The organism is Actinomycetota bacterium (assembly GCA_035697485.1).
In the GTDB taxonomy this organism is placed as follows: Bacteria; Actinomycetota; UBA4738; order UBA4738; family HRBIN12; genus JAOUEA01.
The window spans coordinates 1-57,671 of record DASSCU010000006.1 but is presented as its reverse complement, the minus strand read 5'-3'; the positions used below and the strand labels follow the sequence as shown (position 1 = coordinate 57,671).

Here is a 57,671-nt window from a genome sequence, read left to right as displayed (position 1 = left end):
ACGGCATCCCCGATCTCGGCTCGGTGCCGTTGACGGCCTGGAGTCGGGCGGTGTCGGAGGCGACGCGGACCCTTCCGACCGCCGAGTTGGGTGACGAGGACCCGGCCGGTTCGAGGCATCTGCGAGAGGTTGTCACCGCCTACCACCGTCGCGTTCGGTCGGGCTGCGCGGTCGCCGAGGACGCCATCGTCGTTTCTGGCTTCCGGCAGGGACTGGCTTTCGCCCTGGCGACGCTGGCACAGCACGGCATCGGGCGCATCGCGCTGGAGGACCCCGGCCCCCGCGAGCACGACGTCATCGCCCGCCGCGCCGGCCTGGACGCGGTGCCGGTTCCCGTCGACGACCATGGCCTCGACGTGGATCGCCTGCGCGAAACCGGAGCACGAGCGGTGCTGTCAACACCTGCCCACCAATGCCCCACCGGTGTGGCACTCGGCCCGTCGCGGCGACGCGACCTGGTTGCCTGGGCCGACGAGGTCGACGGGGTGATCCTCGAGGACGATTACGATGCCGATTTCCGGTACGACCGTCAGCCGGTCGGTTCACTTCAGGGCCTCAACCCGGACCGCGTGATCGCCCTGGGATCGGTCAGCAAGACGCTCGCGCCGGCGATCCGGCTGGGCTGGGTGCTCGCGCCAGCACGGTTCGTGGATTGGATCGTCGAGGAGAAGCGGCTCAGCAGTCGCGGCGCTCCCGGCCTGGACCAGGAAGCGCTGGCGCTGCTCATGGAGACAGGCCGTTTCGACAGTCACTTGCGACGCGTGCGGGAGATCTACCGCGCACGCAGGGACGTGCTGGCAGCCGAGGCCGAACTCGCTTTCGGGCAGGGTCGGTTGCAGGGGCTGGCGGCCGGCTGTCACGCCCTGCTGCGCCTCCCCGACGGGACATCCGAGCGCGCCGTCGTGGCGACCGCGGCGACGATGGGTGTCGGGGTCAACGGACTCGACCGCTACCGGTTCGTGGCCGCAGACACGGAAGCTGAACCGGACCCGCGCCCGCCCGCTCTCGTGCTCGGCTTCGGCAACGTCGGTGAGCAGCAGATCCGCCGGGGCATTCGCACACTCGCCGAAGCCGTCCAGCGCCAGAACCACACCTGAGACAGACCACGACGCTACGCCGGCAACGTCATCTCTCTCGGGCGGACGCGCCCACCGCCGCCGGCGAAACCGCGCAGCGATTCGAGGGAGTCCCAGAAGCTGACCGTGAGGAACTCGGTCACGTCCCCATCGGGGCGGCTCAGCAAGTAGGCGCCTCGGTTGCCTGGCGTGGCGGAGTGGCGGCGATGCCGGTTGCCGTGACGTACGATGCGTAGGCGTCGCGGTCGTCGGACCGTGGATGACTTAGGTCGGTCCGTTGGCGGTTGCTGCGATGGGCGCACCCTCACGATCGGCCCTGGGGACGTGCTGGTCACGCCGAGGGGTCGGCCGGCACATGGGAGGTCCGCGAGCCCATCGTGAAGTTCTGGGTGATCCACGGCGCAGGCCAAGGCCCCGTGCCTGAGGATTGCGACCATTGGTCTATGGCGAAACATGTTGGCCTGGGCTACGTTCCTGCCAGGTCCGCGATTCCCCGATCCCCCCTGGAGCAGGAACGATGGACACCCCCCACGCCGATGCCACGATGTGTTCGGCCTTGCCCGATGCCATCCCCGCGCCGAGGTTCAAGACGGCGAAACGCGGGTTCAAGCAGAAGCAGGTGCTCGACCATGTCGACCGACTGAACGATCGTCTGCGAACCGTCGAGCATCAGATGCGACAGCTACGGTACGAGTTGGAGCAGGCGAAGCGGGAGCGAGACGCAGCCCTCCGGGAGCGAGCCACGCTCCTGCACGAGCGAGACGCGGGTGTCGCCTCGGCGATGTCGCAGCCGTCGCGGGACGTCGACATCTACGAGCAAGTTTCCGACCGCGTGACGGAGTTGCTCACGACCGTGGACAAGGACATCCAGACGATCCGAGGCGAGGCCGAAGCCGAAGCACAGCAGATCGTGGATCACGCCAGGAGCGAGGCCTACCGCGTGAGGAGGGATTCCGACGAGGCGCTGGCCGCAGCGACCCTGGCCGCCCAGCGGGCCCGAGAGGAAGCCGAGCGACGGGCCGCCGAATCGGAGTCCCGCCGCACCGACATGATTCGAGAGCTCCGGCGCCAGTGCAGCGTCTTCCTCGACGTTCTCGGGAACCTGGCGGCATCGATCGAAGGGTTAGACGACGCCGGCCAGGGGAACGGATCGGCACGGACGACGGACCCCACCGTGCCCGAGGGCACCGGCCCCACCGTCGTATTGCCCGACGTGGCGCCCGACCAGGCGTAACCCCCCTCGTTCCTCCGGGAGGGGGTGTGTGTCAGGACGCGGGGTCGCCACGCCGAATCACCGTAGGGCTCGCCCGGCTCCCCAAGCGCATGCAGCTCGGCTGCCCACTGCTCAGCGACTCCACCTCGCCAGCGCCTTCGTCAGCTGGGTGGACTCCGAGCGGTTCGTCCGGCAGCTTCCTCATGTGTCTGACACCGCAGGCCCGCCCGTGGCTGGCGCAGATTGACGGGTCCGCTCAGCCTCCGCCCCAACCGTCGTCCGGTGCACGATCGACGACGAGGCCCCCCCAGCCATGGGAGAGCGCCTGAAACCTGATCCGCTTCGTCGGGCGCAGCTCGCGTCTGGGAACGAAGCACGTCAGTCGATCGCCTCGTTCTTTGATCGGGTACTTGTGAGTGACCTGTCCCGCTTTGTAGTGCCGCCCGCACGCCCACCCGATATTTCCCCAAAGTTCATCGACTGCCATGAAGATATGGGCGTCCGAGCGCGGGCCGGCGCTGGTGTCGAGACGAAGCTTGATGTTCATGACGAAGTTGAGCCCGCCGTATAGCTCGTAGGCACGAACGCTGAAGGCGAGCATCCTTCGACCTGTGGCGGTCGTGAAGCTACGTCTGGAAACCGCCTTGATATCGATGGGACAGTCAGCGCCCGTATCGCAGGCATCCTCGACATCCTCGGGGTCGCTGATCGTGGTCATCCTGGCACCACCGTCGGCCAGTCGATTGTGCATCGAGCTCCGTCCGGTGGCGCGACCTTCCATGCCCACCGATCTTCCCTCGCTCGAAATGATGGCTGCAGCAATGAAGATCGCGATGAGGACGTCGTGACGCCGCATAGCGGCTCCTCTCTGCGGGCAACGCCATGCTAGCCCTGTGCTTCAACGCGGGCGAGGGTCCCGCCACGCGCGGTAGCTGATGCGCGCTCAGGTCGAGTCGTTCGTCTCCTCGTCAGGAAGCTCGATGACCTCGATGCCCTCGGCGGCGAGGTGTTCGGCGACTTCGGCCATGAACTGTTCGACCTGTTCGGGCGTGAAGTCGACGGGGGGCCCGGGCTCCAGCGTGATGGAGTAACCCTTGGAGGTCGGGTCGATCAAGCAACGCTCAGATCCCACGAGAAGAAGGTCGGCCAGGATGCCAGCGTCCACCAGCACCTCGATCATCGCGTCCACGGGTCCGAATCCAACCCTCGTGGGAAGGGAACCGGGGGATGTGACAACGATTCCGACCCCGTGGCGGATGGGGAAGGTATCGGGGGAGGCCGCGATGATGTCGGTGGCCACCTTGAAGAGTGGGCCGGCCTTGGGCGACGAACGGTCCGCGAACCGCCCCGGGCCGGGATGCTCGGGAGGCTCACCTTCTACGGACAGCGTGAGGGCCACGGACCAAGCGTAGCGTTCACCTGCCACCGCTCCTCCGCGCCTAACTCCTACGCCACCTCCGGTGCACCGACGAGGCACGCGCCGAGGAACGTGAACGCCTGCGCCCCGATCCCCGTGATGGCCGACTGGTGCGACCTGTTGGACGAGCTCGAGGCCGGCGGGCCACTGATGCGTGAGGTCGTGCACGACTCGCTTGAGATATACGGCGAACAACGGATGCGCTCCCGGTGCGCGGGGCGCATCTTCGCGGATAGTCGGGCAGGACGCGCAGCAAGCCCCAAACCCGCTCCCGTCGGGAATTTCCGGAGGGGACTTCGCCCGACGGCAGAGGAGCGCGTCCTGCCCGCACCACTCGATCACGCCGCGTCGGCGGTAAGCCAGCAGCGCCGACCTCTCGGGAGTCGCTGCGTGTCTCGACCAATCCAGGCTGCCGCCTTGACCACCGTGCCCTACGACCCCAGGATGGTTGCCCACCAACGGAACCGGAGGAACGGATGAAGAACCTCGCTCGATGCGCTCTCGTGCTCACTGTGACCGCGATGCTCGTCGTCACGCTCGTCGGTTCAGCGTCGGCGGGCCAGATCATCACATACCGCGGTGAAACCTCCGACACCCAGACCGTTCGTCTGGCGATCTTGAAACGTGACAGCGGGCGACGCTTCCTCCTGGGGTTCACCGTCTTCTTCACGGTGACCTGTGAGGACGGATCGACCGGTACGTATGCAGGGATCGGCGCAAGAGGGATGAAGCTACGCCTCGGCGAAGGCGGCGAGTTCCAGTACGACTCGCGCCCGCAGCAGCCAGGAGAGCCGTCCGACGTAACCTGGCACTTCGCCGGGACCGTGGGATTCGGTTCCGCCGAGGGAACGTTCGAGTTCAAATATGCGAACTTGACCGAAGACGGTCAGGCGCAGCTCTGCACGACGGGGGTTCTTGACTGGACGGCCGATCGACGCAGATCGAACCCCGCACGGATCACCGGCACGTCCCTTCCTGAAGGTGTGACGTTCCTCGAAATCGATCGGCGCGGCGACCTCGTGGAGGTCGCCGCCCCGTAGAACCAACAAGCGTGCCGGAGTCAGACGAGATCCCCGCCCAGTCGAGCAGGGCTACCTGCGCGTCATCGACATCGCCCCGATCCTGGGCGTCACCCACCAGCGCGTCAGCCAACTCGTCGCCGAGCGCGAGGGCTTCCCTGAGCCGGAGCAGTCGCCGGTATCGCTCGGGTTCGAAGCTAAGTCGCCATCGAGGAAGTCATTGGAACGTTCGGTTCGACCATCCCGATCCACAGTCAGTGCTGTGGCGTCGGGTGGTTCCAATCCGGGTGACGGCTCCAGCTGGGGAACTGCCCTGGACTAGAGCAATCGACCAATGAGATTCGAGTACAGCACGATCGCGGGGAGGGCCAACACGACAGAGAGGAGAAGAGCAGAGAACACGAAGGCTGCCGCAGTGTCTCCCGAGGGCCACGCCTTACTCCTGAACCGGCAGACCGCCATCGCTACTAGCACACCGGCCATGACCCCGAAGAACCACCCCCAAGCGACCGTCCAACCCCAGTCCTCGGGCTCAGTGGCCAGATGTCCGAACAGATCCCCGGCGACCACGATGCCCATGAATCCGGTGATGACGGCCAAGGAAGTCGCCCGCACCCACGGCCGCGCGATGAGCGCGCCCGCAGCGATGGCGACCAGGATCAGCTTCGCCATCGCCGCGAACCCCTCCCCCGACATGCCCTCGCGAGGATCCTCGATCTGATGGATCTCGCCCCCCTGGTTCCCGCTCACGGTGGACGAGCCGCTCTGGCTGATGGTGGCCTCGATGTTGTTCAGGATCCCGCCACCCGAATCGGCGGTGTTCCCGCTCACCGAGGCCGAGTCGCTCATCGTGAGCGTGCCCAGGTTCCAGATCCCGCCACCCGCATCGGCAGTGTTGCCGGTCACGGAGGACGAGTCGTCCATGATGAGCGAAGCCCACAAGTCGTTGGAGATCCCGCCGCCTGCGTTCACCGCGTCGTTCCCCCTCACCGAGGACGAGTCGTTCAGCATTACGGTGCCCGCACGGAAGAAGATCCCGCCGCCATCGTTCATCGCGTGGTTTCCGCCCACCGAGGACGAGTCGTTCATCGTGACCGCGGGGTCAGTGCTGTGGCGCGGGGTCTCGAGGAAGATTCCCCCGCCCTCGTACGCCGTGTTCTCACGAACCGAGCACGAGCCGTTCATGACGATGGAGCCGTGGTTCACGATCCCGCCGCCCCACCCGGTGACGCTGTTCCCGCGCACCGAGGACGAGCCGTTCATGATGAGAGTGCCGTAGTTCACGATCCCGCCCCCGGTTTCCGCTTCATTCCGGTGCACGGAGGACGAACCGTTCAGGATGAGCCTGCCATAGTTCGCGATCCCGCCGCCTTCAGACCTTGCCCTGTTCCCACGGACGACGGAGCGGTTCAGGGTGAGGGCGCCACCTTCCCCAACGCGGATCCCGCCTCCAGCCTGGGAATCGCCAACATCCGGATCCCAGGTCGTGTTCGCACCGCCCGTGACCGCCAGGTTCGTGAGCGTCACCCGGGCCACCACGTCAACGACACGGTCCGAACTGCCTTGACCGTGCAGGACGGGCGTCGCCCTGTCCGGGGTCTGGCGGCCAAGGAGGGTGAGGTTCCTATCGAACACGAAGCTGCCGACGCAGACACCATCGATAGAAATCCGATCACCGGTGTGGGCCGCGTTGATCGCGGCTTGCAGGTTCGAGAGGCCCGGCGTGTCCTGGGTCAAGTTCGTGGCTCGACAGGTGTTTTCCACCGCTCTCGCGGTTGGTGCCGAGACGACAAGGGTCACGACCACCATCCCCAGCGTCGCCGCCGAGACTACGTATCGAACTGCTCGACAGCAGCGAGGGGTGCGGACCATCCCTTGAACATCGAGGATCCACGTGAGCTCGTGCAGAGACATGCGTAGCAGCGTGCCCGACGAACGACGCGAGTTGGAAGAGGTGCGACCCAACCACAATCCCCGCGCTACAGCTTCGCCATGGCAGGGTCTTCACACCTAGGTCTCATGCGTGAAGTCGGTGCAGGCGGATGTGTGTGTGGATCGGGCCGTCGCATGTGACAGCGCCGTTACGAGGTCGCGACGAACACCTTCCACCTGGCGCGGAAGACATGGTGGTCGCATGCGGGTCGTTCGCACGTCCTTCCTTCGCGCCCACACCGCAGGCACTCGGAGTGTCATGTCGCTGCGGCTGCGCTTACCCGCCTGGTCTTCCTCCCGCTGCTCTTGCACCTAGTCGCCGCCCCCGCTTGCTCCTGTGCTGATCTTGAGGCTTCGGTTGGACCTGGCACGCTCCGCATCCGCGTCACCAGCGACCTCATCTCGCTTGATCCGTAGATCCGGACCCTGCGATCGTCGGTCATCCGGTGGGGCGCGTAGAACTCAAGAAAGGGTTCCTCGGTTCTCGCTGCCGAAGATGTAGCGGATCACCCACCCGTCCGAGCGAGCGCCCCCGGCTCCTCTCGGAGAGCGCCACCGACCGGGAGATGGATACTCCGGTTCGCGAAGTAGGAAGCGAAACTGCGCTCGACGACTCCCGCCTGGGCCTCCATAGGGCAAAGGCACCGTCGGACGCTGACAGCCGCATCCAACCAGCGGCGTTCGCCGAAGGCGCCTTCTTGCTCACAGCTTGCTCACGACAGGACGACCTGCGCGGGCACGGGACGACACCGGATGACACAGGACCACACGCAGAGCCGGATCTCGTGCGTGGCGGCACCGCCTTGAGGTCCCGGTGCCCGAAAGGGCGTGAGGGTTCGACTCCCCCCTCTCGCAGCCTCTGTGACCTGCGGAGCCCTCGTTCTGCGGCTCTCGAGCGAGGCGAATGAGGTTCACGAGCTCTCGTCCCGTCAGCGCCCGGAGTCACCCAGGGCGATGCGTGCGTCGGCGAGGTCAGCCGTGTCGGGCTCCTCCGCGAACGTCTCGTAGACCGTCCGGAGCGCGGCGCGCTCTTCGTCCGCTGGCTCGCCCGAGGCTGAACGCAGTTCCGCGAGCCGTGTGGCGGCGCGGAGCTGCCACATGCGGGCCCCGGCTACCTCCGCCGACTCGAAGGCGTTGCGGAACGAGTCTCGAGCGTCGTCGGCATCCGAAGAGGCCAAGAGCAGGTCGCCCTTGACCAGCGGCAGCTGGGGGAACAGGACGTTGTCGAGACCTCGCATCAGCTCGATCGCCTGGTCGACCGGTTCGAGACCTTCCTCGGGCCGACCGGCCATCCCGAATCCCCGTGCACGCACCGCGAGCAGCATCGGCCAGAAGACCGGCGGCGTCGTCAGGTCCTGGTAGCGAGCGATCCCCTGATCGCTGAGAGTCATCCCCTCGGCAGGACGCCCCAGCGCCGTTTCCGACACGCCGAGGAAGATGAGGGCGAGCGCCCTCCACACTTGGTAGTCGTGCTCCTCGGCGATCTCGCGTACCTGCGACGCTCGCTCGTGCACGCTCGACCAGTCACTGCGCCACATGTCGAGGAACGCCACGTGGAAGAGCGCGTACGCGGCGCTGTACGGGTGACGCAGCTCCGCTGCGACGCGCAGGGCACCCGCACCACGCTCCATCGCTCGCGCGGGGTGCCCGATCGACCAGAGCACGAACGCCGACGTGGTGTACGGCACGATCCCGGGGTTCGCGCCCAGGCGCAGCCGACCCGAAGCCTGCCGCTGGGGGTCGAACAGTCCGATCGCACGATCAAGGTGCTCGAGCCCCTCGTCGACGTGCCCCAGCGACACAAGATTCGTGCCGACGCGAAGATGCCCCTCCGCTTGGAGCGCGAGGTCCTGCTGTCGCTCGGCGAGCTCGAGGAGCCGCCGCCCGATCCCGATCCCTTTGTCGAAGTCACCGCGATACAAAGAGAGGCTGGCGAGGCTCCGAAGCAGCGGCACCGCGTCCGAGGGCTCTCCCGTCTCCCCCAGCTGGGCGAGCACGTCCGCGTAGATGTCCTCGACCTCCTGCGTATAGCCGCGGATCGCCATGAGGCCGCGAGCGAGGCTCGTCCGCACCGTGATCTCCTGGGCGGTGCGCTCCATCGTCAGCGGCGCTGTCGAGAGCACGGAGAGCAGGTCGTTCGAGAGCGCGATCGCCCCGTGGTACCAGCCGCGGTCGTCGTGCAGCGCCCACAGCGCATCGAGCATGGCATCGAGTCGTCCGAGGTCGCGGGCCTGTACCCAGTAGCGCCACGCAGCGCGCAGGTTGCCGAGGTCGGCTTCCAGCTCGGCGAGGACCTCCGCACGCTCCCGACCGGTGAGCCGCTCCCGCCGTTCGTGCGCCACCTCAGCGAAGTGCTCCGCGTGCGCACGCATGGCAGCATCGCGCTGCTCCGGCAGCTCGTCGAGCCGCTCGGCGGCGTAGTCACGGATCGTCTCGAGCATCGCGAGCCGGCGGTGACCGTCCTCGTCGAGGCTTCGGATGAGGCTCTTGTCGACGAGCGACGCCAATCGCGGGAGCACGTCCGCTCCGGAGTGTCCGTTCAGCCGCGCGGCCACCGCCTCCACCGCATCGATGCGAGCGGACGCGAAGACCGAGAACAGCCGGAACGTCGAGCGCTCCTCCTCGTCCAGGAGGCGCTCGCTCCACTCGATCGTGCTCCGCAGGGTCTGCTGCCGCTCAGGGAGGTCGCGGGTGTCGCCGCCGAGGACGCCGGCGTGCTCGCGAAGCCGATCCCGCAGCTCGCCCGGCGAGAACAGCCCGATCCGCGCGGCTGCCAGCTCGATCGCGAGAGGGAGCCCGTCGAGCCGAACGCAGATCTCTGCCACTTCCTCGGCATCGTCGTCGGCGAGCTCGAACCCCGGACGGGCGTCACGTGCCCGCTCGACGAAGAGTCTCCCCGCCTCCGAGCGCGCGACGGACTCCGGCGACGCGACATCGTCGGGGAGCGTCAGCGGCGGCACGGCGAGGAGGCGCTCGCCTCGGATCCGCAGCGCCTCCCGGCTCGTGACGAGTACGCGAAGACCCGGGCTCGATCGCAGCAGCTCGGCGATGCCACCCGCTGCGTCGATCACCTGCTCGAGGTTGTCGAGCACCAGGAGCACGCGCCGCGACGCAAGATGCTCACGCAGGAGGTCGAGCGGCCCGCCGGTGCCGGACGCACCGACCGCCCGAGCGACGGCATCGAACGCCGCATCGGCGTCGGTCACCGGTGAGAGATCGACGAAGAAGACGCCGTCGGGTGCGAGGTCGGCCTGCTCCGCGCCGACCTGCACCGCCAGCCTCGTCTTGCCGATGCCCCCTGGCCCGATCAGGGTCAGCAGCCGCACGCCCGGGTCGGCGAGCAGGTCACGGAGCTCGCGGAGCTCCCGATCTCGCCCCACGAGTTCGGAGGTCTGCGTCGGCAGGTTGTTCGGGCGGTCGTTCAGGGTCTTGAGGGGCGGGAAGTCGACCGCGAGCGCCGGATGCTGCGCCTGGAAGATGTGTTCCGGCTGCAGCAGGTCCTTGAGCCGGTGCTCGCCGAGATCGATCAGCGACACCTCGGAAGGCAGGTCGCGTTCGGCGAGCTGCGCGGTGCTGGCCGAGACGAGCACCTGGCCACCGTGACCGGCCGCGCCGATCCTCGCGCCGCGGTGCACGTCGACCCCCACGTAGGACCCTGCGCCGATCCGTCCCTCGCACGTGTGGAGCCCCATGCGCACGCGGATCCGTGCGTCGTCGGACCACGCATGCCGCTCGAGCGCGAGCTGCGCCTCGACCGCGGCGCGCAGGGCCGCGGGCGCGGCCGGAAAGACGGCGAAGAACGAGTCGCCCTCCGTGCTGACGACCAGGCCGTCGTTCGCCTCGACCGTGGACCGCACGATGTCGTGATGCTGCTCGAGCAACGGCGGGTACGCGTCACCCAAGCCCTGGACGAGCCGCGTACTCCCCTCGATGTCGGTGAACAGGAACGTGACGGTTCCTGTCGGCAGGTCGCTGAGAGCGGGCACGCCCCATCATGGCGCAGGCGGTCGCCTCGACGCATCACCGGCGTAGCGGCGCGTGTGCCCACGAGGTCGATCAGCGCGGAGAGCTCGCCGTCGTCGCCGGATGCGGAGACGCTCGATCAGCCTGCGAGCCCCACGATCAGACTCTCGATCGTCGAGTCGGAGAGCACGGCGGGATCTCGGAACTGTTCCCGGGCGATCCCGATGAGGAGCGCCTCCAGTGCCACGAAGAAGTCCTCGGCGGGCATGGGGAGGCGCTCGCCTCGCTCGGCAGCGGCGGCTTCCAGCCGATCGGCCTCCTCGCGCCGGGCCTCGCGCAAGGCCCGCAACTCGGCGCGACCCCATCGTGGATGTCGGTCCGCGTAGAGAAACATCTCGAGCTCGAGGCAGAGGATCTCGCGCGTTAGTTTGGGTCGGAGCGTCAGGAACGCTTCCGCGATCGATCGAAGCCCTTCGCGAAGCGGGAGATCCGCCCGGAAGAGCGGATCGGGGTCGATGAGCACCGACCGGGACTCCGCCACGGCGTCGATCAGCTCCTCCTTGCTCGCGAACGTGGAATACACGGCTCCCTTCGTGAGCCCGATCGTGCCCGCGATGCGGTCGAGCGATGTCGCCTCTATCCCCTGCTTCGCGAAGAGCGCGGCTGCTGCGTCGATGACGGCGGCACGCGTCTGGAGCTTCCGCTCTGCTCGGGAAAGGGCCGTGGCCATCGCTCGATCGTACGCGACGGGGACTTGACATACCAGTGGGTATGTCAGATTCTCATCGGTATCCGAGTCACTGGGAACTCGCTCCGACACGGAGGGGATGCCGACGATGGCCACGACGACCGAAGCGGAACTCCGAGCACAGGTGTCGGCACTCGCCGACGAGCTCCAGGTACCCGGCGTCGGTGTTGGCGTCGTGATCGGCGACGAGGATCACGCGGCGTTCCACGGCGTGACGAGCGTCGAAGACCCGTTGACCGTCGACGAGAAGACGCTCTTCCAGAACGGCTCCACCGGCAAAACCTACACGGGCACGGCGATCCTGCAGCTGGTCGAGCGTGGCGAGATGGAGCTGGACGCTCCAGCGCGGACCTACGTACCCGAGCTGACACTCAAGGATGAGCAGGTGGCGCGTGACGTGACGCTGTTGCAGCTCCTGAACCACACCGCCGGGTGGGATGGTGACCTGTTCGAGAACACCGGCGAGGGCGACGACGCCCTGGACCGCTACGTCGCCCGCATGGCGACGATCGAGCAGGTGACGCCCCTCGGTTCGACCGTCTCGTACAACAACGCGTCGCTGGCCGTCGCCGGCAAGGCACTCGAGCACATCACCGGCAAGATCTACGAGGAGGTGATCCGCGAGCTCGTGTTCGAGCCGCTCGGCATGGACCGCAGCTACTACTTCGCGAAGGAGATCATGACGTATCGGTTCGCGCAGGGGCACAAGCAGAATGCGGACGGCTCGATCGAGGTCACGAGGCCGTGGGAGTTGGGTCGGTACGGGAACCCGATGGGCGGCGCGGTGTCGACGGTCGCCGATCAGCTGACGTGGGCGCGATTCCACATGGGCGACGGCACCGCGAAGGGCGGCCTGCGTGTGCTGTCGGAAGCGATGCTCAAGCGGATGCAGCAACCGACCGTCGAGTGTCCGGGGAACGCGCTCGGCGACGCCGTCGGGATCAGCTGGTTGCTCCGCGACGTGGAAGGGCTCCGCGTCGTCGCGCACGGGGGTGACACGACGGGGCAACATTCAATCTTCGAGATGGTCCCCGAGCGCAGGTTCGCGCTCACGAGCCTCACGAACTGCGGACCGAACGGATCGGAGTTCAACGAGCAGATCCTGCGGTGGGCATTAGAGCACTACCTCGGCATCGAGGTACACGATCCCGACCCGATCAGGCTCGATGACGAACAGCTCGCCCCCTACGCGGGACGGTACGAAACGATCGCGTCGATCCTTGACCTGCGGATCGAAGACGGCGGGTTGGTGATGGAGGCGACGATCCGCCCGGAGGTCTTGGAGCAGCTCGGCGAGGAGGAGCAGTACGACCCTCCGTACCCGATCGGCATGCTGCCCGGTGAAGGCGACAGATACATCGTCACCGACGGTCCGGCGAAGGGCATGCGCGGCTACTTCGGAAGGGATCAGGCAGGACTGATCGAAGGGATGCACGTGGGCGGGCGGTACGCCACACGTGTCCGCTGACACCGAGAGCGGGATGACCCCGGCTCGGTTCCAGCGAGCTCCGTGCCTCGGTACTCGTTGTCACCACCACGTTGACCCTGTGTTACCTCGCGCTACCCCGACGGGGTGGGCATCGAGTGCGGTCTCGCCGTCACGGTCAAGGCAACCTCGGTGCCTGGGTCAACGATGTCCAGCCCCCGAACGTCGGGCATGGTGACCGTTCCTGCGGTGGGAACCTCACTCAACGATCGGACTTCAGGCGAAGCGAGCCAGGCACGCGACGTGATGCACGCCTCGGACTATCCCCCACCCGCCTCGATCGGCGAACCGACCCGGGCAACGGTCTGTCCGTTCCGCGTTAGGACACCATCGGACGTGAGTTCGAACCCCATTCCCGCGGGGAGGATGAAGAGCCGCGAGGCCCCGACGCCGGAATCCAGGAAGAGGCAGCCGTGTCGCTCCCGCAGCGTGCCGCTCGCCAGGGCGTCCATGTACGCGTTCGACTCGACCGTGTAGAGGGCAGGCTGGGGAACGGAAGGGACCACGTCACTGTCGGTGCATCCCGAAAGCGCTGCCGTCACAAACACCGCGCACACGCCCATCGAGATCCTCATACAGCAATCATGCCTCTGAGCTGCCTCGTGTGAACGGCCTCGCCGTCACCACGACGTTCACTCTGCGGTGGCAGTTGGTGACGGTTTCGCTCGACTTCAGGCGGCCAAGTCGACTAGCGAATCGGGCCGTCTTCCCGCCTCCGTCACCCGCCCCCAGGTGCTGTCCTGTAACTCCGGATCGTGAGCACGAGGCTGGAGATACCAAGTGCAAGCAGGATGACGAACGCCATGGGAGTACCCCTGGCAAGCATGTCCCGTCAAGGAGACAGGACCAAGGGCGCTCAAGTGACAGACGCGAGGTGCGTGAACCCCGTAAATCGTTCGATCGACACTATCGCCCCGCCGTCTCCAAGTGTGGCGGCCTTGTGTCGCAGCTGCTCGAGCGCTCTCTCGCTCGGCCGCCCATAACATTCAATCGCGGTCAACGTGACCAAGTGCGCCAGCTTGCGGAACTCCGCGCTGCCGATGTCCATGTGGCGCTCCAGCGATGCCGAATCGGGATGGACTGCCACGACGGTCATCCTCGCTGCGTCTTCGTCGATGTAGAAGCCGTACGCGATCAGCTGAGGCTCGCGGGCGTCGATGAAATCCACGAGCCGTTGGACCCCGGCTTTGAGCTCGTCGATCGAGTCCTCGCGGATCCGGGAATGGTCGATATACACGATCGGCTCTGAACCGCCACGTGCGCCGTGACCTGGCATGGCACCTCCCCTCAAAGTGAGCGGGGTATCGATGCGCGCTGTCCGGACATGCGATGACGCTAGCACCTGCCGTTCTCGACAACGCCCACCTCGTCACCCGACGGCATCCGGCGCTGGACCGGGTCGGCGGAGATGGTGCCCGCGAGCACGACGACGTTGATCTGACCGTATATGCCTCCTGTGCCACGCGCCTGTATGCCGAGGCATGGCGGTTGCATGGGAGTCGTGTCGCATCCCTTTCGGTCGCCGGTCCCTGCCGGGCATGCTGCGGAACATGGAGCTTGCGATCCTGTTGCTGGTCCTCGTGGCTGTCGCCCTCGTTGGGCCGTGGTCGCGGTGGTTGCGTTGCCACCATCGCCTGGATCATCAGCACCATCGTCGGCACCCTCGTCAGCGACCCAACAGACCCAGAGGATTGGGGTGAGACACTCGTTCTCTGGTTCGCCCTCGGGGCGGTAGTCGGTGCGTGGCTCGGTGTAATGGTCAATCCGCTCGTCATCAGGGCGCGAGGGCAGGGTACGAACCGCCCTCAGGAACAAGATCGTTGCTGGCGTTCTGTTCCTCGCCACGCCATTCGTGTTGTTGAGGGTGTGGGGATACGAGTGGGGACTGTGAGGGAGAGCACGACCACGTTGACTCTGTGCTACTCCGTCACCGTGTTCCACTTCTTCCCCGTAGCGGCCGCATAGACTGCGGCCTCGCTGGCTCCACGGCTACTCGGGAGGTGGAAGGTCGATGACGGGATCGGAGCACGGCTTCACACGAGGTCGGAAGGTAGGAATCCGAATCGCTGCTGCCCTGGGCTTGATCCTGTTCACCTTCTTCTTCTCGGTCGTGGCGGCAGAAGCCATGGACATCATCCAGGCGGGGGCCGAAGGGTCGCCGGATGATCCTCCTCCGTCGGCCGCTGCCCGGTTCGGGGCAGCCCACCCGGGTGAAGCGGTTCACGTCGCGGGCGCTCTCTCTGTTCTCGCGATCGGGGGGTCGGGGCTGGTCGCGCTAATTGCCCGGCCAGAGCGTTCGGGATTCGCGTATCAGGTTCTCGCAGCCATGATCGGCGTAGTGGCAACCCTTCCCCTCGTCGGAGATCCCGACAACTACGGCGGCCAGGCCGGCTGGATCGACCCAGTGTTCCTGGCCCTCGTGATCCCGTCGATCGTGGCATCCCTTCTGGCACTCCCCTGGGGCGACTGGGGATCTGGGGACGCGAGACCCCGGTTCTTGGTGCTCGCTGCGGTCGCGGCCGTCCCGGCCGCGTGGTACGGCGTCGATCAGGCGGTGATGCAGCGGAGCACGTTCCCTCCGACCGCCGACCCCCACCACAACGCGCACTGGTGGGTGATGGCGGCCGTCGCGTTCATGGTGGTCCTCGTCACCGCCGCAGCCACTCTTCCGGGTCGGGGCTGGCGATTGGGCGCATTCCTCGCAGGAGCATCCTCCTTCGCGGTCGGCATGGGCTCGGTTCTCGAGGAATCAGCGGCATCAGCCGTGTCGATTGGGTGGGCTCTTGCGGCAATGCTATGGGGTGTCGTCACCGTCTGGGTCGTGGTGCGAGGTCAGATGGCGCGGTCAACCCGCTGACGACGACGTTGACCGTCACCGCCCCCGTTCGACCGCCGAACCATCCACCTGATAGCGGCATAACCGGTGCGGGTTCCGTGTTGAGGCGAGCAGCGACCCGAGGGAGAACCACGATGTCTGACTGGAACGCCAAGGTGATCGACGAGTTCCGATCGAACCGCGGCAAGGTCGCCTCGTTCGCGCGCCAGCCGCTGCTGCTGCTTACGCATCGCGGAGCGAAGACAGGCAGCGCCCGCACGAATCCACTCGCCTACTTCCGCGACGGCGACGACTACGTGGTCGTTGCCTCGAAGGGGGGAGCCCCCACGAACCCGGACTGGTACCACAACCTGCTCGCCCATCCGGACGCGACGATCGAGGTGGGCACCGACGAGCTCGCGGTGACCGCGCGACCGGCCGACGAGCAGGAGCGGGCTCGCCTGTGGGAGTTGATCACGTCGGCGAACCCCGCGTTCGCCGAGTACGAAGGGAAGACCGCGAGGACGATCCCGGTGCTCATCCTCACTCCACGACGATAAGGCACCCAGGCAGTCCGTGAAAGAGGCTCGAACGATGAGAGACCTTCTGGACAGCCGTCAGAGGTAGCGGCCGCCGGAGCGGACCGGCGACGCAGGTGGTGGCGGTTCCGGGTCGCGATCGGGGTCCGGGATCTGGGCGAGCAGATCCTCGGTAGCGATGATCCCTTCCACCCCGAGGAGTCCGCTCCTGACCAGCTCACGGAGGTCGGCCCCACTCATCCCCTCGGTCGCGTCGGCCACGAGAGCCGTGTCGACATGGTGCTCGATCGCATCGAGGTACACGCCGAGGATCCGCGCCCTCCCGTCGGCATCCGGGAGTGGGAACGACACCACCTGGTCGAATCGTGCCGCGCGCCGAACCGCCGCATCGATCGCCGAGGATCGTTCGTCGTCGCGACGGTCACGACCTCGTGGTGCTGCGTCATGAGCCCGTCGAGGACCGTGAGGAAGTCGAACAGGGCACTCCGCTGGGTCTGCTCGTCGCGTCAGCCAGCGAGGAGGTCGAGATCCTCCAGCAACACCAGGGCGGGCCCGAGCCCTGACAGCTCCTCGTACAACTGGTGGAGCACGTACTCGCCCACCTTCGATTCGACGAAGATGGGCGTGGCGGTGCCGAGGAGCTCGGCCGCCAAGATCCGGCAGGCGGCCGTCCTGCCCGTGCCCGGAGGTCCGGCCAACAGCAGGCCGCGGTTGGATCCAAGGCCCGCGGACCGGAACACATCCATGCGCGCGAACATGCGGTGGACGTTCATGTCGAGCGAAGTCCAGATCTCGCTCGGCAGCATGAGATGGTCGCGTCGTTCGGTCGGGTCGGGAAGGACCTCGAACCCGACGCTGGGGCCGGTCCACGATGCCCTCAACAATCGTCCACGGTAGGGACCATCAGGACCTCGTGCGTCCGCGATCAGGCTGTCGAGATAGCCCTGCGCGACCTCGGTGTCCGCCGGCGCCGACCTGACGACGAGCACCCGGGCACCGGTGTTGCGCCAGGTCGCGAACAGGAGCGGTGCGCTCGCGACCATGCCCGCATCCCAGTAGACCGTCATCGAACTCGGGATGCGCTCCGTCACGCCTCCGATGTCCACGCGCTGCCACTCGGCGGCCGCCTTCGGGTTCGCCCCTCCGAACTCGACCGAGGGGTGCTCCGCGAGTTGCTGTCCGAGCAGCAGCAGGAGCGGCATCTCGTACGGCCCACGGAGCTCCTCCTGGAGTGACGCGATGTCCTCGGGCGCGACGTTGAGATGTGCGGACGCCAGTCCTTGCCAGTCTCCGAGAGCCGCTCGCACCTGGTCCGCCAGCTGACGCTCCGCGATGCGGTAGGACAACTGGACGAGATCGTCGTCGGTGCGTCGCACGTCGCCGTCGGGTCCCGCGTAGGCGAGCGCCTGAACCTTCGCGTGAAGGCGCTGGAGGTTCTCTGCGCGCTTCGGCTCCGGTCGGACGGTCGCCGCGCGTCGATCACCATCCTCGACGTATCGGCAGCAGTTGCGGTCGCCCGGACGCCGTGAGTCAGACGGCGTGGAGCTGCGGCTCCGCGACCACGCCGTCGGTCGCCTTCCCGAGCGGCGTGACCTCGCCCGGCAGCTCGACCACGAACCGTGCCCCGCCGGTCGCGGCGTCCTCGATCCTGGCTGAGCCGCCGTGCAGCTCGGCGAACCGCTGCACGAGCGAGAGGCCGATGCCCATGCCGCGCCCGCTCGAGTCCTCGCCCTGGCGGAACGGCTCGAAGAGCACGTCCTTGAGCTCGTCGGGGATACCGGGGCCGTCGTCCTCGACCACGAGGTCGATGCCGTCGGGACGGGCCGTGATCTGCACGAGCACCGCGGTGCCCGGCGGCGTGTAGCGGGCAGCGTTCACCAGCAGGTTCTCGATCACCCGCTCGACCTTGCCGGGATCCACCTCGACCATGACGGCGTCGGCCCGCACGCGCACGGGATGGTCGGCGAGCTGCGCCGTGTCGGACACGACCCGGCGGGCGAGCTCGCCCACATCGGATGGACGGCGCTGCGGGTGGACCCTCCCGCGGTCGATGCGGTCGAGATCGAGCAGGTCGTCGATCAGACGGTTCATCTTGCGGCCGCTGTGCTCGATCACCTCGTACAGGGCCTCGCGCTCGTCGGCGGTGAGGTGCAGCTCGTCGTCGCGACGGATCGTCTGCATCGCCCCGAGGATCCCGGCGAGCGGTCCCTTGAGGTCGTGCGAGACGGCGTGCAGCAGGGTGTCCTTGACGTCGTTCATCTCGCGCAGGTCGCTCGAACGTCCTGTCTCCTCCTCGACCAGGCTCCACTGCGAGTCGATGATCGAGCGCAGCGTGTCGAGGAGCATCGCGGTCGCGAGGAAGACGGCGAACCGCACGATGCCGTTCCAGTAGGGCACTGGGTCGGTGGTGGTCGTCGAGGGCGACGACAGCACATCGCTCACGAGGGCGGCGACCGTCGAGATCACGACGGCGACCGCACCCCAGCGGCGGCCGAGGTTCCACGTCACGAGCCCGATCGGCATGAGGTAGAGGAGCGACAGCGAGAGCTGGGGACCGGTGAGGTAGTCGAGCACGCTCACCACCGCGATGAAGGCCAGCCCGAGCACGGCGACGAGCAGCGGCGACTTGCCGTCGAAGAACCCTCGCGTGCTGCGGAGCACGCGACGGTCCACCGACGCCCGAGCGGCGGTCGTCTGTTCCACGTCAGAAGCCTCGACAGACGAGGTTGGTACCTTGAGTCGGGTACGGCTCCCTGCGGTTGCGGCCTCAGACCTCGGCGAGCAACTCCGCGAGGGCGCGGAACGCCCGGCCCCGGTGGCTGATGCGGTCCTTCTGTGCGTCGGTCAGTTCGGCCATCGTCTCGTCCCAGCCGGCCGGCACGAAGATCGGGTCGTAGCCGAACCCGCGCACCCCTCGCCGCTTCGAGACGAGCTCGCCCTCGCACACGCCCTCGGCATGGAGGGAACGCCCGTCGGGCCACGCGATCGACGCGATGCATCGGTACCTGGCGGTGCGGCCGCCGGAGGGCACCCCCCGCACCGCTCGCAGGAGCGCATCGAGGTTCTGTTCGTCCGTCGCCTGCTCCCCGGCGTAGCGGGCCGAGCGATGGCCGGGGCCGCCGCCGAGCGCGTCGACCTCGATGCCCGAGTCGTCGGCGATCGCGGGGACGCCGAGCGCCGCGGCGACCTCGGTGGCTTTCAGCAGAGCGTTCTCGGCGTACGTCTGGCCGGTCTCGTCGACGTCGGGGAAGGCGGACGGGTCGTGGTTCTCGACCGTGACCCACTCGACGGGCCAGTCCGCGCAGATGCGGCCGAGTTCGCGCAGCTTGTGGGCGTTGCGCGACGCGATCGCGAGTCGATCCGGGAAGGCCATCGTCGAGCCTCAGCCGGTGAGCACCTGGTGCTGCAGCTCGGTGAGCCGGGCCACGCCGGCCGCGGCCAGGTCGAGCATCGAACCGAGGTCGGCGCGCGAGAACGGCGTGCCCTCGGCCGTGCCCTGCACCTCGACGAACTCGCCGCTGCCGGTCATCACCACGTTGAAGTCCACCTCGGCGCCGGCGTCTTCCTCGTAGCACAGGTCGAGCCGAGGCTCGCCTTCGACGATGCCGACGCTCACCGCCGCGACGCTGCCGGCGAGCAGGTCGCCCGGAACCTTGCCCTCGGCCTCGAGGCCCCGCAGGGCGATCGCGAGCGCGATGTAGCCCCCGGTGATCGACGCCGTCCGGGTTCCCGCATCGGCCTGCAGCACGTCACAATCGATCGTGATCGTGCGCTCGCCGAGGCGCGAGAGGTCGATGACGCTGCGGAGCGACCGCCCGATCAGTCGCTGGATCTCTTGGGTGCGCCCGCCGGGTCGGCCCCGGTTCACCTCGCGGCCCGACCGCTCGGAGGTCGAGGCGGGCAGCATCGAGTACTCGCCCGTCACCCACCCGCGCCCGGTGCCCTTCAGCCAGCGAGGGGCGTCGTCGGAGACGCTCGCCGCGACGAGGACCCTGGTCCTCCCCATCGAGAACAGCACCGATCCCGCCGCCCACTCCTGAAACCCGAGCTCCCAGGTCACGGGGCGCAGTTCGCCGGCCGCCCGGCCGTCCGGGCGCGTCAGGGCGCGATCTCCGTCGTCGTCATCACGGCGCGATCTCGATCGTCGTCATCACGGCGCGATCTCGATGGTCGTGCCGTCCTCGGCGAGGTCGATCACGCCGTCGAACGCCGCGGCGGCCTCGTCGCGCGACACCTCGCGGTCGAGCGTCGGCAGGATGTGGGTGAGCACCAGCCGCTTCGCTCCGGCGGCCTTCGCGTGCTGTGCCGCCTGGGTCGCGCTCATGTGGAAGAACGCCTGGCTCGAGGCGTCCTGGTAGGTGGCCTCGGCCACGAACAGGTCCGCGTCGGTCGCCATCTCGATCACCTCGTCGCACGGCCCGGAGTCCCCCGTGTAGGCGAGCACCGCTCCCCCCGCCTCGATGCGGTAGCCCACCGCATTCACGCCGATGTGCGTCATCTCGAACGTCGTGATGTGGAACGGTCCGATGTCGAAGACGTCGCCGCCGTGCACCGTGCGGAAGTCGTACGCCTCGGCCATCACGTTGCGGCCGTTCTCGCTCGTCAGCACGCTCATGCCCTCGACGAACCCGTCGGGCGAGTAGAAAGGCAGGTTGGGAGCCCCCATGCCACCGTAGTGCCGCGCGTAGAACGCGGGCACCACGTCGATGAAGTGATCGGTGTGCCCGTGCGTGATCACGATCGCCGCGATGTCGGCGATGCCGATGTACTCCTGCAAGCGGGCGAACGTGCCGGTGCCGGCGTCGAGCCAGATGTGCGTGCCCTCGTGACTCAGCAGGTGGCCGCAGGTCGCGCCGCCGGGGCCCGGCCACGTTCCGGCGGAGCCGAGCACGGTCAGTTCCACGTGCCACCTCCGACCGGCACGGCGCGCGCGGCGCCGACATCGGTGAGCTCCGGACCGAGGAAGACGCCGGCGACTCGCTCGAACGCCTCGGGATCGCCCGTCGAGAGGAACTCGTGGTCCGCCGAGCCGCCCTCGTCGCGCAGCAGGTGCTCGGCCATGAGGGTCGCGTACACGTCCTTGGCGGTCTCCTCGGCCGAGGACACCAGGACGACGTCGGGGCCGAGCTCGAGCTGGAGGAGACCCGAGAGCAGCGGGTAGTGGGTGCAACCCATGATGAGGGTATCGACGCCGTCGGCCATCAGCGGAGAAAGATACCCCCGCGCGGCCCCCCGTAGCTCGTCGCTGGTCGTGTCACCCCGCTCGACGTGCTCGACGAAGACGGGGCAAGCCTGCGAGCGGAGCGTGACCGGCGCCCCGGTCGCGGCCACGGCTCGGTCGTACGCCCCACTCGCGACGGTCGCCTCGGTGCCGATCAGACCGATGCGTCCGTTCCGCGTGACGTGCACGGCCGTCCTCGCTCCAGGATCGATCACACCGACGACCGGGGTGCCCGCCCGTTCCGCAATATGGTCGATCGCGGTCACCTCGATCGAGTTGCAGGCGACCACGAGCGCCTTGACGTCGCGGTGCACGAGGTAGTCGGCGATCTCGAGCGCGTAGCGCCGGATCTCCTCGACCGGCTTCGGTCCGTACGGGAACCGGGCGGTGTCACCCACGTAGAGGATGCGCTCGTGCGGCAGCTGATCCATGATCGCGCGCACGACCGTGAGGCCGCCCACGCCGGAGTCGAAGACGCCGATCGGCCGTTGATCGCTCATGCGCCCGGTCCCGCGGCGCCGGCGATGTCGGCGCTCACCACCACAGCGACTCCGCGACGCCCTTCTCGGCCGTCGCGAGGTCCTCGGCCCAGGCCTCGGTCGACAGGTACTTCCATCCGCCGTCGGGCAACAGGCACACGATGTCGCCCTCGTCGATCTCGCTCGCGATGCGCTGGGCGACGTAGACCACGGCTCCGCTCGATATGCCGGCGAAGATGCCCTCTTTCGAGGTGAGCTCGCGGTTCGTGCGCAGCGACGCCGAGGAGTCGACCAGGAACTTCCGATCGATCTCGCTCGGGTCGAAGATCGGCGGGATGAAGCCCGCGTCGAGCGAGCGCAGGCCGTAGACGAGGTCGCCGAGCTCGGGCTCGGCCGCCACGATCGTCACGTCTGGGTTGTGTGCATGCAGCCCCCGGCCGTTGCCGGTGAGCGTGCCGCCGGTGCCCATGCCTCCGACGAAGTGGGTGACCTCGGGCAGGTCGCGGATGATCTCCTGCGCCGTGCCCTCCTGGTGGGCGAGGGGGTTCGCCGGGTTCCCGTACTGGAACGGCATGTAGTACTTCTCGTCTTGCGCGAGCGCTCGCGCGACCTCGATCGAGCCGTTCGTTCCCTTGTCGCCGTCGCTGAACACGATCTCGGCGCCGAAGAGCCGCAGCAGGCCGATGCGCTCCTCGCTCGCGTTGTCGGGGATCACGACGGTGAGCCGGTATCCCTTGCGCGCGGCCACCATCGCGAGCGCGATGCCCGTGTTCCCCGACGTCGGCTCGAGGATCGTCTTCTCGGCCGTGAGCTCACCCGACGCCTCGGCCGCCTCGATCATCTTCAGCGCGATGCGATCCTTCGTGGAGCCCGTGGGGTTCGAACCCTCGAGCTTCGCCCACAGGCGGACGCCCGGCTTCGGCGACATACGGGGCATACCGACGAGCGGTGTGTTCCCGATCGCCTGCAGGATGTCGTCGTAGCGCGTCACGCCCGGATTATCCCAGCCCACTCGGTCGGTCCGTCAGGGCGGCCGACTCAGGTGGCCGATGTCAAACGCACCGAGGCATCGACGATCAGTCCGACGCCGGCCGCATAGACCTTCTCGTCCTGACCCCCTTCCAGCGGATTCTGATCGAGCAGGGTCGCGGTGTCCTCGAAGGTGCCGGCGGGCACCTCCGCGACCTCACCGAGCGCGATGACCTTGGCTTGATCCTCGGCGATGCCGGGGGCGACCTCCTGCTGGAACGCCTGGCCGACGGCGAGATCGCCGGGCATGAAGATCCCCGGGAGGTTCGCGCCGCCGGCCCGCCATCCGCCGGAGTGTGAGACGACGTTGCCCTCGGAGTCGTAGTCGTCCACTTCCTCCCCGAAGTAGCACACGGTCCCCCCGCTCGTCTGCGCGAAGAAGTTGCGTGAGACCTCGACGACCCGCCCGTCCTCCTCCTCGTACTCCTCGACGACCCGCGTCTGCACACCGGCGACGGTCTCCACCTCGTCCAGCACGGTGATCCGGACCAGCTCGTCCTTGAAGAAGAACGAGCGACCCTCGAGCACGAGCTGCCGCCCGACCGGCAGCGGTAAGAACGGGTTGTCGATCTCGAGCGTGAACCGCGCGGTCTCCGGATCGCACTCGCTGATATCCATGAGGTTCTCGGACGGCTCGACCCGCGAGCACGCGGCCGTCATGACACCGATGACGGCAAGCGCGAGGAACTTCCGCCGGTTCGATCGCGTCACCGCATGACCTCCTGCCCGGATCTTCGGCCCGGCTCGAACTCCGAGCTCACGGGTTGCAGCGAGGGTAGCCACCATCGCTGAAGCATCGCTGAACGCGTCCCGCCTCAGGCTTCGCGACGCTCAGGCGGGTTCGACGGGTGATGTGGCCCCGTAGGCGGGGATCCGCGCGAATGCGTGCTCGTCGAGCTCGAGAACCGCCTGCCGGACCTCGTCCATCGCGGCTTCGTCCAGCTGCCGAACCTCGATCAGCTTGAGCACCTCGTGGTCCTCGTCGTTCTTCCCTCGCCAGCCGACACGGACGTTGCCGACGCCGGGGGCGTAGTACTTCAGCTGGAAGGCGCCGGGCTTCGAGGGTTCGAACTCCTCGACCACGAGCACGTTCTCATAGCAGTCGACGGGCACACACGTCTCGATACCGACCTGAGCGGTCTTGCCCCAATCGTCCCAATTGAGTGGGGCAGGTGCGTACCCCTGCGAGTAGCTCGGGTCCCCGACCTTCGGTTCGGCCTTCATCGCGATGCCGGCCTTCGCCCCTTCCTCGCCGGCGACCCAGCCAGGCGACTTGTGGAGCTTCCCGTTCTCGAACTCCTCCGGATACTGCCCTAGGTGCCAAACGTTCCCATCGTGGTCCTGCGCGAAGAACGCGATCTCCTCCTCGACGAGCTCGCCCTCCGTGTAGTCGCGATCCCAGATCACGACCGCCTGGACCCCATTGACTTCCTTGACCATGTCGCTGACGGTGAAGACCACTGCGTGTGAGAGCGGCTTGCCGTCGTCGAGCGAGGACCCTCGGTAGACGAACTGGGTTCCTGGCGTCAGCGGGAACCACTCGTTGTCGACGGCGGCGGACGAGTCGAAGCTCGCCGGGTCGAAGTCGGCGGCCTCGACCGGCTCTGCGGCGTCCGTCGAGCCGCTCGGCGATGTCGCCGTCTCCGTCGGCGCCGGGGGGGTCGAGGTCGACGACCCCGACCCATCCCCACTGCAGGCACCCAGCAGGATGGCCCCAAGGACCAGTGGGACTACCCTGCCCGGCGCCCTCATGCCGGAACCGGTGCCGCCGGCATCGGCAGGCCAGTCTCGCCGCGCGGCTTCGCGAACCGCAGGTAGAGCGACGGCACGACGAACAGGTTCAGCAGCGTCGCCGTGATCAGGCCGCCGAGGATCACCCAGGCCATCGGGTACTCGATCTCCTGGCCGGGGATCTCTCCCGCGATCAGCAGCGGGACCAGGGCGAGCCCGGTCGTCAGCACCGTCATCATGATCGGCACCACGCGCTCGCGGGCACCCTGCAACACGAGATCCGGCCCGAACGGAACGCCTTCGAACCGTTCCAGATGCTGGTAGTGGCTGATCAGCATGATCCCGTTGCGGGCGACGATGCCGAGCACCGTGAAGAACCCGACCAGCGACCCCAGCGAGATGACCCCACCGGTCAGGTAGGCCGCGATCACCCCGCCGACCAAGGCGATCGGCAGCGTCAGGAAGGACAGCGTCGCGAGGCGCCAGCTGCCGAACGACGCCTGCAACAGCAGGAAGATGCCGATCGCTGCGGCGATCGCGCCGGTGTTCAGGCGGTTCGCGGCCGCTCGCCGCTCGGTGTACTCGCCGAGGAACTCCGCGTGATACTCCTCCGGCCAGTTGTAGTCGTCGAGCCGACCCTCGACGTCCGCGACGATCGACCCGAGGTCGCGGGTGCCATCGATGTTGGCACCCACGTCCAGGCTCCTGAACAGGCTGTCGTGGTAGATCACGTTGGGGACCGGCTCGATCTTCACGTCGGCCACTTCCTCCAGGCGCACGTACTCACCGCTCGGCGTGTCGATCAAGAGGTTCCCGATGTCACTGAAGGTGTCGCGCACCTCGGGCTTGCTCCACACCTGGATGTCGTACGCCTTGCCACCGACGAAGATGTCGCCGGCCTCCTCGCCCGCGATCAGACGCGCGGCCGCCCGGCGGACATCACCGGGCTTGAGCCCGTACCGCTGCGCTGCGGGAAGGTCGGCCACGACGCTCACTTGCGGGATGTCCTTCAGGGATTCGACGTGATTCTCCGTCACCCCGGGGATGCCCCCGAGGATCTCGTTGACCTCGTCCGCCGTCGTCTGGAGCTGCGCGAGGTCCTGCCCGTAGATCCGGATCGTGATGGCTTCGCTCGAGCCCGTCAGGACCTCGCGGATGCGTTCCTTCAGATAAGTCAGGACGTCTCTGTACAGGCCCGGATAGCCGTCGACGACCTCCTGCACCTTCGCCAGGGTCTCGTCGTAGTCGACCGAAGGGTCGACGCTGATCCAGTTCTCACCGAAGTCGATGCCGACGACCTCGTCCATCAGCAAGGCCTGACCGATGTGCGACCCGGCGTTGCGCACGCCGGGGATCTCGAGCAGCTCGTGGTTGGCCCTGGCCGAGATCCTGAACATCTCCGGCTGCCCGGTGCCCGGCACGGTGAGCCAGTGCATCAGGAAGTCGCGCTCCTTGAAGGAAGGCAGCAGCGACTGGCCGAGCAGCGGCAGGGCCGCGATCCCCATCACCGTGGTGAGGCCCACCGCGACGTAGGCACGACGCGGCCGGTAGACGATCCTCTGCAGCACGAAGTGGTAGGCACGCTGCAGGGCGGGGACCACCGGGGACTCGCGATGCTGCAGCGAACCCGAGCCGCGGAAGAAGATCATGCTCATCGCCGGCGTCACGGTCAGCGCAACGGCCATCGAGGCGAGCAGGGCGAGCGCATACGAGGTCGCGAGCGGGCGGAAGAACGAGCCAGACAGCCCCTCGAGCATGAAGATCGGGGCGACGGCCACGATCTCGATCAGCGTCGCGTAGACGATCGCGCTCCGGACCTCGAGCGAGGCATCGAGGATCACCCTCGCCGTCGATGTGCCGCTGCCTTCCTTCCGATGCTGGCGCAACCGCCGGACCACGTTCTCGATGTCGATGATCGCGTCGTCGACGATGTCGCCGAGGGCGATCACCATGCCGGCCAGGATCATCGTGTTGATCGTGGCTCCGCGCCAATGCAGCACGAGACCGGCCGCGATGAGTGACAGGGGGATCGCAACCACGCTGATCACGGCGGTGCGCCAGCTGTACAGGAAGAGGCAGAGCATCAGCACCATCAGGATCGCGCCGAACCAGATGGCCTTCGAGAGGTTGCTGATCGACTCCTCGATGAAGGTCGCCGGGCGGAAGATCGTGGCGTCGATCTCGATGCCCGAAAGGCCAGGCTTGAGCTCCTCCAGCGCTGCCTCGACCCCTCGCGTCACGTCGAGGGTGTTGGCCCACGGCAGCTTCTCGACGATGAGCATCAAGCCTTCGCCGTCGTTGATGACGGCATCCCCGACCAGCGGCCACGTGCCCCGGACGACGTCGGCGACGTCGGCGACCTGCAGCCGCTTCCCGTCGACCGATTCGACCGGGATCCCGCCGAGGTCCTCGGCCGTGACGATCGGGAGCACGTGCTGGATCTGGTAACGGTTCGTCCCCGTGTCGAGGAAGCCGCCCTTCCCGATGTAGTTGCCGTCGTTGTACGGGAGCAACCCCGCGTCCAGGGCGTCCGCCACCGCCGTCGAGACGGCGTCGATCGTCACGTTGTGCTCACGGAGCAGCGCCGGGTCGATCTGGATCGTCGGCATCTCGATGCGCTCGCCCCAGATCGGCACGTTCGCGACGCCCGGCACCCGCATCAGGCGCGTCCTGATCTTCCAGTACGTCGTCATCGACAGGTCGATCAGGTCCAGGTCGGGGTCGGTCGTCGTGAGCCCGATCTTCATGACGCGGCTCGTCGCCGAGAGCGGCTGGATCATGAACGGCGGGCTCGCCCACGTCGGGAGCTGCGGGGAGATCTGAGCGATCCGCTCCGCTACGAGTTGCCGTGCGGTCAACAGATCGGTCCCGGGCTTGAAGATCATCTCGATCGACGACAGCGACTCAACCGACTTCGAGCGGATCTCGTCCAGACCGGGAACCCCGTTGAGCGTCTGCTCGAGGGGGATCGTGACGAGTGACTCCACCTGGTTGGCCGAGAGGCCCAGCGAGGGCGTCTGCACCTCCACCTTCGGCGGTGCGAACTCGGGGAAGACGTCGATCGCCGTGTGGCGGAGCTGCTGCACGCCGAAGAACATCAGCGCGGCGGCGAGCGCGACCACGAGGTATCGGAACTTGAGGCTCGACCCAACGATCCAGCGAAGCATCGTGCGTTCCTTCCTTCCGTGATCTCGCCTACGTGCCGAACTCCGTCTCGGAGCCGTAGAGCTCGGGTATCCCGACCGTCACGACCTCGGTGCCGGCCGGCGGGCCGTCGGAGAGGATCGCCTCGGTCGACGTCTCGCGGTCGACCTCGATCGGCGCCCGGATGAACACCTGCGGCTCGGGGTTCGTGTACACCCAGAAGTCCCCGTGTGCATCGATGAACATCGCGTCGTAGGGCACGACCAGCTTCGACCCGTGTTCCTCGACCACCGCGGTCTCGATGCCGAGCCGCTCGACGGCCGATTCGGTGAGGGTGAGGCGAAGCACGTCCTGGCCCTCGATCGGCTCCAGGGTGTACGGCTGTTCCTCGATCACGTACTCGTCCGAGACCGAACCGCCACAGGCGGCCAGGACGAAGACCGTGAGTGGGACGACCGCGAGGGCGAGTCTCCGCGTCATCGGCCCGCCCTACCTTCCGACCGTGTCGACGTCGGGGATCGTCACCATCAGGTCCTCGGCCGACCGGTCCGGTTCTGCGACGAACCCGAAACGGAGGTACGCGGCGGGCAGGACGACGAGCGTCAGCAGCGTCGAGGAGATCAGCCCGCCCAGGATGATCGCCGCCATCGGTCCGACGATCTCGAAGCCGGCCCCGCTCATCACGGCGAACGGGATGAACACCACGGCCGCACCGACGGCGCTCGTGAGGATCGGCACGACGCGATCGCGGGTCGCGGCCGTCACGAGCTCGGGCCCGAAAGCCTCGCCGTCGACCTGCAGATGCTGATAGTGCCGCACCAGAACCACCACGCCGCGGACGGCGATCGCGATCACGGCAACGAAACCCGCGACCGAACCCAGTGTGATCTCGCCGCCCGTGATGAGCGCCGCCAGCGTTGCGCCGGCCAGGGCCATCGGAAGCGTGAGGATCGACAGGATCGCGAGGCGCCAGCTCGCGAATGCAGCCTGCAGCAGCAGGAAGATCGCGATCAGGCCGGCGACCGCCACGGCGATGACGCGCGAGCGTGCGGCCGCCTGCTCCTCGAACCCACCGAGGAGCTCGGCGTGGTGTTCCAGTGGGAACTCGACCTGGTCGAGTGCCGCCTCGACGTCGCCTGCGACCGCACCGACGCCCCGGCCGGAGACGTTTGCCGTGACGTCGACGTAGGAGTCGACGGACTCGTGCCGGATCACGGCGAGATTCGGAACGATGCGCACGTCGGCGACCGCGCCCAGCGGCACGAGATCGCCGCTCGGGGTGTCGATCAGCAGCTCCTCGACGTCGGCCTCGGTCGCGCGGATCTCCGGAACGCTCCAGACCGCGACGTCGAACACCTTCTGCTCCTCGAAGAGGTTCCCGACCACGAGGCCCGACAGCAGTGTCGTCGCCGCCCGGCGCACATCGCCGGGTGCAAGGCCGACCGCCTCGGCGCGGGCCACGTCGGGCTGCACCTCGATCGTCGGTTGCTCCGCGGGCAACTCGACCTGCGCGTTCTCCAGACCATCGATGCCGGCGATCGCCCCCTCGACCTCCGCGGCCATCGTCTCGAGGACGTCAGGGTTCGCGCCGTAGATGCGCACGACGATCTCGTCGTCCCCCCTCCCGAGGATGTCGGTGACCCGCTGCTCCGAGTAGGTCACGACGTCGTTGGAGACGTCGGGCAGGCCGCCGGCCACCGACTCGATCGCGGCGATCGTGTCGTCGTAGTTCGCCGACTCGTTGACGCCGACCCAGACCTCGGCCGAGTTCACGTCCACGATCTGGTCCGACTGGATCGCGCGGCCGACGTGGGCGCCGACATCGTCGACGCCCGGGAGGGACCGCAACTCGTCGACCGCCTGCGCGGTGATCTCGTCCATGCGTTGGAGCGAGGTGCCGGGCTGCGCGTCGAGCCGGACCACCACATCGCGTTCCTGCATGACCGGCCGCATCGACTGGTCGAGGAACGGCACCGCGATCAGGCCGGCGACCACGACGACGGCGAACACCGCGACCGCCGGACCGAGCTTGGACAGGGTGCGCGCGGCCATGCCGTCGTACATGCGCTGCATCCACCGCGCCACCGGGGACTCACGGTGCTCCCGCGTCGGGTCGCCCAGGAGCATCATTCCGAGCGCGGGCGTGACGGTCACAGCGACAACGATCGAGGCGACGACCGCCAGCAAGTAGGCACCGGCGATCGGCGGCAGGAAGGCCCCGGCCTCCCCTTCCATGAAGAAGGCAGGCAGCAGCACCGCCGCAACGATCAGGGTCGCGAAGAGGATCGCGCTGCGCATCTCGAGGGTGGCATCGATGACGACCTGCCAGGCCGGGGTGCCGTCACCCTGCTCCCGCTGCTGGCGGACGCGTCTCCTGACGTTGTCGACGTCGATGACCGCGTCGTCGATCAGCACGACCAGGGCCATGACCAAACCCGCGAGGACCATCGTGTTCACCGTCGTGTCCGTGAAGAACAGCACGAGCCACGCTGCCGCCAACGACATCGCGATGGCCACGACACTGACGAGGGCGCTCCGCCACTGGAACGTGAACGCACCGAGCACGAGGATCAGTAGGATCGCGCCGATCAGGGCCGCACGGCCCAGGTTGTCGAACGACGACCCGATGAACTCGGCCGGACGGTAGATCGAGGTGTCCATCGCGAGCCCGGGCAGACCCGGAGCCAGCCCGTCGAGCGCCTCATCGATGCCCGAGGTCACCGCGGGCGTGTTCGCGTCGGGGAACTTCTCGACGACGAGCAGCAGACAGTCGCCGTCGGTGCACAGGGCATCGCCGATCAAGGGCTGGTGGTCCTCCACGAGCTCGGTGACGTCGCCCAGCGTCTGGGCGGATCCGCCGGTCGACGAGGCGTCACCCCGCGCGTCGACGATCGGCACCTGCCCGAGCTCGTCGGCCGTCGAGATCGCTTGCTCGTGGAAGACGTGGAGCCGCTGGGTCAGCCGGTCGATGAACCCGCCGGTGCCGGGCGCCGAGGCTTCGAGGAAGGAGAGCGGCGACACCTCGAGGGCGTTCCCGGTGGTCTCGATGACCTGGCTCAGCGTGACGTTCGCGTCGTGCAAGCGCTGCGGGTCGACGAGCACCTGCAGCTGGCGGTCGCGGAAACCCCAGATCGAGACGTTGGCCACGCCCTCGACGCCCTGCAGGCGCGGCGCGATCACCCACTTGGACAGGATCGACATCTCGATCGGCGACAGCTCGTCCGAGGTCAGCTTCACCATGGCGACGCGGCTCGTCGACGAGAGCGGCTGGATCATCTGCGGCGGCTTCGCGACCTGCGGCAGGCCGGCGGCGGCGACCGCCTGGGTGAGGCGCTCGGACACCACCTGGCGGGCGTCGAGCACGTCCGTGCCCGGCTCGAAGGTCATCACCACCGACGAGAGTCCGGGCAGCGACACCGACTCGATCTCGTCGAGGAACGCGATGCCCACGAGCAGGTCCTGCTCGAGCGGCACCGTGATGAGCTGCTCCACCTCTTCGGCGGACAAGCCGAGCGCCTCGGTCTGGACCTCGACCGTCGGGCGCTGGAACTCCGGAAGGATATCCGTGCGAGCGTCGTCCAGCTGCAGCACGCCGTAGACCAAGAGGCCCACGGCGATGGCGACGACCAGCCGACGGAACTTGATGCTCGAGCCGACGATCCACCGCATCATGGTTGAGCGACCTCCACTTGTCGTGCACGGGACGCGTTCGGACCTCGGCGGTCACGCGGTTCCCGGCCTGCTGCGGGCATGACTGGGACGAGAGCGTTCGTCGACAGGGAGGTGTCGCGGTCGGGCAATGGCACGCGATCGCGGTCGGGTGGTCGGATGTTTGGTCCACCCGGGCTCCCCCAAACGACGGAGATACGCATGCGCGAAACCTACGCCCATTTGCTCGGGGCAGACAACCCCTAAGACGTAGGTATATCGGCTATTTCTCCGGCCATGCGTCGGCCGGAGATGCCCGAGTGTTCAGGAACCCCGGAGAGTACCAGCGGGCTTCTGAACGCTGGCTGAACGGAACCGTTGCGCACTAGGGATACCTGAGCTGGAGGAGGGCCGTGACACGTCCGTCGGTGACCGTGATCCGGAACGGGTCGTTCGTGATGCGCCGGGCACGGCGTGAGTCGGTCCCCATCAGTCGCTGGAGCTCGCTCAGCGTGATCGTGTAGGTGAACCCCCTGCCCCACCGCCGCACCGTGACCGCCGCGGATGTCTCCACCGGCAGCGTGCGCCACGTCGTGTCGTCGTTGCGGAAGTACCGGTTCACGCGCTCGCCGGCCGGGATCACGCCGTCGTCGATCGCGGCCTGCGTCGCGGCCCCGCCCGTGAACCAGCGGCCGAGGTCGATCGTGATCCGCGCCGGCGCCTGATCGGCACCGACCGTGATCAGCCTGCCGACGTGCGTCCCGTCGTCGATCGGCGGTCCCATGTACGAGCGGAAGCGCGCCTCTTCCTCCTCGAGGGCCGCGCGGGCCTGCCGGAGGTTCTCCCGCGCCTCCTGCTTGCTGGCCGCCGCGACGTCCTTGCCTTGGCGAGCGCGCTGCAGGTCGCCCTGGAGGACGCCGACCCGGGTCTCCATGGCCGCGACCTCCTGACGCAGGGCGCTGTTCGCGTCGACGAGCGCCTGTTGGTCGTCGATCGCGGCCGAGAGCTGCGCCGCGAGGTCGTCGGCACGATTGCGCTGATCGATCGCGTAGGCGGCGAGTGCCACGATGAGGATCAGTGCGAGCGCGCCGGCGACGATCGCCGCGAGAACTCCCCACCGCCGAGGCTCGCGGGCCTCGGGGATGACGATCAGATCTTGCTCACGGCGTTGCGGCTTCGGGGCGCGCGGAGCCGAAGGAACGTGATCCTGCGGTCCTCTCGTGGGGGTCTGCACGGGGAAGCGCCCTCCCTTCCGCTGCGGACGCTAGACCCGTGTTGACCTGCTGGTCAATAGGCCTCATGGACCCCCTCGGAGCTGGCTCACTCGAAGACCCACCAGTAACCGACCGCACCATCGGTGCGCTCCCCGCCTGCGCCTTCGTACAGCCGCTTGGCGGCGGCGTTCCCGGCGTCGGTGAACAGCCACATCCGCTCGTGGCCCTTGGCTCGCGCGAAGCCGACGAACGCGTCGAGGAGCTCCCGGCCGAGCCCTTGCTGGCGGTAGGGCTCCGCGGCGCCCAGATCGTAGAGCACGATCATCCAGAACCCGTCGGGACGGAAGAGCTCGTAGCCGTAGGCGCACCCCACGACCGTCTCCTCGTCGATCGCGACGAACGCGTGGGCGTGCGGGTTGCGCAGGAACATCTCGGGCGCCGGCGACGACCGGCCCTTCAGGACGCGGATGCCGGCATCGAGCAACTCGACGTCGTCGGGCTCCAGCTTGCGGATCTCGGCCACGCCGGAAGCGTAGCCCGAGGGGCCGGGATCCGAAGTTGCACAACATCTCTTTCGAAAGTATCCTTTCGGATATGACCGCCGTGTCGGACCGACCGCTGGAGCTCACCGATCCCCGCCAGATGCGGGCACTGGCTCATCCCCTTCGACTTCGACTGCTGGGCATCCTTCGCATGGACGGTCCCGCGACGGCCACGACTCTGGCCCAGGAGGTCGGCGAGAGCCCCGCGCTCGTGAGCTACCACCTGCGAACCCTCGGCCGGCACGGATTCGTGCACGAAGACCCCGAGCTCGCCCGCGACGGGCGCGAACGCTGGTGGCGCGCGTCGCACCCCGGCATGACGTGGGAGCCGGTGCGGTTCCTCGACACGCCCGAGCGAGCGGCGGCCGCGAACGCCTTGCTGTCGGAGATCGCCGAGCGCTACGCCGAGGCGAGCCGCGAGTGGCTCGCCGACGCGCCGAACTGGACCGAGGCGTGGGTCGAGGCCGCCGACATGAGCGACTGGCGGCTGCGACTCACCCCACAGCAAACCCTGAACCTGCGCGAGGAGCTCGCGGATATCGTCGGGCGGTACGAGGCGCTCCCGCCTGAGGACGATGCCCAGCAGGTGCGCGCGATCGTGCAGGTCCTCCCCCACCGCAGCAAACCCCGCCGATGAAAGCCGTCGATGCACCGCGACGCCAGGGGCCGCTGGTCGCCCTCCTCGCCGCGAACGCGATCTCGATGTCGGGGAACGTCGCGACGCTCGTCGCGATCCCGTGGTTCGTGCTGCAGACGACCGGGAGCGCCGCCCGGACCGGCATCGTCGCTGCGGTGGGGCTGGTGCCGATCGTCGTCTCGGGGTTCGTGGGGGGCGCACTGGTCGACCGCATGGGCTACCGGCGCTCGAGCGTGGTCGCCGACCTGGCGAGCTCGGCCGCCGTCGCGGCGATCCCGCTGCTCCACCTCACCGTCGGCATCGAGTTCTGGCAGCTGGTCGTACTCGTCTTCCTCGGCGGGTTGCTCGACGCGCCGGGGGTCACCGCCCGAGCTTCTCTCTTGCCCGATGTTGCCGCCGACGCCGGCTGGAGCCTGGAACGGGCGAGCGGCGCGGCGGCCGTGGTGGAACGGGCCTCGCGACTGGTCGGCGCGCCGCTGGCGGGCGTGCTGATCGCGCTGGTGGGCGCGACCTCGGTCCTGTGGATCGACGCCACCTCGTTCCTGGTGTCGGCACTGCTCGTGGTGCTGGGGGTGCCGCGGCGTTCGCGCGCGGCGGTTCCCGGTGAGCGATCGGGCTACGTCGAGGAGCTGCGGGAAGGATTCGCCTTCCTGCACGCGGATCGCACGCTCTTCGCGCTCGTCGCGGTGCTGACGCTCACGAACCTGCTGGACTCCGTCTCGATGGTCGCGCTGCCCGTCTACGCGCAGCAGGTGTACGGCTCCGCCGTCAGCCTCGGGCTCATGATGGCCGTCGTCGGGGCCGGCTCGGTCGTCGGCGCTCTCGCGTTCAGCGCATTCGGGGATCGCGTGAGCCGGCGGCGCGTGTTCACGTGGGGATTCGCCGGGGTGACGCTCTGGTACCCGGTTGCAGCGGTCTTCCCGTCACTCGGTGTGCTCCTCACGGCGCAGTCCGCGGCGGGCGTCTCGTCGGGGCCGTTGAACCCCGTGATCGACACGGTCTTCTTCGAGCGCGTGCCCGACGGCATGCGGGGCCGCGTGTTCGGCGTGGTTCAGGCGTCGGCGTGGCTCGCGATGCCGATCGGCGTGCTCGTAGCCGGCCCGGCGATCGAAGCGTTCGGCCTGCGCCCGACGCTGCTGGTCACCGGCGCGCTCTACGCCGGCGTCGTGGTGGCGGCGATGTTCCTGCCGGCGCTCCGAGGGATGGATGAGCGCCGAACCGCCGCGGAGACGACGGACACCGCCAACGGCCGGGAGATCGTCGCGGCCACCCACTCCGGATGACGACGGCGCCGTACAGTGGAGGTGGAGGTGGCGGCGATGCTCGGTCACGCCCCCGTGGAGCCACTCGGATCCGAACGACAGCTGGGGACGCGGTCACTCCGCTGGTCATGGATCCTGCTCGCCGCTTCGTGGCCGTGGCACCTGGTGGGTGGCGCGATCGCGATCGGCATCACGTGGCTCGCGGGCGGCCACTTCACCGACGGCATCGGGGTGCCGCGAGGCGTCTACATCTTCCTCTACGTCTGGATGCTGACCCCTCTGGTCGGCTCGTTCGTCGTCGGCATGATCGGCTGGCTCCGTGGACACCGGCCGGCCGCCATCGTGCCCGCGGCGCTCAGCGCATGCATCGCGGTGGTCGTCACGATCTTCGGCTCCGGGGAGTTCTTCGGCTGAGCGTCGCTCGGCGTCAGCGGCCCCCGGCGACCGCGGGCAGGATGCTCACGGTGTCGCCGTCGGCGACCTCCGTCTCGAGGGACCCGAGGTAGCGAACGTCCTCGTCGTTCACGTAGACGTTGATGAAGCGGTGCAGGCCCCCGTCGTCGGTGACCACATTCTTCGTGATGCCGGGGTAGTGACCCTCGAGGTCGGAGAGCACGTCGCGCAGCGTCGCGCCGTCGGCGCCGACCTTCGCCTCTCCGCCGGCATGCTTGCGCAGGATCGTCGGTAGCTTCACGGTCACGGCCATCGTTCGTTCGGTCTCCTGTCGTGTGCGTCTGAAGTGGTCCCTGATACCAGTGTCTCAGCGGGCGGGCACGCCGCAGAACGCCTCGTAGTCGATCAGCTCGGTGATCGTTGGCTCCTTGCCGCAGACGGGGCAGTCGGCGTCCCAGCGGATCTTCACTTCCTGGAAGTCCATGTGCAGGGCGTCGTAGAGCAGCAGCCTGCCCTCGAGCGTCCGACCTTCGCCCGTGATCAGCTTGATCGCCTCGGTCGCCTGGATCGCCCCGATCACACCGGGGAGCACTCCGAAGACGCCGCCCTCGGCGCAACTCGGCACCGTGCCGGGCGGCGGCGGCGACGGGAACAGGCACCGGTAGCACGGCGTCTCCTTGCCCGGCATGAACACGGTTGCCTGGCCCTCGAACTGGTAGATCGAGCCGTACACGAGCGGCTTGCCCGTGAACTGCGTCGCGTCGTTCACGAGGTAGCGCACCGGGAAGTTGTCGGTGCCGTCGACGATGATGTCGTAGCCCTCGAACACGTCGTACACGTTCGTCGAGAACAGCAGGGTGTCGTGGCCCTGGATCTCGATCGTCGGGTTGATCGCGCGCAGGTGCTCGACCGCGCTCTCGACCTTGGGACGACCGACGTCGTCGCTCGTGTGCAGGATCTGGCGCTGTAGGTTCGAGACGTCGACGGCGTCGAAGTCGACCACGCCGAGCTTGCCGATGCCGGCCGCGGCCAGGTACATCGCGATCGGCGAACCGAGCCCTCCGGCCCCGATCACGAGGACCGAGCTGTCGAGCAGCTTGCGCTGCCCCTTGCCGCCGATGTTGGGCAGGATGATGTGGCGCGCGTAGCGCTGCACCTGGTCCTCGTTGAACATCGGGGTCTGGGTCACGAGATCCTCAGCTCCTCTTCGGTGACCTCGCCGTCGGTGATGAAGAACGACCGGATCACCGGTTCCTCACGGTCGGTGAGCGAGACCAGGATGTAGCGCGCCTCGGGGTAGAACGCCAGCCTGATGTCGGTCTCGCTGGGGTAGGCCTCTGAGTGCGTGTGCGAGTGGTAGATCGCCCACAGCTCCCAGCCCTGGTCGTCGATCTCCTCGAAGACGCGGAGCTGCTCCTTGCCGTCGAGGCGGTAGGTCACCGGGCTGGCATCGGCGTTCCTCATCGGGAAGGCCTTCACGGGCACGCCGTCGGCAGCCGCGATGACGCCGCAGCACTCGTTCGGGAACTCGCGGAGCCCCTGCTCCACGATCTCCTTGTAGAAGACGCCGTCCAACTCGCTCAATCCTGTGCTCCCGGGATGCGACCTGCGCGCGGACGCGTTCGCCCGCCGCTGTTGCAGGTGCAAATGCTACCAGTGGGGTCGGTTATTCCGGCCGGCGTATCACGCCCGCCAGTCGGTGACGTAGAGGTCCCAGTCGCCCTCGAGACCGAGGTCGGCGGGTACCAAGAGGGCCTGCACCCCTGACCCATCGGCGTTCATCACGTACGGCACGCCGCCTTGGTCCTCACCGCGCCGATCCGGCCCCTTGGAGCGGTCGCTCGTGAACGCGATCATCGAGCCGTCTGGCGACCAGACCGGGTTCTGGTCGTAGCCGTCATACGACGTGACGCGTCGTGGGTCGCTCCCGTCGGCGTCCACGAGGAAGATCTCCCAGGCGTAGTCGCTCTGGTTGCTGGCCGTGAACGCGATCGTCGATCCATCCGGTGACCAGGCGGGATCCTGCTGATAGAGCTCGTCGCTCGTGAGCGCGACCGGATCGGATCCGTCCGCGTTCGACACGAACAGCTCTCGGGCGAAGCTGCACCCGGCATCGACCGGCTTGGCGTCACCGATATACGCGAGCCGGGTCCCGTCTGGCGACCAATCGTGAAAGTCAGCCGACTTCGAATCGAGGAGTCGGTGGGCGGCGCTGCCGTCGGCGTTCATCGTGTAGAGGGTCAGCGCCCTGTCCCGATTGCTCCTGAAGGAGAGCCTTCCTTCGGGCGTCCAACGCACGAGATCGTCGGACGCCCGATTGTCGGTGAGACGCCTGAGACCCGAACCATCGGCGTTCATCACGTAGATCTCGCTGTCCTCGGTGCTCGCGTTCGTCACCGTCGGATCGCCGTCGTCGTCGGGGATCACCAGGACGATCCGGGTGCCGTCGGGCGAGAGTTCGATGTCCGACACATCGGGCTGGTCAGGAGCGATCGGCGCGAGGTCTGACCCATCGGCGTTCACGAAGAACGCTCGTCCCTCGCCGGTGTCGTAGTTCCATGCCTGGACCGTGAGCCGACCGGTCACCGAGGCGGCGAGTGGCGCGTCGTTCCCTGCGGTCGCGAGCGGCTCCGGGAGGGGCTCGCCGCACTCACCGGCTTCGTGCAAGGTGTGCCAGACGTTGTCCGGATCGACGATCTCGAACGGGGCAGAGAAGGCACTCAGTGGAACGTCTGCCGTCCCGGTCGCGGCGTCGAGGCACGTCGCGACCCAGGTGCCGGGTTCGATGGGGATCGATCGCTCCGTGGTTGCGCCTTCATCCATGTCGAATCCGACCGACCGACCTGGTTTCACGGGATCACGCATCAGGAAGAAGGTCATGCCTCCCTCCTCGGCGACTCGGATGTGCACGCCGTCGGACAAGAGCTTGACCGGGGCTCCCTCGATCGATGCTCCCTCGTCGGTGCAGGTCACGCTGAGTTCGGTGGACGGATCTCCGTCGGTGAGGGTCTCGTTCGGTGCCGGGGACGACTCGTCCGGCGCGGGTCCCGCTCCTTCGAACTGCGTGAACAGGAAGACACCCGCGGCGGCGAACAGCGCGAACGCGACCCCGATCGTCACGATGCGGCGGCCGATCGACGGTCCTTCGAGCACCGGGGAAGGCTGCTCGGGAGCGTGGGCCCGTGCCTGGGCACGGGCCCAGAGGTTGCGGGTCTCGATGTCGTCGAGTCGTCGAAGTCGCTTCTTCGGGTCAGTCATCGTGGTCCTCCAACAGCTCGCGGAGACGTCGTCGCCCCGCGCTGAGATGCACGCGCACGGCCGCCGACGTCGATCCGATCGAGGCTGCCACCTCGCGGACGGGCAGGTCGGCGTAGTGATGGAGGAGGACCGCGGCCCGCTGTTTCGGCGAGAGCCAGCCCAGAGCGTCGAAGACCTCCGCCGCGCTCTCCCCCATCTCGTACCGACCCTCGGGAACTTGCCCGGTCGGTCGCGAACGTCGGTCGGCGAGTTCCCCGTTCGCGATCCGGAACGATGACCGCCACACCCAAGCAGCGATATCGTGGACCGCGTCCCCCCGCCGGATCACCTGCGCGAACGCCTCGGCCACAGCATCCTCCGCGATCTCCATGTCGCGGGCGTAGGCGAACAACGTCCGCACCATGCGCGGACCTTGCTCACGGTAGACGCGCTCGACGCGTCCCCGCCCGGTCAGCTCGTCGACCATCACCGGTCACCCTGACAGGGGCACCTACGAGCGGAAAGGTGAAGGCGGCGCTCGGCCGTGACACGATGATCCGGCCCGACGGAGAGGCATCGATGTCGTTCGAGGACCTGCTCGTCTCACGCAGCGCCGCCGTGTACGCCGACTTCCTCGAGCCCTACCTCACGGCCGGGGACGTGGTGCTCGACGTCGGGTGCGGTTCGGGCAGCATCACGGTCGGGCTCGCCGCGAAGGTGGATCGAGTGATCGGGGTCGATCTCGACGATGCGGAGTTCGTCGACGCGCGGACCCACGCCCGACGGTCGGGCATCGACAACGTGGAGTTCCGGGAAGGGAGCGTGTACGCCCTGGACTTCCCCGATCGGCGGTTCGACGCCTGCCTCGCGCACTCGATGCTGGAGACGCTCGACCGTCCCGTCGACGCGATGCGCGAGGTCCACCGTGTGTTGAGGGCCGGGGGCGTCGTCGGCGTCGCCAGCGTCGAGTACGGAGGGCTGATATTGGGCGGCCCCGACGAGCCGGTCCTCCGTCGCTTCTACGACCTCCGCACCCGGCTGTGGCAGGACGAGGGCGTCGCCGATCCGTACCGAGGGCGAACGCTCCGCGGCGTGCTCACGTCGGCAGGGTTCGAGCGGGTCGTCGCCACGACGACCTCGATCTGCTACGGCACCGACGCGGCGGTGCGAGCGTTCGGGCTCGACCGGGCAGAGGATTGCCGCGACGTGTGGTACGCGGAAGGGGCGGAGCGGTTCGGGATCGGGACGACCGAGGACCTCCGCGTGATGGAGCAGGCGTGGCTCGCATGGTCCGAGGCGCCCGACGCGTACGCGGCGTTCTCGTGGTGTCGAGCCCTTGGGTTCAAGCCCGCCCGCTGATCCGGATCGCTCCGGGTGGGCCCGCGGTCACCAGGCCGATCGTCGAGGCGGACACACCGCGGCCTTCGAGCGCCTCCAGCAGCGCGTCGGGCTCGCGCGTCGCGACGAGGAGACCCCCGCTCGTCTGGGCATCGGCGAGCAGGAGCTGCTCGGGCTCGGCGAGGTCGCCCCAATCCACGTGCGGTGAGACGTATGAGTGGTTGCGCTGGGTGCCGCCGGGCACGACCCCGCTGCGAGCGAGATCGAGCGCACCGTCGATCAAGGGGATCGACCCGGCGTCGACCTGGGCGGATACGCCGCTCGCCAGCAGCATCCGGTGGAGGTGTCCGAGCAGGCCGAACCCGGTGACGTCGGTCGCGGCGTCGGCGCCGACCTCGTTCACGGCCTCGCTCGCCGCCTTGTTGGGCGTCGTCATGAGGTCGACGGCGGTCGCGAGCATCTCGTCGGTCGCCACGCCCCGCTTGACCGCGGTGGAGATCATGCCGAGGCCCAGCGGCTTCGTGAGCACGAGCGAGTCGCCGGCCACCGCGGTCGAGTTCCGCAGCATGCGCCGTGGATCGACGAAGCCGAGCACGACCATGCCGTACTTCGGCTCGGGGTCGGTGATTGAGTGGCCGCCGAGCACCGGCACCCTGACGGCACCGGCCGCGTCGGCGCCGCCCTGCAGCACGCGTCCCAGCATCTCGGCCGGCAGGTCGTCGATCGGCCAGCTCACGATGTTCAGCCCCAGGAACGGGGCGCCGCCCATCGCGTACACGTCGCTCATCGCGTTCGTGGCCGCGATCCGTCCCCAGTCATAGGGGTCGTCGACGATCGGCGTGAAGAAGTCGAGCGTCGCGACGAGCGCCCGGTGGTCGTCGAGCGCGTACACCGCTGCGTCATCGCCGCTGTCGGCCGCGACGAGGACGTCCGACGGCACGCCCGGCAGCGTGAGCGTGCCGAGGACCTCGTTCAGCTGGTCGGGGCCGAGCTTGCATCCGCATCCTGCGCCGTGGCTGAAGGAGGTGAGCCGTCGTTCCGTCTGCATAGGTCCGAGCATACGGAGCCACGCGCTACCCTGCCGGGGCGAGAGAGGAGGCGATCATGAGCAAGACCGTCGCCGAGAAGCTCCTCATCAGGCCGGGCACGACCGTGTGGTCGTCGCACGCGGATCGCGTGCCGCTCCTCGGAGCGTTGCCGGACGGCGTTCGGCTGGTGGACGAGATCGCCGGGGCCACGACCGCGGTGATGTTCGTGGACGACGCGGCGTCGGCGCACGCCATGGTGGAGGCACACGAGCGCGACCTCGCGAGGCCCAATGCGTTGTGGGTCGCCTACCCGAAGGGGAACCGTGCCGACATCAACCGCGATTCCCTGTGGCCGATCCTGGCCGACCGCGGGTTTCGCCCGATCACACAGATCTCGATCGACGACACGTGGTCGGCGTTGCGGTTCCGCCCGTTGCAGGAAGGTGAGGAGCGGTTCGCGGGTGGTCGGTCCGGGTGACGGCGCTCGTCGCCCCGACCGCCAAGGGCCCGAGCTCGGACGTGTCCTGCTCGAGTTCGCGGAAGCCAAGCGCGCCGGGCGGGCTTCGACTCGATCGCGTTCTCCACGCACGAGCGCATCAGTCCCTGACCTGAGGCCGAGACCGGCGATCATGTCACGGGTGCCAGCGTTCCTGGTGTTCGGCGTGCGTGCGCAGGTACGCGCCCGGCTCGAAGTGCTCGTCGTAGAACGACAGGTCCAGGTGGTGGGCCTGCAGGTACGTCAGGCAGAACAGGCTCGGCACGGTGCCGGGGAACTTCCCGAAGCGATCGAAGACGTACTGCGCTTGAGTGGCCACGCACTCCGTGAACTCCTCGGAGTGCACCTGGGCCGCGCCGCGCACCTTCGCGCTCTCGCTCCACGCGCCCGGTGTGTCGGGGTTGAACGGCCCGCCGGCGCCGAACTTCCGTTCGCTGAACGCCTCGACCGCCGCCCGCATGTCGGGGAAGTGCGGCGGGCAGTACGCGGAGTACACGCCGTCGGTGCCGGTCGGGTTCGGCAGCGCCCAGCGGTCGTCGGTCTCGACGTTGAAGCCGAGGCCGGGCACGGCGGGATCGCCGCTCGCACCGAGGACCGTGTGCCGGTCGATGCCGTCGAACATCCACCCGCCGAGGCCCATGCCCTGCAGCATCAGCATGCCGGCATAGCACGACGTCGTGAGCTCGGCCGTGGCTTCCGTCAGCGCGTACTGCTCGACGAACGTGAGAGGGAACGGCTCGTCGACGTCGACGAGGTCGCGGAACGCATCCATGCCCGGGATCCGCTCGTTGTTCACGTCGTCGAAGATCGACGCCCCGTTCTGCGTCAGGAAGCAGAGGATCGCGATCAGCGTCTGCGCGATGTCGGCGACCGGCATCAGCAGCAGGCTCCCCGGCCGGTTCACGCACCACGTGTTGTGGCCCTCCATGTAGGGCTCCTCGTCGGGGATGTTCATGCGCCCGTCGGCGAGCTTGCGGATGCGCCCCCGGTGCGCCTCGATCACCGCGTCGATGTCGACCGGCGCGTCCGGGTCGCGATCGACGAGCTTCGGCGCGTCGCGCGTCTCGAACAGGTACACACCGTCGTCGTCGGTGAGGAACATCTCCATCACGTGGAAGCCGGCCGCCGACGGGAACGTGCGCCCGCCCGCGGCGCCCGAGTAGTTCGGGAAGTGCGGGGCGTACGTGGCGTTGCGCGTGATCGCGAAGTGCCACCCGGTGTTCCCGGCGGCCGATGTCAACACGATCATCTTCTCGAGGTCGCTGAGGGGTTGCGGGTCGAGCTTGGACTCGAACGCGAGCGGCCCGTCGGGGATCACCGCCCCGGCCGAGAAGCGCCGAGCTCGCCTGCCGTGCAAGGCCTCGATCAACGGGAAGCTCAGTGCGGTCTCGAGTCCGGGCGGTGCGGTCCGGGTGGCCATCGAAGGCTCTTCCTTTCGGTTCGCTGACGGTCGTACTCTCACCGGACCGGCGCCACCAGGTCAATCCGTCGAGGACGGGACCGTCGCGAAGCGGATCGTGTGCTTCGCGACGTCGGCCTCCTCGAGCCGAACGCGCACCCTCGCGCCGAGCTCGTGCACGTCGTCGCAGGGACCGATCACGGCTGGGCGCCTCAGCGCGACCTCTCCCCTGGCCCGCTTCCACAGGTCGATCACGAGCGCGTCGTACTCCTGACCGACGAGCGGCGCCAGCACGGCGGCCTCCACGGCATCCACGGCCGTGCGCTCGAGCCGCTTCCCGCGCTCGGCGCCGAGCGCCATCTCGATCGGAAGCGCCGGCAGGGCGTCTCGCGCCCACGCCGGGACCTCGGTCCCCGCGCAGATCGCGCGGCACACCTCGTTCGCGTACCGGTCGACCAGGCGTCGCAACGGCGCGGTGCAGTGTGCGTACGGCGCCGCGATCGCCGCATGCATCGGATCGGGCGGCGGCGGACCGTCGAACGCGACGTAGGAGGCAGCGCGGAACAGCGCGGCGGCCTCCTGCAGGAACACCGCCTCGGCGTCTGAGCGCGACGGGTCGATCGAGTGCAACACCTCGGTGTAGGGAAGGTCGGTCGGCCAGTCGAGACCGAGTCCCTCGGCCACCCGTCGCAGGCGCGCCACGTCGACCTCGTCGGCGGGCGGCATCGTCCGCACGATGCCCACGCCCGCCTCGAGCATCAAGGCTGCGGCGGCGCGGCCCGCGAGCAGCGAGAGCTGGGCGTTCCAGTCTTCCACCGGCAGCATCCTCCGGAACCGCAGCGTGTAGCCGCCGTCGCGCTCGATCACCTCCTGGGTAGGGACGCCGAGGCTCGCGCCCCCGCGGGCGTGCTCGGCGTGCTGGAGCAGGATGCCGATCTCTGGCAGGAGCAGCAGCATCTCGTCGGCGCCGCCGTCGTCGATCGCAGCCTGGGCCTCGGGGTAGCCGAGCTTGGCCCGGCTCGAGACGATGGCGCGCCGCACGTCCGCGTCGATCGTGGCCCCGGTCGCGTCGACGTCGACCCGCCAAACGACCGCGGGCCTCGGACCGTCGGGCAACAACGACGCGGCGCCCTCGGAGAGCACCGGCGGGTACAGGGGCACGCGACCGTCGGGGCTGTACGCCGTCTCGGCCCGCCGGTGTGCCTCGGCGTCGACAACGCCACCTGGCGTGACGAACGCGGCCGCGTCGGCGATCGCGTACCGGAGCCGGAACCCGCCCTGCGGACGTCGCCCGAGATGGAACGCCTGGTCGAGGTCCATCGACTCCGGCGGATCGAGCGTGACGAACGGCACGTCGGTCAGGTCGGCGTCGGGCAACCGGGGTTCACGCGCCGAGCGCTCGGCCTCGGCCAACACGTCGGGCCGGAACGCCTCCGGGATGCCGATGTCGGCTCGGATCGCCGAGAACGTCGCGCGCAGCTCGTCCGCGGGAGCGACGAGCCTGATCGATCGCCGAGGCACGCGAGGAGCTTACGGGCAGGCGTCAGGAACGCCTGAACGTTCGAGTCGACGACGACGACCTTCCACCACGACCGAGACCACGAGGCCGCGCCTCCCACCTCACGCGAGCATCGTCGCCATCGTGGCCCACTGCTCGCGATCGTCGTCGCGGAACGCCTGCGTCTGGGCCATCGTGGTCGGGCCGAGCACTCGGTTGAAACCGGGGAGCTTCCGGCGGATCTGCTCGAGGTCCCGCCGGGAGAACTCGCACGTCTCGGTGTTCGGCTCCACGCCGTACAGCGCGGCGCCGTTCAGCCCGAGGATCTTCGCCTTCAACTCCTTCGTGAGCTTCGGGTAGCCGTAGCGCTCCTGGAACTCGGGCGAGATCTGGAACGCGCGCATCGCCTGGATCATCGGCTGGGGGGAGCCGTAGAACAGGCAGTCGGTGCCCCACAGCACGTTGTCCTCGCCCACGTACCGCAGGAGCTTGCCGAGGAAGTGCGCCGCCTGGTCCGGGTAGCGCATCACGAACCACCACGACGTGCCCATCTCGGCGTAGACGTTCTCGTTCGGGCCGATGCCCTCGCGTTCCATCGACCAGATCAAGCGGTTCGTGCCCATGTGCCGCGTGGCCCTCGTGTACGGCACCTCGGGGACGCTCGCCTCGAACCCCGAGTGGTAGGCGACGAAGTTCATGTCGCGGTGCCTGCGCGCCGCCGGACCGATGTCGTCGGGCGAGGCGAACGGGGAGCCGAGCGAGAGGCCCTTGTGGATGCAGATCGTGTCGGTGCCGATCTCCTTCGCCTTGCGGATGAACCGCTCCCCCACCTGGCGCTCGTTCGGGTCCCGGTCGTCCAGCCACCATCCGTTGCCGTCGCCCTCGAAGGCATCGGGGAAATGCGTGAACGTCTTCCAGGCGGCGACGGGGTAGGCGGCAGCCGTGTGTTCCATCGCGGCGAGCGCCGCGTCGAGCTTCCCGACGTTGGGCAGCGCCTGTCCGTGCAGCAGGATGCGCTCGTCCCGACAGAGCGCCGCGGCCACCTTCCGGGTGAGGTCCATCACGTCGTGGGACTGGGGGCTTCCCGCGGGGAAGATCGGCAGCGCCGAGAGCACGAGCATGTTCGTGTCCGAGCGCAGGAACATCAACTCGAGGAAGTGCTCGATCGAGTAGCACGCACGCGGGTCGTCCTCGCCGCAATCCTGCTGGGGGAAGGATGCCCAGAAGTCCTGCCCGTTCAGCACCGGGTTCAGGTGGTACTCGAGCAGGTGCCCCTGGATGTCGAAGACGAACTCCTCGCCGCCGAGCGCCCCGAACGCGCTCTCGGGCTCGATCGACGCACTCGGAGGGACCTCGTAGGTGCCGCCCGGGGTCGTGCCGGTCGCGCTCGGCGAGGACGGCCCGGCCGCATGTTCCTCGGCGGTGCACGCGTTGAGCGCGAGGAATGCGGTCGCGGCGCCGCACACCGAGAGCAGGAACTCGCGCCGCGACATGGCGAGTCGGTCGGCGTTCTCGACCGACCAGGCTCGCGCCCGCGCGATCGTCTCGAGCAGGACCGGAGACAACCCCGGCTCGGGGTCGTACTCGCCGTTCGAGGCCGGCCCGAACTCGATCGGGAGGCCGGGATCCTGTTCGTCGTCGGTGCGATGATGCGGCACGGTCTCTCTCGCCATCGGTTCCCTCGAGGTGACCTTGGCACGACCTCGCGGGTTCCGCGAACCGGATGCCAGACTGGTTCTGTGCAGGTCGCGGTCGTGGGGCACGTCGAGTGGATCTGGTTCGGGACGGTCGATCGCATACCCCTCGCCGGAGAGATCGCGCACTCGACCGACGACTGGGAGGACCCGGGTGGCGGCGGTGCCGTGGCCGCCGTGCAGCTGCGCAAGCTCGCCGGCGCCTGCGACTTCTTCACCGCCCTCGGGCGCGATGCCTTGGGCGAGCGTGCCGCCGACGAGCTCGCCGAGCTCGGCGTCGATATCCACGCCGGACGGCGTGAGGAGCCGACCCGACGCGCGCTCACGCTCGTCGATCCCGCGGGCGAGCGCACGATCACGACGCTCGGACATCGGCTCGCCCCGTCGATCGATGACCCGCTGCCATGGGACCGGCTCGACGAGACCGATGCCGTCTACGTGACGGCAGGCGACGCCGGGGCCTTCAGGATGGCCCGTCGGGCGCGGGTGATGGTCGTGACCACTCGCGTGCTCGACGAGTTGCTCGATGCCGACGTCGTCCCCGACGCACTCGTGGGCAGCGACCGCGATCCCGCGGAGCACGTCGACGTCGAGGTGCTGCCGTGGCGGCCGCCGCTGCTCGTTCGGACCGAGGGGAGGTCGGGCGGCCGCTTCGAGAGCCCGAGCGAGGGAAGCGGTCGTTACGAGGCGGTCGGGACGCCGAGGGGTCCGACGGGCGACGCGTACGGCGCCGGCGACTCGTTCGCGGCCGGGCTCACGTTCGCGCTGGGGTCGGGGTGGCCGGTCGAGCGGGCGGTGGCGTTCGCAGCCCGGTGCGGCGCCGCCTGCGCGGCGGGTCGCGGACCGTACGCCGGACAGTGGGACGGCAGCTGACGTAGGGCGAAGTGGCCTCATCGGACGTGGCACGATCTGCGCAGGGCTCCACGGTCCCGGGGATGCCCGGACGTATCCTCGGCGGACCTTCCTGGAGGCGCGGCTCGCGCCTTCCTTCCCCAACCCACGAGGTCAGCGATGCGCGGGAAGCATCGACGCCGCCGGCCACCCCCGGGCCCGATCAGCTTCTCGGCCGTGATGGTCGGGTTACTCGCCGTGAGCATGGCCGTGCCCCGAGCGGCGGATCCTCCGGACCGTCCGGATCGACATCGCCGTGCTCGATCGGCTCCGGCGGCGCCGACGCCCCGACGTTCCGACACCCCGCGTCGGTTCACGATCGCAGCGACCGGGGACATCCTGATCCACGAGTCGCTCTGGGAACGGGCCGCGGTGCTGGGCGCCGCGAGCGGCCAGGCGTTCGACTTCCGGTCGATGTTCCGGCGCGTTCGCGACACGCTCGCCGGTGCCGATCTCGCGCTCTGCCATCTCGAGACCCCGGTCACGGCGGACGGCGATCTCTCCAGCTACCCGGTGTTCGCCGCACCCGTCGAAATCACCGACGCGATCGCCGACGCCGGGTACGACTCGTGCTCGACCGCGTCGAACCACGCGCTCGACGGTGGCGCCACAGGCATCGAGGCCACGCTGGACGCGCTCGACCGCAACGGCCTCGCACACGCCGGCACGGCCCGCACCCGCCGCGAGGCCCGTCGCATCACGCTGCTCGACGTCGAAGGGGCCAGGGTCGCCCACCTCTCCTACTCGTTCGGGTTCAACGGCTTCACCCCGAAGCACGACTGGCAGGGGAACCTGATCGACGTCGAACGCATCCTCGACGACGCGCGCCGCGCTCGCGAGCGCGGGTCCGACCTCACGGTCGTGAGCCTGCACTGGGGCGTGGAGCCGCTCACGACCCCGACCGCGTTCCAGATGCAGGTGGCCGAGCGCCTCACGCGCTCGCCGCTCGTCGACGCGATCGTCGGCCACCATGCCCACGTCGTGCAGCCGATCGAGCGCGTGAACGGGAAGGTCGTGGCCTACGGCATGGGCAACTTCCTCTCGGGCATGCGGTCGGGCGAGATGTGGCCCGAGGGCGTCGAGGACGGCGTGATCGTGCTGCTCCGGGTGGATCGGCGGGGAGACGCCTACCGGGTGACGAGGGTCCGCGCCGTGCCGACCACGGTCGAGTACGGCACTTGGCGCATCCTCCCGGGCGCCTGACCCGCTCCACGCCGTCACGCCCATCGGGGATACTCCCGCCGTGGACATCGCCGGGTTCCTGCGCCGGTACCCGCCGTTCGACGAGCTGAGCGACGAACGGCTCGCCGAGGTCGCCCGCACGGTCGAGATCGAGCACTTCCCTGCCGGGGGCGTGATCCTGCAGCAGGGTGGGGAACCCGCGAGCGCCCTCTACGTGGTGCGCAAGGGCGCCGTCGAATTGCTGGACGACGGTCAGGTGCTCGACCTGCTGCTGGAGGGCGAGGTGTTCGGACAGTTCTCCTTGCTGGCCCACGAGGTGCCGTCGCTCACCGTGCGGGCGCAGGAGGACACGCTGTGCTACCTCGTGCCGGAGCCGGCGGCGGACCCGGTGCTCGAGACACACGCGGGCCTGTCGTTCGTGATCGGCAGCATGCGCCGGCGCATCGCGTCGGCCACCGACGCGGCCACCGACGTGCCCGACGCGCGTCTGACGCCGGTGGGTGACCTCGTGCGCCGGTCGGCGGTGACGGGCGAGCCGGCGGAGTCGGTCGCCGACGCGGCCGCACGCATGTCGGCCGAGCGGGTCTCCTCGCTGCTCGTGCCGATGCGTGGCGGGTGGGGCATCGTGACCGACCGCGACCTCCGCACGAGGGTCGTCGCCACGAAGGCCGATCCGGCGACCCCGCTCGAGTCGATCGCGACGTTCCCCGTGCGCACGATCGCCGACGAGACGCTCGCCGGCGACGCGCTGCTGTCGATGTTCGCCCAGGGTGTGCACCACTTCCCGGTGAGGAGCGCCGGCGGCGAGCTGATCGGGGTCGTCACCGACACCGACCTGATGGGCCTCGGCCGTCACACGCCGTTCGCGCTGAAGAGCGCGATCGAGCGGGCGACCACGGTCGACGAGATCGCCGCCGCCGGTCGCGACCTGCCGGAGCTGGTCGTGACGATGGTGCGCGCCCGCGCGGACCCGATCGACGTCGGCCGCGTCATCGCGCTCGTGGTCGACGCGATGACCGAGCGCCTGATCGCGCTCTCGATCGACGAGCTCGGCGACCCACCGTGCGCCTGGGCATGGCTCGCGCTGGGCAGTGCCGCTCGTCACGAACAGGCCCTGCGCACCGATCAGGATCACGCGCTCGTCTACGACCCGGTCTCGGGTGAACCCGATCCCGACCCCTGGTTCGCCGACCTGGCCGCGCGGGTGACGGCGGGGCTCGAAGAGGCCGGCATCCCCCGCTGCGAAGGCGACGCGATGGCGGTACATCCGACGCTCCGACGCCCGCTGGGCGAATTCGTCGACGCCTTCCTCACGTGGATGGACAGCGCCGATCCGCACGCCATCGTCCTCTCGTCGATCGGTTACGACTTCCGGCAGGTGGCCGGCCCGCTCGGAGCGGAGCCGGCACTCGACGACGCCATGCGCCGGGCCCGGGCCCGGCCGGCGTTCGTCCGTCAGATGGCCAGGCGGGCGCTCGACCTGAAGCCCCCGACCGGGTTCCTCCGCGACCTCGTGGTGGAGGCCAAGGGCGAGCATGCGGGGCGGCTCGACATCAAGCACGGTGGCATCACGATCGTGAACAACCTCGCGCGCGTGTGGGCGGTCCGCGCCGGCGTGACATCGAAGGACACGATCGGACGCCTGCGGGGTGTCGCGGCGGCCGGCGCGCTGGACGATGCGCTCGTGACCGAGCTCGTGGAGGCGTTCCACTTCCTCTGGGACGTGCGCCTGCATCACCAGGCCGGCCAGGTCGCGGCCGGAGACCCCCCCGACGACTACGTCGACCCGTCGATGCTCGGGTCGTTCTCGCGCAGCGGCCTGAAGGAGGCCTTCCGGGTGATCGCCCGGGCACAGCGGCTGACCGGCACCGAGGAGGGCGTGCACCCGGGCCTGCGGTGAGCGGCGCTCAGTCCAGCGAGAGATCCGTGCCCATCGCGTGGAAGCCGCCGTCGACGTGGATCATCTCGCCGGTGATGCCCTTCGACAGGTCCGAGAGCAGGAACGCGACGGTGTTCCCGACGGGCGTCGGATCGGTCACGTCCCAGCCGAGCGGCGCGCGTCGCCCCCACGAGTCGGTGATCGCGTCGAACCCGGGGATGCCCTTGCCGGCCATCGTGCGCAGCGGACCCGCGCTCACCGTGTTCACCCGCACGCCCCTGGGCCCCAGGTCACGGGCGAGGTAGCGGGTGACCGACTCGAGCCCGGCCTTCGCCACACCCATCCAGTCGTAGATCGGCCAGGCGACCGTGGCGTCGAAGTCGAGCGAGACGATCGAGCCGCCACGCTCCTGCATCAGCGGCAGCATGCCCACCCCGAGCTCTTTCAGCGAGAACGCGCTCGTGCGCAACGCCGTCGCCACGCTCTCCCACTCCGTGTTGAGGAAGTTCCCGCCGAGGGCGTCTGGCGGGGCGAACGCGATCGCGTGCAGGAACCCGTCGATCGACCCCCACCGGTCCGCGAGCTCGTCGCGCACGACCAGGATGTGGTCGGGCTCGTTCACGTCGAGCTCGAGCACGTCGGGGGTGACGGGCAGACGCCTGGCCACCTTCTCCGTGAGGCTGACCCCCCGGCCGAAGTTCGTGAGCACGATCTCACCGCCCTGCTCCTGCACCGAGCGCGCGGCCGCGAACGCGATCGACTGCGGCGTGAGCACGCCGGTGATCAGGAAGCGCTTCCCCTCGAGCAGCACGCGGTCCTCCCCCTCGGTCGCGGCGAGTCAAGCGCTCGCGTCGGTGACCGCCCAGTCCACGTTGCCCTGGTCGTCGCGCTGCGTGACGGTGATCGTGAACGTGGCGCCCGACTCCTCCTCGGCGGTGCACGTGAACTCACCGCCGGTCTCGACCTCGACGTCTTCGGGACAGCTCACCGACGCGATCGGGCTGCCGGTCTGCTCCTCGATCTGCGCCTTCAGCTCACCCTCGAGTCCTTCGGTGTCGAGCGTCTTCGTGCACGCGGCGGTCGCGACCGCGAGCACGGCGAGGGCGGCGAGACGGACGGAACGCGAGCGCATCGACATCGGCGCGGAGCCTCCTGGCGTCGTCGGACGAGACGACCGAGCCTATCGACGGGCAGACGGGGGGGCAAACGACCGACTCAGACCCGGCCCAGGATCGCCCACTGCTCCTGGCTCACGAACGGCAGCGTGTAGTAACTGGCACCGATCGTGCCGACATCGCGCACGGCGTTCACGAACGCCCGCGTCTCGGGCGCGGTCGCGTCGCGCGCGAGGCCGCCGATCACGTGGATCGGCACGTCGTCGCTGCCAACCCCCGCCCGGATCTCCTCGATCGCTCGGGTCACGTAGGCCCGCGTTTCGGCGGGTCCGCGCACCCGGTAGGTGAAGTAGGTCATCGGCAGCACCGCGTCGTACGTGCGTGCGAGGTCGCCCCACGGGAAGCCCGGCCAGTACGCGAGGTCGTCGACGAGGCGCACCGGCGACGGCACGATCGCGCCGAGGGGATAGCGGTCGCCCGCGATCTCTCGAAGTCGCTCGGAGAGCCGGATCAGGCGCCCGCTGCGTCGGCCCGGATCCCGCACGGCGGCGGACTCGATGTCGAGTGCGAACCCGTCGAAGCGATCGCCCCGCGGCGTCGTGAACGCGATCGCGGCTCGGGTGCGTGCTCGATCGACAGCGAGGTCGGTGAGATGCGGCAGGTACCAGGCCACGACTTCGATGTCACGGTCGTGCGCCGCCTCGACGAACGCCGCCGCCTGGTCCCGGTACACGAACGGCACCGATCGGTCGCCGTTCGACGTCTGCAGAAACAGGGTGCCGGCGCCGCTCGAGACCATCGTGTCGACCGCGGCGACGGGATCGGCCCACGCCTCGTCGTCGTGGATGTCGACCCAGACTCCGAGACCCTCGAACGGACCGGTGGCCGGGTTCGGGCGGACGGGCGGCTCCGCGGCCTCGGAACCGACGTCGCGACCGGCGACGAACGCGATCGCGCCGACGAGCCCGATGACCACGGCGAGCGCGCCGACGATCGCCCGAGGGGAAGGCTGGCGGGGCATCCAGGAAGCGTACGCGCACCCCGCGACACGCTGGTCCACGTACCATCCTGGCCATGGATCCCGAGACCGAGCCAGGCGCGCAGGACGAGGCGTCGAGGGCGCGCAACCTGGCGGACCGGTACTGGCTCGCGCTGATCGAGATCGCACCGCTGCTCGGCACCGAGGCCGGCGACGAGCGCTTCGACGACCGGCTCGGCGACCCGAGCGAGGCAGGACGCGCCCACGACGAGGACGTGCACCGCGCGGCGCTCGATGAGCTCGCCACGATCGACCGCGCCGCGCTGCCGGCCTCGGAACGGGGCGCGATGGACGTGCTCGAGTCGATCGCCCGCAGGGGGCTCTCCGAGCTCGAGCACCGCCTCGACCGCCTCTACGCCGCGAGCTACTTCTCGGGACCCGTCGCGATGCTCGGGGCGATCGCGTCGCTGCAGCGCGCCGACACGTCCGAACGCCTCGATCGCTACGTGGCGAGACTGCGCGCGCTCCCGCCCTACCTCGACGCGTGGACCGACGTGGTGCGCGACGGCATCGCCGCCGGCGTGACTTCCCCCCGCGTGGTCGTGGAACGATCGATCGATCAGCTCGAGCGCGTGCTCGCCCTCGGGGCGGGCGAGAACCCGGCGATGCTCCCGGTTGCCGATGGCGACGACGCGGCACGGGAGCGCGTCGCCGGAGCCGTCCGCGACGTGGTGAACCCCGCGCTGGCCGATTACCTCGACGTGCTGGGGGCACTGCTGCCGCACGCCACGGAGACCGTCGGGCTCTCGGCGCTGCCCGGCGGCGAGGAGCTCTACGCCGCGCAGATCCTGAACTGGACGACGCTGCCGCTGGACCCGAGGCAGGTGCACGAGCTCGGCCTCGAGCGGTTCGGGGCGATCCAGGAGGAGCGCCGGGCGCTCGCCGAGCGCCTCGGCCATCCCGATGCGAACGCCGCGATCGCGGCCCACGGGGCGTCGGGACGCAACACCGCCGCCACCCCGCAGGTGTTGGTCGACCTCGCGAAGGACCAGATCGCGCGCGCGATGGACGCCGCGCCGCTGTACTTCGGCCGACTGCCGAGGTCCGCCTGCGAAGTGCGGCTCGTCGAGGAGTTCCACGAGGCCGATCAGCCGTTCGCCTACTACTGGCCGCCGTCGGGCGACGGCGGGCGCCCCGGGGTCTACCACGTGAACGGCTACGACCTGCCGACCCGGCCGCTCCACATCATGGCGGCCGTCACGTTCCACGAGGCTGTGCCCGGACACCACTTCCAGCTCGCGCTCGAACAGGAGATGGACGACCGACCGGCCCTGAGCCGGTTCGGGGGGACGCACGCCGGCAGCGCGTTCGCCGAGGGCTGGGGGCTGTACGCCGAGCGTCTCGCCGACGAGATGGGTCTGTACGCCGACGATTGGGAGCGACTCGGCATGCTCGACGCGCAGATCCACCGGGCGGCCCGGCTCGTGACGGACACCGGCCTGCACGCGCTGGGCTGGAGCCGCGAGCGGGCGGTGTCCGTGCTCGAGGACGGCGGCGTGCCGCACACCGACGCGGTGATCGAGATCGACCGCTACATCACCGAGCCCGCCCAGGCCCTCGCCTACACGATCGGCATGATCGAGATCGAACGCGCCCGCGAGGGTGGCGAGGCGGCCGACCCGGCCTTCGACCTGCCGCGGTTCCACGACCGGGTGCTCGAGCTCGGACAGCTGCCGCTGCCCGCGTTCCGCCGCGAGATGGGGCTCGAGGACCGAGCAGGGTAGGCTCGGCCGCGTCCACGACTCACCGAGGGAGGCTCGGCATGCAGGTCGACATCAGGTACAGCCCGGCGTTCGCGGTCGGCGTGATCGCGATCCCGGCCGGGGGCGAGATCAAGGCGGAAGCCGGCGCGATGACCAGCATGTCGGGGGGCGTCGAGATCGAGACCAAGGCGCAAGGCGGCGTGATGGCCGGCCTGAAGCGGTCGGTGCTCGGTGGCGAGAGCTTCTTCATCAACACGTTCCGCGCGCCGCAGGGCGGCGAGCTCACGGTCTCCCCGACCCTGCCCGGCGACATCGTGCACCTGCCGATCGACGCCTCCACGCCGATGATGGTGCAGTCAGGCTCGTGGCTCGCCTCGGAGACCGGCGTCGATGTCGATACGAAGTGGGGCGGCGCGAAGACGTTCTTCTCGGGCGAAGGGCTCTTCCTGCTGCGGTGCACCGGCGCCGGCGACATGCTCGTCTCGAGTTACGGCGCGATCGAGCAGCGCCAGCTGGGCGCCGGCGAGGTGCTGAAGATCGACACCGGGCACATCGTCGCGTTCACCGAGGGCATCGGCTACGAGGTCAACAAGGTCGGCGGCTGGAAGTCGACACTGCTCTCCGGCGAGGGTCTCGTCGCGACGTTCACCGGCCCAGGGAACCTCTGGATCCAGACCCGCAGCCCCGCCGACTTCATCGGCTGGCTGATCCCGCAGCTTCCGTCGAAGAGCAACTAGCCGGGCCCTGCGGCGGGCTTGCTCCCGTGCAGCAGCAGGTAGTCGAGCATGCCACGCTCCCACAGCAGGTCGACCTGGCGCAGCATGAGCCGCACGGCGAGCCCGTAGCTCCACGAGAGGTCGCCGTGGGCACGGTCGAGGCGGTCGCGCACGAACCGAAGGGCCGGGCCGATCACGCGCTCCCCCACCGGCTCGGCGCGCACGTCGATGAAACCGGCGTCGAGCGCGAGCCCGACGATCTCGTCGGCGGTGGCCACCGCCTGCGTGCCGAGGCCCCAGGCCCGCAACTGCGTGTACGCCGCCACTCCCTCCGCCGGCGTGCGCGGCAAGCGCACGGTCGGGATGTCCGACATCGTGAGCGCGCCCCCCGGCCGCAGCACACGGAACGCCTCGGCGAAGAACAAGGCCCGCGACGGGAAGTGGAACGCCGCCTCGACGCTGATCACCCCGTCGAACGAGCCGCTGCGCAGGGGAAGCCTCGTGGCGTCGGCGTTCACGGCGTGCGCCCCCGCCTCGGCCAGGCGCCGCTCCCCGGCCACCAGCTGTGACCTCGTGATGTTGACTGCCGTCAGCGAACGGGTGTCGGCGACGTCGGCGATCAGTGGATCCTGCTCGGCGAGGCCGTTGCCGATGTCGAGCACATCGCCGCCGGACGGCAACTGCGAGGCGATCGCCCGCACCAGCCGCCGCACGGCGACCGGGGCCTCCCCGGGATCGCTGCCGTCGCCCTCCCACAGGCCGAGGTTCAGCCATCCGGGGTCGAGCGCCACGATGAAGTCGGCCCCGATGCTGTCGTAGACGGTGGCGGCCGGGTTCCGCCCCTGGCGCAACACGGAGAGGGCGTGCCGCACGTTCTCGCGCGTCCACCCGGCCTTCGCCACGACGTCAACCCCCGCCGGCGGTCGTGGGGGCGGAGCGCCACGCGTCGCGGAGCTTCACGCGGGTGCCGGTCCTCAGGACCGCGCCCGCGTAGAGGCGGGCCGACAGCGGGATCAGCACGGCCGTGCCGGCCACGAGGAGCGCGACCGAGAGCGCGACCTGGGGCACCGTCGCCGACCCCAAGGCGATGCGGACGGGCATCGCGAGCGCCGACGAGAACGGCAACACCGACGCGACCACCGACAGCGGCGAGCCGGGGCTCTCGAGGGCCCCGATCGAGATGAAGAACGAGATGAAGATGATCAGGTTGATCGGCACCATCGCGTTCTGCAGCTCCTCCATGCGCGAGACGAGCGAGCCCGAGACCGCGAACAACCCGGCGTAGAACGCGAAGCCCATCACGAACCAGACGAGCACGACCAACGCGATGCCGATCGCCGTGGCCGGGATCGCGAGGGCGCCGGTCACGACCGAGAGTCCGATCGCGAACGCAGCGATGAACGCGAGCTGCACGATGCCCAGCAGGCCGATCCCGGCGATCTTGCCGGCGAGCAGCTGGCGCGGACGGATCGCCGAGAGCAAGATCTCCACCACTCTGGACGCTTTCTCCTCGATCACGCCGGTCGCGACCCAGACCCCGTATCCGAAGAGCTGACCGTACGCGAGCAGCACGGCGATGAAGGCGATGCCGGCGTTCTCCTCGCGTTCCGGATCCTGCGGCTCGAGCGTCCGCACGTCGACCAAGGGTTGGTTCAGCACGGCCTCGATCTGGGCGGCGCTCGCGCCCCCACCCTCGAGCGCGGCCGTGATCCTCACCCGGATGAGCGCGTTCTGGACGAGCTGGGTCAGCGTGGCCGGGACCGCGTCATCCCCCACCAGCTCGTCGCCGTCGAGCACCGCATCGAGCCGTCCGCTCCGCACCGCGGCCTCCGCATCGGCGACGTCGTCCCAGTGCCCGACACGGAGCTCGACCCCCTCCCGCTCGGCGACGTCGTCGAGCTCGGCCGCGGTCCGGTCGATCGCGGCCGGGTCGCGCCCGATGATCCCGAGGTCGAACGAGGGCGTGACCTCGTCGCCGAACGCCCGCAGCACGATGAACACGGTCAGCACGGTGAGCGTGATGCCGGTCGAGATGAAGAACCCCTTGTCGCGCAGTCGCACACGGAAGTCGCGGACCGCCACCAGGCGCCAGGCGCCCCGGTCGGTCGGTTTCGGCTCGTGCGCGAGACGCTCGTTCACGCGCCCACCACCTCGCGGAACAGCTCGGCGAGCGTGGGATGCACCGGTCCGAAGCGCATCACATCTCCCGACGCTCTCGCGAGATCGAGCACTCGCTGCTCGTCGACGTCAACGGCGAGCTCGAGTACGAGGCCGTCGTTGCGGACCTCGACGAGCTCGACGCCAGGGATCGACCCGTGCCATCCGTCCGATCCACCGCGCACCTGCACGAGGAGCAACCGCCGCGCGCGCCGGGCCCGAAGCTCGTCGATCGTGCCCTGGGCCACGATGTGGCCGTCGTCGATCAGCACGACCGCGTCGCACAGTCGCTCCACGAGATCGAGCTGGTGGCTCGAGAACACCACGGGCACGCCATGGTTCGCCGCCTGGCGCCGCAGCACGCCCGAGAGTACGTCGACCCCGACCGGGTCGAGACCCGAGAAGGGCTCGTCGAGGACGAGCAGGTCGGGCTCGTGCACCAGGGCCGACGCGAGCTGCACGCGCTGCTGGTTGCCCAGCGAGAGCGCCTCGACCCGGTCGGTCGCTCGCTCGGCCACGCCCAGCACCTCGATCGTCTCCTCGGCCCGCCGCCGCGCGTCGCCCCTGCCGACCCCGTGCAGCCTCGCGAGGTAGACGAGCTGGTCGAGCACGCGCATCCGGGGGTAGAGGCCGCGCTCCTCGGGCATGTAGCCGAAGCGGCGCCGCACCCGTGCGTCGACCGGCTCGTCCCGCCACCGAACGCTGCCGGCATCGGGGGTGAGGACCCCCAGGGCGATGCGCATCGCGGTGGTCTTGCCGGCACCGTTCGGACCCACGAACCCGACGATGCG

At 68.9% G+C, this 57,671-nt stretch carries 54 protein-coding genes (1 of these 54 running past the window's edge); 17 read left to right on the top strand and 37 right to left on the bottom strand.

What is annotated here, in order from left to right; genetic code table 11:
* Positions 1 to 1,097, top strand: the 3' portion of a protein-coding gene (locus VFI59_01955) for a PLP-dependent aminotransferase family protein (protein HET6712463.1). Its footprint begins 406 nt before the window's first position; the window shows 1,097 of its 1,503 coding nt (coding positions 407-1,503); the start codon falls outside the window, past its left edge; it ends in the stop codon at positions 1,095 to 1,097.
* 496 nt (positions 1,098 to 1,593) lie between these two features.
* Positions 1,594 to 2,310: a hypothetical protein gene (locus VFI59_01950; GenBank protein ID HET6712462.1), complete on the top strand. Its 717-nt coding sequence runs from the start codon at positions 1,594 to 1,596 to the stop codon at positions 2,308 to 2,310.
* A gap of 235 nt (positions 2,311 to 2,545) precedes the next feature.
* On the opposite strand, the gene VFI59_01945 is transcribed toward VFI59_01950, so the two are convergent.
* Together VFI59_01945 and VFI59_01940 are read right to left on the bottom strand one after the other, a co-directional pair.
* Complete coding sequence (locus VFI59_01945; GenBank protein HET6712461.1) at positions 2,546 to 3,145, bottom strand: hypothetical protein; 600 nt, start codon at positions 3,143 to 3,145, stop codon at positions 2,546 to 2,548.
* 87 nt (positions 3,146 to 3,232) lie between these two features.
* The gene (locus VFI59_01940) at positions 3,233 to 3,478 is read right to left on the bottom strand and encodes a hypothetical protein (protein HET6712460.1); all 246 of its coding nucleotides are present in this window, start codon (positions 3,476 to 3,478) and stop codon (positions 3,233 to 3,235) included.
* Between the two features lie 704 nt (positions 3,479 to 4,182).
* Here VFI59_01940 and VFI59_01935 point away from each other — a divergent pair.
* Positions 4,183 to 4,746: a hypothetical protein gene (locus VFI59_01935; protein ID HET6712459.1), complete on the top strand. Its 564-nt coding sequence runs from the start codon at positions 4,183 to 4,185 to the stop codon at positions 4,744 to 4,746.
* 297 nt (positions 4,747 to 5,043) lie between these two features.
* On the opposite strand, the gene VFI59_01930 is transcribed toward VFI59_01935, so the two are convergent.
* Positions 5,044 to 5,649, bottom strand: coding sequence for a hypothetical protein (locus VFI59_01930; GenBank protein HET6712458.1), 606 nt, complete (start codon positions 5,647 to 5,649; stop codon positions 5,044 to 5,046).
* 1 nt (position 5,650) lies between these two features.
* On the opposite strand from VFI59_01930, the gene VFI59_01925 reads away from it, so the two are divergent.
* Complete coding sequence (locus VFI59_01925; protein HET6712457.1) at positions 5,651 to 6,004, top strand: hypothetical protein; 354 nt, start codon at positions 5,651 to 5,653, stop codon at positions 6,002 to 6,004.
* A 1,582-nt stretch (positions 6,005 to 7,586) separates the two neighbouring features.
* Here the strand turns inward: VFI59_01925 and VFI59_01920 are convergent.
* Positions 7,587 to 10,643 carry an adenylate/guanylate cyclase domain-containing protein gene (locus VFI59_01920; protein HET6712456.1) on the bottom strand — a complete coding sequence of 1,019 codons (3,057 nt, stop codon included), beginning with the start codon at positions 10,641 to 10,643 and terminating at the stop codon, positions 7,587 to 7,589.
* A 116-nt stretch (positions 10,644 to 10,759) separates the two neighbouring features.
* Positions 10,760 to 11,350, bottom strand: a complete 591-nt coding sequence (locus VFI59_01915; GenBank protein ID HET6712455.1) for a TetR family transcriptional regulator — start codon at positions 11,348 to 11,350, stop codon at positions 10,760 to 10,762.
* A gap of 106 nt (positions 11,351 to 11,456) precedes the next feature.
* On the opposite strand from VFI59_01915, the gene VFI59_01910 reads away from it, so the two are divergent.
* Positions 11,457 to 12,836 (top strand): serine hydrolase domain-containing protein, encoded by a 1,380-nt coding sequence (locus tag VFI59_01910; GenBank protein HET6712454.1) that lies wholly within the window; start codon positions 11,457 to 11,459, stop codon positions 12,834 to 12,836.
* A gap of 278 nt (positions 12,837 to 13,114) precedes the next feature.
* Here VFI59_01910 and VFI59_01905 read toward each other — a convergent pair whose 3' ends face one another.
* Together VFI59_01905 and VFI59_01900 are read right to left on the bottom strand one after the other, a co-directional pair.
* Positions 13,115 to 13,417 carry a hypothetical protein gene (locus tag VFI59_01905; protein ID HET6712453.1) on the bottom strand — a complete coding sequence of 101 codons (303 nt, stop codon included), beginning with the start codon at positions 13,415 to 13,417 and terminating at the stop codon, positions 13,115 to 13,117.
* Positions 13,418 to 13,710: 293 nt separating this feature from the next.
* Complete coding sequence (locus VFI59_01900) at positions 13,711 to 14,091, bottom strand: hypothetical protein (GenBank protein ID HET6712452.1); 381 nt, start codon at positions 14,089 to 14,091, stop codon at positions 13,711 to 13,713.
* 1,101 nt (positions 14,092 to 15,192) lie between these two features.
* Between VFI59_01900 and VFI59_01895 the strand changes: the two genes are divergently transcribed.
* Together VFI59_01895 and VFI59_01890 are read left to right on the top strand one after the other, a co-directional pair.
* Positions 15,193 to 15,711: a hypothetical protein gene (locus VFI59_01895; GenBank protein HET6712451.1), complete on the top strand. Its 519-nt coding sequence runs from the start codon at positions 15,193 to 15,195 to the stop codon at positions 15,709 to 15,711.
* 113 nt (positions 15,712 to 15,824) lie between these two features.
* Positions 15,825 to 16,229 carry a nitroreductase family deazaflavin-dependent oxidoreductase gene (locus VFI59_01890; GenBank protein ID HET6712450.1) on the top strand — a complete coding sequence of 135 codons (405 nt, stop codon included), beginning with the start codon at positions 15,825 to 15,827 and terminating at the stop codon, positions 16,227 to 16,229.
* A gap of 57 nt (positions 16,230 to 16,286) precedes the next feature.
* On the opposite strand, the gene VFI59_01885 is transcribed toward VFI59_01890, so the two are convergent.
* From VFI59_01885 to VFI59_01815, 15 genes are all read right to left on the bottom strand, one after another.
* Positions 16,287 to 16,562, bottom strand: a complete 276-nt coding sequence (locus VFI59_01885; GenBank protein HET6712449.1) for a hypothetical protein — start codon at positions 16,560 to 16,562, stop codon at positions 16,287 to 16,289.
* Positions 16,563 to 16,714: 152 nt separating this feature from the next.
* On the bottom strand, positions 16,715 to 17,584 hold the full coding sequence (locus VFI59_01880) for an AAA family ATPase (protein HET6712448.1): 870 nt from the start codon (positions 17,582 to 17,584) through the stop codon (positions 16,715 to 16,717).
* A gap of 154 nt (positions 17,585 to 17,738) precedes the next feature.
* Positions 17,739 to 18,911, bottom strand: a complete 1,173-nt coding sequence (locus VFI59_01875; protein ID HET6712447.1) for an ATP-binding protein — start codon at positions 18,909 to 18,911, stop codon at positions 17,739 to 17,741.
* A gap of 64 nt (positions 18,912 to 18,975) precedes the next feature.
* A complete protein-coding gene (rdgB, locus tag VFI59_01870) occupies positions 18,976 to 19,581 on the bottom strand; it encodes an RdgB/HAM1 family non-canonical purine NTP pyrophosphatase (protein ID HET6712446.1) in 606 nt (201 codons plus the stop codon).
* Between the two features lie 9 nt (positions 19,582 to 19,590).
* Entirely contained in the window at positions 19,591 to 20,310 is a 720-nt protein-coding gene (gene rph / locus VFI59_01865) for a ribonuclease PH (GenBank protein ID HET6712445.1), read from the bottom strand.
* A 48-nt stretch (positions 20,311 to 20,358) separates the two neighbouring features.
* Positions 20,359 to 21,111, bottom strand: a complete 753-nt coding sequence (locus VFI59_01860) for an MBL fold metallo-hydrolase (protein HET6712444.1) — start codon at positions 21,109 to 21,111, stop codon at positions 20,359 to 20,361.
* Complete coding sequence (gene murI, locus VFI59_01855) at positions 21,102 to 21,929, bottom strand: glutamate racemase (protein ID HET6712443.1); 828 nt, start codon at positions 21,927 to 21,929, stop codon at positions 21,102 to 21,104. Before murI ends, VFI59_01860 begins: the two co-directional genes overlap by 10 nt.
* A gap of 34 nt (positions 21,930 to 21,963) precedes the next feature.
* Positions 21,964 to 22,899 carry a cysteine synthase family protein gene (locus VFI59_01850; protein HET6712442.1) on the bottom strand — a complete coding sequence of 312 codons (936 nt, stop codon included), beginning with the start codon at positions 22,897 to 22,899 and terminating at the stop codon, positions 21,964 to 21,966.
* Between the two features lie 47 nt (positions 22,900 to 22,946).
* Entirely contained in the window at positions 22,947 to 23,648 is a 702-nt protein-coding gene (locus tag VFI59_01845; protein HET6712441.1) for a hypothetical protein, read from the bottom strand.
* A gap of 120 nt (positions 23,649 to 23,768) precedes the next feature.
* Complete coding sequence (locus VFI59_01840; GenBank protein ID HET6712440.1) at positions 23,769 to 24,689, bottom strand: hypothetical protein; 921 nt, start codon at positions 24,687 to 24,689, stop codon at positions 23,769 to 23,771.
* Positions 24,686 to 27,835, bottom strand: a complete 3,150-nt coding sequence (locus VFI59_01835; GenBank protein HET6712439.1) for an efflux RND transporter permease subunit — start codon at positions 27,833 to 27,835, stop codon at positions 24,686 to 24,688. The genes VFI59_01840 and VFI59_01835 overlap by 4 nt, the downstream gene beginning before the upstream one ends.
* 28 nt (positions 27,836 to 27,863) lie before the next feature.
* Positions 27,864 to 28,292 (bottom strand): hypothetical protein, encoded by a 429-nt coding sequence (locus tag VFI59_01830; protein HET6712438.1) that lies wholly within the window; start codon positions 28,290 to 28,292, stop codon positions 27,864 to 27,866.
* A 9-nt stretch (positions 28,293 to 28,301) separates the two neighbouring features.
* Positions 28,302 to 31,484, bottom strand: a complete 3,183-nt coding sequence (locus VFI59_01825; protein ID HET6712437.1) for an efflux RND transporter permease subunit — start codon at positions 31,482 to 31,484, stop codon at positions 28,302 to 28,304.
* 361 nt (positions 31,485 to 31,845) lie between these two features.
* Positions 31,846 to 32,694, bottom strand: a complete 849-nt coding sequence (locus tag VFI59_01820; GenBank protein HET6712436.1) for a hypothetical protein — start codon at positions 32,692 to 32,694, stop codon at positions 31,846 to 31,848.
* Positions 32,695 to 32,780: 86 nt separating this feature from the next.
* Complete coding sequence (locus VFI59_01815; protein ID HET6712435.1) at positions 32,781 to 33,197, bottom strand: GNAT family N-acetyltransferase; 417 nt, start codon at positions 33,195 to 33,197, stop codon at positions 32,781 to 32,783.
* A gap of 71 nt (positions 33,198 to 33,268) precedes the next feature.
* Between VFI59_01815 and VFI59_01810 the strand changes: the two genes are divergently transcribed.
* From VFI59_01810 to VFI59_01800, 3 genes are read left to right on the top strand one after another with little or no spacing between them, the layout of a single operon-like run.
* The gene (locus tag VFI59_01810) at positions 33,269 to 33,853 is read left to right on the top strand and encodes a helix-turn-helix domain-containing protein (protein HET6712434.1); all 585 of its coding nucleotides are present in this window, start codon (positions 33,269 to 33,271) and stop codon (positions 33,851 to 33,853) included.
* On the top strand, positions 33,850 to 35,136 hold the full coding sequence (locus tag VFI59_01805; GenBank protein HET6712433.1) for an MFS transporter: 1,287 nt from the start codon (positions 33,850 to 33,852) through the stop codon (positions 35,134 to 35,136). The genes VFI59_01810 and VFI59_01805 overlap by 4 nt, the downstream gene beginning before the upstream one ends.
* Positions 35,137 to 35,163: 27 nt before the next feature.
* Positions 35,164 to 35,529 (top strand): hypothetical protein, encoded by a 366-nt coding sequence (locus VFI59_01800; protein ID HET6712432.1) that lies wholly within the window; start codon positions 35,164 to 35,166, stop codon positions 35,527 to 35,529.
* 13 nt (positions 35,530 to 35,542) lie between these two features.
* Here VFI59_01800 and VFI59_01795 read toward each other — a convergent pair whose 3' ends face one another.
* The 5 genes from VFI59_01795 to VFI59_01775 form a co-directional block, all read right to left on the bottom strand.
* Positions 35,543 to 35,821: a ubiquitin-like small modifier protein 1 gene (locus tag VFI59_01795; protein HET6712431.1), complete on the bottom strand. Its 279-nt coding sequence runs from the start codon at positions 35,819 to 35,821 to the stop codon at positions 35,543 to 35,545.
* 54 nt (positions 35,822 to 35,875) lie between these two features.
* Entirely contained in the window at positions 35,876 to 36,697 is an 822-nt protein-coding gene (gene moeB, locus VFI59_01790; protein ID HET6712430.1) for a molybdopterin-synthase adenylyltransferase MoeB, read from the bottom strand.
* On the bottom strand, positions 36,694 to 37,092 hold the full coding sequence (locus tag VFI59_01785) for a M67 family metallopeptidase (GenBank protein ID HET6712429.1): 399 nt from the start codon (positions 37,090 to 37,092) through the stop codon (positions 36,694 to 36,696). Before VFI59_01785 ends, moeB begins: the two co-directional genes overlap by 4 nt.
* 99 nt (positions 37,093 to 37,191) lie before the next feature.
* Positions 37,192 to 38,766, bottom strand: coding sequence for a hypothetical protein (locus tag VFI59_01780; GenBank protein HET6712428.1), 1,575 nt, complete (start codon positions 38,764 to 38,766; stop codon positions 37,192 to 37,194).
* Entirely contained in the window at positions 38,759 to 39,232 is a 474-nt protein-coding gene (locus VFI59_01775; GenBank protein ID HET6712427.1) for a sigma factor-like helix-turn-helix DNA-binding protein, read from the bottom strand. The genes VFI59_01780 and VFI59_01775 overlap by 8 nt, the downstream gene beginning before the upstream one ends.
* A 38-nt stretch (positions 39,233 to 39,270) precedes the next feature.
* Between VFI59_01775 and VFI59_01770 the strand changes: the two genes are divergently transcribed.
* On the top strand, positions 39,271 to 40,104 hold the full coding sequence (locus VFI59_01770) for a methyltransferase domain-containing protein (protein HET6712426.1): 834 nt from the start codon (positions 39,271 to 39,273) through the stop codon (positions 40,102 to 40,104).
* On the opposite strand, the gene selD is transcribed toward VFI59_01770, so the two are convergent.
* The gene (selD, locus tag VFI59_01765) at positions 40,088 to 41,131 is read right to left on the bottom strand and encodes a selenide, water dikinase SelD (protein HET6712425.1); all 1,044 of its coding nucleotides are present in this window, start codon (positions 41,129 to 41,131) and stop codon (positions 40,088 to 40,090) included. The genes VFI59_01770 and selD overlap by 17 nt on opposite strands.
* A gap of 56 nt (positions 41,132 to 41,187) precedes the next feature.
* Here selD and VFI59_01760 point away from each other — a divergent pair, with 56 nt between their 5' ends.
* Positions 41,188 to 41,589 (top strand): hypothetical protein, encoded by a 402-nt coding sequence (locus VFI59_01760; protein HET6712424.1) that lies wholly within the window; start codon positions 41,188 to 41,190, stop codon positions 41,587 to 41,589.
* Positions 41,590 to 41,743: 154 nt separating this feature from the next.
* Here the strand turns inward: VFI59_01760 and VFI59_01755 are convergent, their stop codons facing one another.
* From VFI59_01755 to VFI59_01745, 3 genes are all read right to left on the bottom strand, one after another.
* Positions 41,744 to 43,027 (bottom strand): hypothetical protein, encoded by a 1,284-nt coding sequence (locus tag VFI59_01755; GenBank protein HET6712423.1) that lies wholly within the window; start codon positions 43,025 to 43,027, stop codon positions 41,744 to 41,746.
* A gap of 60 nt (positions 43,028 to 43,087) precedes the next feature.
* Positions 43,088 to 44,527, bottom strand: a complete 1,440-nt coding sequence (locus tag VFI59_01750; protein ID HET6712422.1) for an RNB domain-containing ribonuclease — start codon at positions 44,525 to 44,527, stop codon at positions 43,088 to 43,090.
* Positions 44,528 to 44,626: 99 nt separating this feature from the next.
* A complete protein-coding gene (locus VFI59_01745; protein ID HET6712421.1) occupies positions 44,627 to 46,177 on the bottom strand; it encodes an amidohydrolase family protein in 1,551 nt (516 codons plus the stop codon).
* A gap of 66 nt (positions 46,178 to 46,243) precedes the next feature.
* On the opposite strand from VFI59_01745, the gene VFI59_01740 reads away from it, so the two are divergent.
* The 3 genes from VFI59_01740 (at position 46,244) to VFI59_01730 (ending at position 50,171) form a co-directional block, all read left to right on the top strand.
* Positions 46,244 to 47,071 (top strand): PfkB family carbohydrate kinase, encoded by an 828-nt coding sequence (locus tag VFI59_01740; GenBank protein ID HET6712420.1) that lies wholly within the window; start codon positions 46,244 to 46,246, stop codon positions 47,069 to 47,071.
* A gap of 138 nt (positions 47,072 to 47,209) precedes the next feature.
* Positions 47,210 to 48,292: a CapA family protein gene (locus VFI59_01735; GenBank protein HET6712419.1), complete on the top strand. Its 1,083-nt coding sequence runs from the start codon at positions 47,210 to 47,212 to the stop codon at positions 48,290 to 48,292.
* 40 nt (positions 48,293 to 48,332) lie between these two features.
* Positions 48,333 to 50,171 (top strand): putative nucleotidyltransferase substrate binding domain-containing protein, encoded by a 1,839-nt coding sequence (locus VFI59_01730; protein HET6712418.1) that lies wholly within the window; start codon positions 48,333 to 48,335, stop codon positions 50,169 to 50,171.
* A 7-nt stretch (positions 50,172 to 50,178) separates the two neighbouring features.
* On the opposite strand, the gene fabI is transcribed toward VFI59_01730, so the two are convergent.
* The 3 genes from fabI to VFI59_01715 all read right to left on the bottom strand — a co-directional run bounded on the left by fabI (position 50,179) and on the right by VFI59_01715 (position 52,286).
* The gene (gene fabI / locus VFI59_01725; GenBank protein HET6712417.1) at positions 50,179 to 50,961 is read right to left on the bottom strand and encodes an enoyl-ACP reductase FabI; all 783 of its coding nucleotides are present in this window, start codon (positions 50,959 to 50,961) and stop codon (positions 50,179 to 50,181) included.
* Between the two features lie 27 nt (positions 50,962 to 50,988).
* Positions 50,989 to 51,288 (bottom strand): DUF4333 domain-containing protein, encoded by a 300-nt coding sequence (locus VFI59_01720; GenBank protein HET6712416.1) that lies wholly within the window; start codon positions 51,286 to 51,288, stop codon positions 50,989 to 50,991.
* Positions 51,289 to 51,365: 77 nt separating this feature from the next.
* Positions 51,366 to 52,286, bottom strand: a complete 921-nt coding sequence (locus VFI59_01715) for a hypothetical protein (protein ID HET6712415.1) — start codon at positions 52,284 to 52,286, stop codon at positions 51,366 to 51,368.
* 53 nt (positions 52,287 to 52,339) lie between these two features.
* On the opposite strand from VFI59_01715, the gene VFI59_01710 reads away from it, so the two are divergent.
* The gene (locus VFI59_01710; protein ID HET6712414.1) at positions 52,340 to 54,028 is read left to right on the top strand and encodes a DUF885 domain-containing protein; all 1,689 of its coding nucleotides are present in this window, start codon (positions 52,340 to 52,342) and stop codon (positions 54,026 to 54,028) included.
* A 38-nt stretch (positions 54,029 to 54,066) separates the two neighbouring features.
* Positions 54,067 to 54,744, top strand: a complete 678-nt coding sequence (locus VFI59_01705) for a TIGR00266 family protein (GenBank protein HET6712413.1) — start codon at positions 54,067 to 54,069, stop codon at positions 54,742 to 54,744.
* Here the strand turns inward: VFI59_01705 and VFI59_01700 are convergent.
* From VFI59_01700 to VFI59_01690, 3 genes are all read right to left on the bottom strand, one after another.
* Positions 54,741 to 55,625, bottom strand: a complete 885-nt coding sequence (locus VFI59_01700) for a methyltransferase domain-containing protein (protein ID HET6712412.1) — start codon at positions 55,623 to 55,625, stop codon at positions 54,741 to 54,743. The two genes, VFI59_01705 and VFI59_01700, sit on opposite strands and share 4 nt — an antisense overlap.
* A 4-nt stretch (positions 55,626 to 55,629) precedes the next feature.
* Positions 55,630 to 56,862: an ABC transporter permease gene (locus tag VFI59_01695; GenBank protein HET6712411.1), complete on the bottom strand. Its 1,233-nt coding sequence runs from the start codon at positions 56,860 to 56,862 to the stop codon at positions 55,630 to 55,632.
* On the bottom strand, positions 56,859 to 57,671 hold an 813-nt coding region (locus VFI59_01690; protein ID HET6712410.1), incomplete at its 5' end, for an ATP-binding cassette domain-containing protein. The genes VFI59_01690 and VFI59_01695, both read right to left, overlap by 4 nt.

Excerpts from the sequence above, each read along its gene's own strand:
- VFI59_01950 (HET6712462.1), top strand. The coding sequence starts at position 1,594 with ATGGACACCCCCCACGCCGATGCCACGATGTGTTCGGCCTTGCCCGAT.
- VFI59_01945 (HET6712461.1), bottom strand. The coding sequence starts at position 3,145 with ATGCGGCGTCACGACGTCCTCATCGCGATCTTCATTGCTGCAGCCATC.
- VFI59_01935 (HET6712459.1), top strand. The coding sequence starts at position 4,183 with ATGAAGAACCTCGCTCGATGCGCTCTCGTGCTCACTGTGACCGCGATG.
- VFI59_01930 (HET6712458.1), bottom strand. The coding sequence starts at position 5,649 with ATGGACGACTCGTCCTCCGTGACCGGCAACACTGCCGATGCGGGTGGC.
- VFI59_01925 (HET6712457.1), top strand. The coding sequence starts at position 5,651 with ATGAGCGAAGCCCACAAGTCGTTGGAGATCCCGCCGCCTGCGTTCACC.
- VFI59_01915 (HET6712455.1), bottom strand. The coding sequence starts at position 11,350 with ATGGCCACGGCCCTTTCCCGAGCAGAGCGGAAGCTCCAGACGCGTGCC.
- VFI59_01910 (HET6712454.1), top strand. The coding sequence starts at position 11,457 with ATGGCCACGACGACCGAAGCGGAACTCCGAGCACAGGTGTCGGCACTC.
- VFI59_01905 (HET6712453.1), bottom strand. The coding sequence starts at position 13,417 with ATGGGCGTGTGCGCGGTGTTTGTGACGGCAGCGCTTTCGGGATGCACC.
- VFI59_01890 (HET6712450.1), top strand. The coding sequence starts at position 15,825 with ATGTCTGACTGGAACGCCAAGGTGATCGACGAGTTCCGATCGAACCGC.
- rdgB (HET6712446.1), bottom strand. The coding sequence starts at position 19,581 with ATGGCCTTCCCGGATCGACTCGCGATCGCGTCGCGCAACGCCCACAAG.
- murI (HET6712443.1), bottom strand. The coding sequence starts at position 21,929 with ATGAGCGATCAACGGCCGATCGGCGTCTTCGACTCCGGCGTGGGCGGC.
- VFI59_01840 (HET6712440.1), bottom strand. The coding sequence starts at position 24,689 with ATGAGGGCGCCGGGCAGGGTAGTCCCACTGGTCCTTGGGGCCATCCTG.
- VFI59_01835 (HET6712439.1), bottom strand. The coding sequence starts at position 27,835 with ATGCTTCGCTGGATCGTTGGGTCGAGCCTCAAGTTCCGATACCTCGTG.
- VFI59_01830 (HET6712438.1), bottom strand. The coding sequence starts at position 28,292 with ATGACGCGGAGACTCGCCCTCGCGGTCGTCCCACTCACGGTCTTCGTC.
- VFI59_01825 (HET6712437.1), bottom strand. The coding sequence starts at position 31,484 with ATGATGCGGTGGATCGTCGGCTCGAGCATCAAGTTCCGTCGGCTGGTC.
- VFI59_01810 (HET6712434.1), top strand. The coding sequence starts at position 33,269 with ATGACCGCCGTGTCGGACCGACCGCTGGAGCTCACCGATCCCCGCCAG.
- VFI59_01805 (HET6712433.1), top strand. The coding sequence starts at position 33,850 with ATGAAAGCCGTCGATGCACCGCGACGCCAGGGGCCGCTGGTCGCCCTC.
- VFI59_01795 (HET6712431.1), bottom strand. The coding sequence starts at position 35,821 with ATGGCCGTGACCGTGAAGCTACCGACGATCCTGCGCAAGCATGCCGGC.
- VFI59_01780 (HET6712428.1), bottom strand. The coding sequence starts at position 38,766 with ATGACTGACCCGAAGAAGCGACTTCGACGACTCGACGACATCGAGACC.
- VFI59_01775 (HET6712427.1), bottom strand. The coding sequence starts at position 39,232 with ATGGTCGACGAGCTGACCGGGCGGGGACGCGTCGAGCGCGTCTACCGT.
- selD (HET6712425.1), bottom strand. The coding sequence starts at position 41,131 with ATGCAGACGGAACGACGGCTCACCTCCTTCAGCCACGGCGCAGGATGC.
- VFI59_01760 (HET6712424.1), top strand. The coding sequence starts at position 41,188 with ATGAGCAAGACCGTCGCCGAGAAGCTCCTCATCAGGCCGGGCACGACC.
- VFI59_01755 (HET6712423.1), bottom strand. The coding sequence starts at position 43,027 with ATGGCCACCCGGACCGCACCGCCCGGACTCGAGACCGCACTGAGCTTC.
- VFI59_01745 (HET6712421.1), bottom strand. The coding sequence starts at position 46,177 with ATGGCGAGAGAGACCGTGCCGCATCATCGCACCGACGACGAACAGGAT.
- VFI59_01735 (HET6712419.1), top strand. The coding sequence starts at position 47,210 with ATGCGCGGGAAGCATCGACGCCGCCGGCCACCCCCGGGCCCGATCAGC.
- VFI59_01720 (HET6712416.1), bottom strand. The coding sequence starts at position 51,288 with ATGTCGATGCGCTCGCGTTCCGTCCGTCTCGCCGCCCTCGCCGTGCTC.
- VFI59_01715 (HET6712415.1), bottom strand. The coding sequence starts at position 52,286 with ATGCCCCGCCAGCCTTCCCCTCGGGCGATCGTCGGCGCGCTCGCCGTG.
- VFI59_01710 (HET6712414.1), top strand. The coding sequence starts at position 52,340 with ATGGATCCCGAGACCGAGCCAGGCGCGCAGGACGAGGCGTCGAGGGCG.
- VFI59_01705 (HET6712413.1), top strand. The coding sequence starts at position 54,067 with ATGCAGGTCGACATCAGGTACAGCCCGGCGTTCGCGGTCGGCGTGATC.